Genomic DNA, 57,671 nt, shown 5'->3' with positions numbered 1-57,671 from the left:
CTTGGGCCAGGTAGCGCACCAGGTCCGAATCATTGAGGCTGCCCATGCTCAGCATGCCTTCGCTGCCAAACACTTCGCCGCGTACGTCGTAGCCGTACACGGCCTGGAAGTTGGCCTCGGCGGTGGCGATGGCGCCGTTGTCGAAGCGGATCGCGACCACAGCGGTGTCGAGGAAGCCTTTGCTCTTGTATGCCGGGGCGATCAGCGCGTCGGCCATCACATACACCTGCACGGCTTCGGCGCCGGGGTTGAGGTAGCGCAGGGTGTCGAAGTCGTGGATCAGGGTTTCGAGGAAGATCACCCATTGCGGCGACGCGGCGGGATTGTTCAGGGCCGGGTCGCGGGTCACCGAACGCAGCAACTGCGGGGTGCCGATGCGCCCAGCGGCGACGTCGAGGTGCGCGGTGCGGAAACTCTTGGCGAAGCGCCGGTTGAAACCCACCTGCAGCGGCACGCGGGCATCGGCGGCGGCAGCGATGGCGCGGTCGGCTTCATCGAGGGTGATGGCCATGGGTTTTTCGCAGAAGATCCCCTTGCCGGCGCGGGCGGCACTGATCACCAGTTCCGCGTGGCTGCGGGCGGGGGCGGCGATGATCACGCCGTCGATGTCCGGGTCGTCGAGCAGCTGCTGCGGGTCGGTGTAGACCTTGTCCACCCCCAGTTCGGCGGCGAGGCGGGCGGCTTGGCCCGGCGTCGGGTCGGCGATGGCGACGAGGCTGGCGCCGGGGATATGCCGCGCTGCCGTCAAACCGTGGAAGCTGCCCATGCGGCCGGCACCGATCAAGCCCAGGCGGATGTTCTGTGTGGTCATGCAATTACCCCTTTTTTATTGTTGGCCTCAGGACGGTCCTGATGGGCAAAGGGGTAGGAGCAAAGCCTGTGCCAATTTTTAAGTGGTTGATTGTTAAGGATTAATAAAAAACTTTAAACAAAAAGTGTTCATTTAAATGACATGCCTATACTGACATGTCAAAAATATGAACATGGATACGCCCCGATGAGCATGACGTTCAGCGTGCAAGACCTTGATTACCTCACGGCCCTCGGGCCTGCCGCGCTGAATGACGGCCCCGTCGCGGCGCTGGAGTTGGCATGGCGGGTGTGCCTGGCGGGCCAGGTCGAACGACCGAAACACGTGCGGCAAGTGATCTGGGATTCGTGGCGGCGCAGCGTCGAGGCCGGAATCGATCCGGCGGACGAGCGCTACCGTTTTGTCGGTGCCGATGCCCTGGCCGCCACATTGGCCGCTCACCGCGTGTTGATCGCCGCCGCCGCGCAAGTCATGCACGGCCTGCTGGCCTACAACCCACGCGGGCATATCAACCTGACCGACGCCGACGGCACCACCCTGTATTTCTGCGGGCTGGACATCACCCCGGTGGGCAGCCGCCTGCTGGAGTCGGTGCAAGGCACCAACTGCACCGGCCTGGCCCTGGCCGAGGATCGTCTGGTCTACGTGCTGGCCGAAGAAAACTTCGCCAGCGGCCTGCGCCGCCGTCGCATGCATTGCGCCGCCGCGCCGATCAAGAATGCGCAGGGCGTCACCCTGGCCATGCTGACCCTGACGGCCGAGCCCGGCTGGTTTCACTTCCACACCCTCGGCACCGTGCAAGCGGCGGCCGAAGCCGTGTCGCGGCAGATGGCCCTGCAAGCGCTGCTGGAAGAACAGCAAACCGTGCTCGAAGTGCTCAACGAAGGCCTGGTGGTGCTGGATGAGCGCGGCTGCATCAAGGCGCTTAACCGTTACGCCCGGCAGTTATTCGGCGTGGGCCTGGAGCTGATCGGCCGCCCGTTCCAGCACCTGGGCCGCAGCGAGCTGAGCGATACCCTCGGCGAGCCCGTGCGCGACCGCGACTGCACCTTCCACCTGCACGACCGCAGCCAACTGGCGTGCCTGGTTTCGGTGTGCCCGCTGGAGCAGGGCGGGGTGATCGTCTCGCTGCGCGAGAACCGGCGCATCCGCGAAATCACCCGGCGCCTCATCGGCACCCAGGCCAGCTACACCTTCGACACCATCCAGGGCCAGTCACGGGCGATCCAGGACGCCCTGCACCTGGGGCGCATCGCCAGTCGCAGCGATTCCACCACCTTGATCCTCGGCGAAAGCGGCACCGGCAAAGAGCTGTTTGCCCAGGCCATCCACAATGGCAGCGAGCGCCACAAAGGCCCGTTTGTGGCGGTCAACTGCGGCGCGATCCCGCGCGACCTGGTGCAGAGCGAACTGTTCGGGCATGTCGAAGGCGCTTTTACCGGCGCCACCCGGGGCGGCTCGGCGGGCAAGTTCGAACTGGCGGATGGCGGCACGATTTTTCTCGACGAGATTGGCGACATGGCCTTCGACGCCCAGGTCAGCCTGCTGCGGGTGTTGCAGGAAGGCGAAGTGACCCGCGTCGGCGCGAAGAACTCGCGGCGCGTGGATGTGCGCATCATTGCCGCGACACACCGCAACTTGAGCCAGGCGGTGGCCGAGGGCGCGTTTCGTGAGGACCTTTACTACCGCCTCAATGTGTTGAACCTGACCGTGCCACCGCTGCGCATGCGCCGTGAAGACATTCCGCTGCTGGCCCGGCACTTCCTCGCGCGTTACGCCCGTTCGTTGCGCAAGGCGGTGGAGGGCTTTGCGCCGGAAGCGCTGGCGTTGCTGTGTGCCTATGCGTGGCCGGGCAATGTGCGCGAGCTGGAAAACAGTATTGAGCGCGCGACCAACCTGGCGATGGGGGCGTTGATCCAGCCGCTTGATCTGCCGTTGGACACCAAGCCGCGCACGCCGCTGCGCGTGCATGAGCCGCAGCCGGCACAAGAACTCAGCAGCCATGAAATGAATGCGATCGTTGCGGCGCTGGAAAGTACGGGCGGCAATATCCGCTTGGCCGCGCGGCAACTCAACGTGTCGCGGGGCGGGCTGTACAACAAGATGAGTCGGTTTGGCTTGAGTGCCGGGGACTATCGCAACAACTGAGCCTCACACCGATCAACCTGTGGGAACTCAACCTGTGGGAGCTGGCTTGCCTGCGATGGCGGTACATCAGTCACTACTGAGGTGCCTGGCCCACCGCTATCGCAGGCAAGCCAGCTCCCACAGGTTTTGATCTCCATGTATCAGATGCAGATGTTTTCCGAGGTGACGATTTGGGGCGGTACGTACACCCGATGCTTGATAGGATCAAACGCCTCGCCACTCTGCAACTCCACCAACAACTCCACCAACGCCACCGCCGTCTGCCCTGGCTGCGAATCCATCACCACATCCACCAACCCCTGGCTCAGCGCCTGGCGCGACAACTCCGTGGACTCCTGCAAGATGCAGCACAACGCCGGCCGCTTGGGCAGTTGCGCCAGGGCGCTGATGATGCCGTCGCCGCCGCCGCCCACCACGCACAGGCCGCGCAGGTCGCTGTGGCGGGTGATCAGGTCGAGGGTGGCTTCTTCGGTGATGTCGCAGTTGTCCAGGTTGATCAGCGGCTCCAACGGCTTGAGCCCCGGCGCGTGTTCGGCGAGGTAGCTGTGCAGGCCCGTGACCCGTGCCTGGTGGCCGAGGAAGCGGTGGCCGCCGAGCAGAATCCCCACGCTGCCTTTACGCGCGCCGCAGGTGCGGGCGAGCAGCCAGCCCATTGTGCGGCCGACCACGTGGTTGTCCTGGCCGACGTAGGGTTCCGCCGCGTGCTCGTGGATATCCGAGAGCAGGGCGACCACGGGCACCCCGGCTTCGCGGATCTGCGCCAACGTGGCATTGATCAGCGGGTGGGCAAAACTCACCACGGCGAGGGCGTCGCATTGCACGGCCAGTTGTTCGATTTGCGCGACGATGGCGCTGGGGCTGCGGTCGACAATGTAGTCGAATTGGCAGGTCAGGTTGGCGCCGGCGTGGTGCTCGGCCGCCTGGGCAATCGCCTGCGCCAGGCTGGCGTAGAACGCCTGGGCGGTGGCCAGCAGCAGGATGCCAAACCGGTAAGTCGGACGGCGTTCGCGGATGCGCTGGCCGATCAAGCGCGCGGCGAAATAGCCCACGGCTTCGGCGGCCTGGAACACCTGTTCGGCGGTGTCTGGATTGACCGGCGCGCGGGCGTTCAACACCCGGTCGACGGTGGCCACGCTGAGGCCCGCCTGGGCGGCAACGGTGGCGATGGTTGGGCGTTTATTGTTGTGCATGGCTGGCCCCTTGAGCGTCTTGATAGAAAACTATCAAGCCCCGCTGGGCCTGGATGATAGCTTGATAGGGAATGGATTCAAGGCCTTGAGAGCGATTTAGCGCTTCTCTATCGTGGGTTGCACAACGCACCTGAAACCCACGCTTGCGGAGAACAATAACAATGCCTGAACACACCGCTCACACCGCCCGGCGCGACTACAGCCTCACCGGCCCCGAAGCCGCCCGCGCTGCCGAAAAAGGCCTGGTCTCGGCCAGCTGGTATCAATCACCGATTTCCCGCAAACGCATGAAAGAACTGATGCAACGCCGCGACGGCCCGGCCCTGCGCGACACCGCCCTGTGGGTGATCGCGCTGGTCGCCAGCGGTTTTGGCGGCTACTGGTTCTGGGGCACCTGGGCCTGCGTGCCGTTTTTTATCGTGTATGGCGTGCTGTACGGCACCGCGTCCAATCCGCGCTGGCACGAAACCGGCCACGGCACCGCGTTCAAGACCCGCTGGATGAACGACGCGCTGTATCAGGTCGCGAGCTTCATGTGCATCTTCGAACCCCATGTGTGGCGCTGGAGCCATGCGCGGCACCACACCGACACCATCGTCGTCGGCCGCGACCCGGAGATCGTCGAGCCGCGTCCGCCGAGCTTCCTGATGATGTTCTTGAGCCTGTTCAACCTGCCCCTGGCCTGGAAAACCTTCAGCGGCGTGGCCCGTCATGCCGCTGGCAAGATGAGCGCGCAAGAGGCCGACTTCATTCCTGAATCCGAATGGCCCAAGGTGTTCCGTGCCGCACGGATCTGGGTGGGGATTTACGCCGTGGTCATCGGCACCGCCTTGTACCTGCACAGTTGGTTGCCGCTGATGCTGATCGGCCTGCCGAGCCTTTACGGCGCCTGGCTCGGCTACCTGTTCGGCCTGACCCAGCACGTCGGCCTCGCCGAAGACGTGCTCGACCACCGCAGCAACTGCCGCACCATCTACATGAACCGCGTGCTGCGTTTTATCTACATGGACATGAACTACCACCTCGAACACCACATGTACCCGATGGTGCCGTACCACGCCCTTGAGCAACTGCATGAAGAGATTCGTGGCGACTGCCCGCCGCCGTACGCAAATATCTTCGAGGCCTACAAGGAAATCCTGCCAACGGTGTGGAAGCAGCGCAGCGATCCGAACTACTTCATCCAGCGGCCGATCCGTCCCCGTGCGGAGTCGACGGCCAATGCCTCTGTGCATGCCGAAACCGCTGTTGGTTGAGCCCTCCAAAAACAAGAGAACAACACCATGAACGATCAATGGATCGACGTCTGCGCCGTGGGCGAAATAGACGAAGAAGACGTGCTGCGCTTCGACCACGGCGCACACACCTACGCGGTGTATCGCTCGGCGGAGAATGAGTTTTTCGCCACCGCCGGCCTGTGTACCCACGAGAAAATCCACCTCGCCGACGGCCTGGTGATGGACCACGTGATCGAATGCCCCAAGCACAACGGACGCTTTGACTACCGCACCGGCAAGGCCATGGGCGCGCCGGTGTGCGTCAACCTCAAGACCTACCCGGTACGGGTCGAAGCGGGGCGGGTGTTGCTCGCCGTCACGGTGTGACGATGAACGCTCCCTTGATTATCGTCGGCGCCGGCCATGCCGGTGGCCGTGCGGCGCTGACCCTGCGCGAAGAAGGCTACACAGGGCGCCTGATCCTGATCGGAGACGAACCGCACTTGCCCTACGAACGGCCGCCGCTGTCCAAGGGGCTGCTGCAAGACACTGCGGATCTGGCCAGCTACAGCCTGTGCGACCGCGAGCGCTTGGCCGCGTTGAACATCGAACATATCGCCGCCAACCCGGTGACGCAGTTGCAGCCCGAGCAACATCGCCTGCAACTCGCCGACGGCCAATGGCTGCCCTACGCCGGCTTGCTGCTGGCCACCGGTGGCCGCGCCCGGCGCTTGCCCCAGGCACCGGCCAACGTGCTGTACCTGCGCACCCACGATGAAGCGTTGGCCCTGCGTGATGCGCTAAAGCCCGGCACGCGATTAGTGGTGGTCGGCGGTGGCTTTATCGGCCTGGAAGTGGCAGCGACGGCCCGTGGCCTGGGCTGTGAAGTCACGGTACTGGAAGCCGGGCCGCGACTGGCGGGGCGGGTATTGCCGCCGGTCATTTCCGAGGCATTGCTGAGTTTGCATCGTGAGCGTGGGGTGGATGTGCGCTTGAACGTGGCACTGGAGTCCATCCAGCCGGACGCTGTGCTGCTGGTGGACGGCCAGCGCGTGCCCTGCGACCGCGTGGTGGTGGGTATCGGCATGCAGCCCAATATCGAACTGGCGACGGCGGCCGGGCTGGACGTGGGGCAGGGCATTCGTGTGGATGGGTTTCTGCGCACCAGCGCGGCCAACATCTATGCGGCGGGTGATGTGTGTGAGTTTCGCCAGGATGGCTTGTACCAGCGCCAGGAAACCTGGCGCAACGCCGAAGCCCAGGGCCGGCATGCGGCGCTGAACCTGCTGGGGCGCGAGTTGCCCTTCGACGCGCTGCCGGGTTTCTGGTCCGACCAGTACGACTGGGGCTTGCTCACCGTGGGGGTGATGACGCCCGCCGTGGTCAGCCGCACCTTGCCCGGCGGTGGTTTGCTGCAGTTCTACCTCGACGCCGAGCAGCGTTTGCAAGGTGCCTGCGGCTGGGCGCCGGGCAATGGCGCGGCCAAGGACATCAAGCTGTGTGAACGCCTGATCACGGCGTGTATGGCGCTGAACGCGGCCGACCTGGCCGACCCCGAGCTGTCCCTCAAACACCTGTTGCGAGGCTGAGATGCGCCAATTCCTGGTATTCCAATCCCTGTGGGCGATGCAGACCGAACCCGGCCCCCTTGAGGTCCAACTGGACCGCATCAAAGCCGCCGGTTTCGACGGCATCACCGACCACTACTGGAAGCCCGCCGATGTCGCGCGTTTGCACGCCGCCGCCTCGGCCAGGGGCTTGCAGATCGAGGGCCAACTGTTCCCGCAATCGGTGGACGACCTGGCGGCCGCGCTGGATGTGATCAGCCGCTACGGCTGTCATCACCTCACCTTGCAGGCCGACGTGCGCCCGCGTACCCAGGCCGATGCGGTGCGGCTGGTGGAAGGCTGGCAGCGCCTGGCCGAGCAGGTGGATTTTCCGGTGCTGCTGGAAACCCATCGCTATCGGCTGACCAACGACCTGCTGTTTACCCTGGATCTGCTGGCGCAGATGCCGGATTTGCAGCTACTGGCCGACTTGTCCCATTACGTGGTCGGGCGCGAATTGCCCGAGCCGGGCACCGCCGAGGACGACGAACAGATCCGCACGATCCTGCGCCACAGCTGGGGGTTTCATGGGCGTGTGGCGAGCAGCGAACAGGTGCAGGTTTCGCTGGACTTTCCCCAGCACCAACCCTGGTTGCAGCGCTTCACCGAGTGGTGGCGCTACGGGATCGAAGACTGGCTGGCGCGGCCCGACACGCCGCACAGCCTGTCCTTCACCTGCGAGCTGGGCCCGCCGCCGTATGCCATCACTGGGGCGGATGGGCGTGAGATCAGTGATCGCTGGAGTGAGGCCTTGAAGCTGCAAGCGTTGATCCGCGAGGTGTGGCGCAGCTGTCAGAAATGATCTGCCAATCTGTGGGAGCTGGCTTGCCTGCGATGCAGACAACTTGGTACATCAGGCACACCTAGTCGATGCCATCGCAGGCAAGCCAGCTCCCACAAGGGTTTTGCTGTGCTTTGAGGATTGTGTCAGGTCAGCAGGCCAGTGCTGACCGCCACAATCAGGAACACCCCCAACAACGCCCGATAAATCACAAACGGCCAAGTCGAAAACCGCTCCAAAAACTTCATCAACCCCCAGATCGCAAAAAACGCCGAGACGCTCGCCACCACCAGGCCGAACAACAGGTGCGGCCAGGCATGCGCCGGCAGGTCGGCGCGCAGCAGTACCCACAGCTCCTTCAGCCCGGCGAGGGCAATGGCCGGCAGGCCCAGCAGGAAGGAGAAACGCGCCGCTTCTTCACGCTTGAAATTGAGGAACAACGCGGCGGTCAGCGTCGAGCCGGAGCGCGATACCCCCGGAATCAACGCACCAATCTGCGCAATGCCGACGATCAGCGCATCGCGCAGGCGCATCTCACCCATTTCCCGGGTGTGGCGTGCGCGCACTTCCGCCACGGCCAGCAGCACGGCCATGACCACGCAGGAAATGCCGATCACCCTCAACCCACGCAACGGCGAGTTGCACGCGTTCAAGGTCGAAGACAGCGCCAATCCGGCGATGCCGATGGGAATCGTCGCCAGCACAATCGCCACTGCCAGCTTGAACCAGCGGTCGTTGTAGTCGCCCCGGCGCACTGCGCTGATACTGCCGGTGGTCACCTGGCGCACGTCGCGCCAGAAGTAACTGACCACCGCCGCCAGCGCCGCCAACTGCATGGCCGCCGAAAACGCCGAGCCCGGGTCTTGCCAGCCGAGCAGGGCGGGTACCACGCGCATATGGGCGGTGGACGACACCGGCAACAGTTCGGTGATGCCCTGGATCACGCCCAGGATGAAGATTTGCAAGTAATCCAGGGAGGCAAAGCCCACATCCAGGCCCGCGGTACAGACATTGCTCACAGTGCGTGTCCTTGAGAAAAAAACGGAATCCCGGGCAGTCTAGGCTAAATGTTTCTGGATGTTGCAATGGGCCTGCACAAATCCGCCTTCGGTTCAGCAAACAGAAAGGTTGGACAATGTATTGGCCTGCATGAAGGTTTTGTGAACAATGGCGCCCTGCATTTTTTCACCGAGAGTCCCATGCCTGAAACCACCGTAGAACTGATCCAGACCGGCCCCGAAGAGGCCGAGCTGATCCGCAATCTCTACCAGTACTACGCCTACGAGTCGTCGGACTGGGAGCAGGAAGATGTCGAGGGGGACGGCCGTTTCTACATCCATGACGAACACTTGGCGCGCTACTGGCAAGACCCGCAATGGAGCGCCAACCTGCTGCTGGTGGACGGCTATATCGCCGGCTTCCTGCTGATCGAAGGCAGCGAGATCCCGGGGATGGACGCCCTGGAGTTGGCCGATCTGTTTATTCTCAAGCGCTACCGCCGCAAAGGTATCGGCCGCGCCATCGCCACCCAGGTGCTGTGCAGCGGCGAGGCCAATTGGCTGGTGCGTTTCTATGACCAGGATGAAGTGTCCCAGGCGTTCTGGCGCACCGTGCTGGATAACCTGCCGCGCCCGGTGCAGACGCTGGAGTTGGAGGATGAACCGAACCTGGTGAGCTACTTGATCACGCGTGTGGCGCTGCATTAAACGCTTGTTGCATCACTTGCGGCGGCTGGCCGAAGGCGCGCAGGAACGCCTGGCGCATGCGCTCGCGGTCGCCAAAACCGGTTTCGCGGGCCACCACTTCCACCGGGTGGCGGCTGGTTTCCATCAGGGTGCGCGCGGCTTCTACCCGCAGGGCTTCGATGGCCTTGGCCGGGGTTTGCCCGGTTTCTTCGCGGAACACCCGGCTGAACTGGCGCGGGCTGAGCCGTGCGACGTCCGCCAAGGCATCCACGGAAAGATCGTGGGTGAGGTTTTCGCGGGCATAGGCCAGGGCCAGTTGCACGCGGTCTGATTTCGGGTCCAGTTCCAGCAACGCCGACAGCTGCGACTGCTCGCTGCCCCGGCGCTGGGCGATCACCAGTTTGCGCGCGATGCGCCGCGCCAGGTCGCTGCCCAGGTCGTTCTCGACCATGGCCAGGGCCATATCCACGCCGGCGCTCATGCCGGCGCCGGTCCAGATCTGGCCGTCCACCACGAACAAGCGGTCTTCGTCCAACTGGATCTGCGGGTAGCGCTTGCGAAAGGCCGGTGCGTGAATCCAGTGGGTGGTGGTGCGCTTGCCTTCCAGCAGGCCGGCTTCGGCCAGCACAAAGATGCCCATGCACAGCGACGCGACCCGCCGCGATTGGGCCGCGGCCGCCGTGACCAACGCCAGCAGGTTGGCCTCCGGCAGGCGGAATTCCATATAACCGCCGACGATCAGCGTGTCGTAGCCCTCCGCCCGGATCGGCGTGGTGTTCACCGAGAACCCCTGGGACGTCATCACCGCGCCGCCACTCTCCGACACCAGGTGGAACTCATAGGCCGGCTCGCCCCGCAGCAGGTTCGCGCACTCGAACACCGAGCCGACACTGAGGCTCAGGCATTCAAAATTCGGGTAAACCAGCAGCGCAACGCTGTGCATCGCATCTCTCCAAGGGGCGGGGGAGGTGGGATTGTCGGCGGCTGGCGGGCAAACGGCAACTGCCACCGTGCATGTCCGAAAACCTTGCGGATATGACGTTGTGCCGTTGCGCCCCGGCTCCTAAGCTTCAACCCTCAGTCATCCCGAGGCACTCGACAATGAAAGTATTGATGGTTTTGACCTCTCACGATCAGTTGGGCAATACCGGCCGCAAGACCGGCTTCTGGCTCGAAGAGTTTGCGGCACCGTATTACGCGTTCAAGGACGCCGGCGCCGAGGTGGTGCTGGCATCCCCGGCCGGTGGGCAGCCACCGCTGGACCCGGTCAGCGACCTGCCGGACTTCCAGACCGAACAGACCCACCGCTTCGCCGCCGACCCGGCTGCGCAGAAAGCCCTGGCCACCACGCTGAAGCTGGACGCGGTGAATGCCGACGACTTCGACACCGTGTTCTACCCAGGCGGCCACGGCCCGCTGTGGGATCTGGCGGAGTCGCCGGTTTCAATTGCGCTGATCGAGTCATTCGAACGCGCCGGCAAGCCCATCGGTTTTGTCTGCCATGCGCCGGGCGTGCTGCGCCATGTCAAGGCGGTCAACGGTGAGCCGTTGGTCAAGGGCCGTCGTGTCACCGGCTTCTCCAACTCGGAAGAAGCGGCGGTGGAATTGACCGACGTGGTGCCGTTCCTGGTGGAAGACGAGTTCAAGAAACTTGGCGGCCAGTACGAGAAGGGTGCCGATTGGCAATCCTTTGTGATCGTCGATGGCTTGCTGGTCACCGGGCAGAACCCGGGCAGCTCCAGCGATGTGGCCAAGGCGCTGCTGAAACTCACCGCGTAAGTTAATTCATCCCTGTATTGATTGGCGGCCCGTTGGGGTCGCCAAGGTTTTTGCTCGTCCCGAATTTGGAAACCCCCACATGACCGACCACGTTTTGAACACCCCGCTGCAACTGGGCCGACACACGCTGAACAACCGCATTGTGCTGCCACCGTTGACCCGCCAGCGCAGCGCCCAACCGGGTGATATCGCCACTGACTTGATGGCCGAGTATTACCGCCAACGCGCTTCGGCGGGCTTTATGGTCAGCGAAGGCACGCAGATCGAACCGCGTGGCCAGGGTTATGCGTGGACGCCGGGCATCTACACGCCGGCGCAGATCGAGGGCTGGCGCCAGGTCACCGATGCGGTGCATGCCGAGGGTGGGGTGATTTTTGCCCAGTTGTGGCATGTGGGGCGCGTGTCCCACCACGATTTGCAACCCGACGGCGCGGCACCCGTTGCGCCGTCGGCGATTCAGCCGCAGCAGGTCAAGGCCTTTATCGAAACCGCGCCGGGCGCCGGTGAACTGGTGCAACCGCCGGTGCCGCGCGCGCTGAGTACGCAAGAGGTCAAGGACCTGGTCGGGCTGTACGCCCAGGCGGCACGCAACGCGATAGCGGCCGGGTTTGACGGCGTGGAGATTCATTCGGCCAACGGTTACCTGGTCAACCAGTTCATCTCGGCCCATGCCAACCAGCGCGAGGATGAATACGGCGGCTCGTTGCACAACCGCCTGGGTTTCCTGCGGGAAATCGTCGCGGCCGTCAGCGCGGCCATCGGCCCGCAGCGCCTGGGTGTGCGTTTTTCACCGCTGTTCAGCGGCACGGACCAGGACCGGGTGTACATCGGCCTGGTGGAAGAGGACCCGCACCACACCTACATCGAAGCCGTCAAAGTGCTGGAAGCGGCGGGCATCGCCTACCTGTCCATCGCCGAAGCCGACTGGGACAACGCGCCGGAACTGCCGGAAACCTTCCGCCGTGCCGTGCGTGAGAGTTTCAGCGGGCGGGTGATCTATGCCGGGCGTTATACCGCTGAACGCGGTGAGAAACTGGTGCAGGCGGGGCTGGCGGATTTGATCGCGTTTGGTCGGCCGTTCATTGCCAACCCGGATCTGCCGCAACGGCTGTTCAACGGTTGGCCGCTGAATTCGCTGCGGGTTGAAGGCATGTATGGTGGCTCGGAGCAGGGTTATACCGATTACCCGTTCTACAGCTAGGACTGCGGTCTTTAATACACAGCAGATCAAATGTGGGAGCGGGCTTGCTCGCGAAAGCGGTGTGTCAGACACAGATATGTTGACTGATGCACCGCATTCGCGAGCAAGCCCGCTCCCACATAAGCCAGCTTTCTGCAGTTGATGGGTGATGGGTTCAGATCACCCGCAACACAATCTTGCCAATATGCTCGCCACCTTCCATCCGCCCATGGGCCTTGTCGGCTTCGGTGTAGTCAAACACCTGATCAATCATCGGCAGGCAGCGCCCGGCTGACAGCACCGGCCATACATGCTCGCGCAGTTGCTCGGCGATGGCGGCTTTCTCATCTTTGGTCCGTGCGCGCAGCAACGAGCCGGTCACAATCGCGCGTTTGCCGAGGATGGTCAGCAGGTCCACGTCATTGGCCTTGGCACCGCCGAGAAAGCCCAGCATCACCAGGCGGCCGTCCATGCTCAACGCCTTCAGATTGTTGTTGAGGTACGAGCCGCCCATGATGTCGAGGATCACATTCACGCCCTCGGCGCCGATGACCTCGGCGAAGTCCTGCTCGCGATAGTTGATCGCCTCGGCCCCCAGGTCACGGATGGCGGCGCACTTGTCGGCACTGCCGGCGGTGGCGAACGTGTAGATGCCGAACTCGCGGCACAGCATCAGCGCGGTGGTGCCGATGCCGCTGGTGCCGCCGTGGATCAGCACGCGCTGGCCCTTGTGGGCGCCGCCGATGCCGAACAGGTTGGCCCACACGGTAAAGAAGGTTTCCGGGATCGCCGCGGCTTGAATCCACGACAGGCCGTCGGGGATCGGCAGCGCCTGGCCGGCGGGTACCGCGCAATATTGCGCGTAACCGCCGCCGTTGGTCAGCGCACAGACCTTGTCGCCAAGGGCGTATTCGCTGACGCCTGCGCCCAACGCCACCACTTCACCCGCCACTTCCAGGCCGGGAATCGGGCTCATGCCGGGCTTCATCGGGTACTTGCCCGCGCGTTGCAGGGCGTCGGGGCGATTGACCCCGGCGGCGTGCACACGGATCAGGATCTCGCCGGCCGCCGGAGTGGGCACGGGCGCCTGGCGTGGCTTGAGCACCTCGGGGCCGCCGGGGGTGGTGATTTCAATCAGGGTCATGTCGTTAGGCAGGGTCATTGGGTGAGTCCTGTTAGGGTGAGCGTATGGGTTGGGACCGTGGTGAGCGGTCGGCGGTTCAGCAGCAGGCCCAACTCCAGCAACAGCGCGATCACAATCGCCCCGGCCGCCAGCATAAACAGCAGCGCATGGTTGCCGCCGCTGCCGTTGAACAGCACCGAATAGGCAAAGCCGGACAGTGCCTGGAACGTCGCGAAGGATACCGTTGCGCGGCTCCATGCCACTTGTTGCTGGTGATGGTTGGGCAGCAATTCATGCACGCGCGCCAGGGCCAGCGGCACGATGCCCGGTGGAAACGAGCCAAGGATCACCGCCAGCGTCGCCAAGGCAATAAACGAGTGGGTAAATGGCAACAGGCCGACGGCAACCGCTTGCACCGCCAGCACCAGGCGAATGCTGGAACGCGCGCCGAGCTTGTCGGCCAGGAACCCGTAAGTGACCGGCCCGACAATCGAGCCCAGGCCGTACATCACCCAGACCATCGCGCCAACCTGCGCGCCATCGCCCAGGCCACGGGCCACGTAATCCACCAGGAATACCATGGCTGGCACCAGGCCTGCGGCCATAAACGCGTATTGCGCAAACAACAAGTACACACCGGCGGGCGTTGGCACGGGCGTCACCGCGTGCACCACCGTCTCATGCAGCGTGTCGTTGGGCCAGGCAAGCCAGCTCGCAGCCGTCAGCACCAGCGCCAACAGGCCCAGGCCAAACCAGGTCTGCTGCAAGCCCAGGCTCAACAACGGCGGGACCAGGGTACCGGAGCCGGCAATCCCCAAGCCGATACCCAGGAAAATCGCGCCACTGGCCAAGCCTCGACGTGCCGCCGGTACGTGGGGTAGCACTGTCGCGGCCACCAACACCATGATCGCGCCACCCCCAATCCCCGACAGCAAGCGCCAGGCGAAGAACCACACCAGCGACAACGGGAAGCCACAGGCAAAAAAAGCCACGGTCACCGCGACCATCATCAAGCGCAGGGTGCTTTTGTTCGAGGTTCGTTGGGCCAGGGGCCGACCGATCAGCGCGCCAACCAAATAACCCACGAGGTTGGCGGCGCCGAGGTACACCACGTCGCTGGCACTGAACCAGTGGGCCTGGATCAAGCTGGGGATCAACGGCGTATAGGCAAACCGCGCCAGGCCAATGCTGACCAGGCTGGCACAGAGGCCGGCGAAGATCGGCAGCCAGATCGCGCGGTGTGAGGGGGTGTGAGTGTCGAGCATGATGGCGGTCCTGGGAGTTTTTCTCTGGTGCCCAGCATAGCGATGATTGTTGATGCAATAATGCTGCGAATAAGCGGCACACCGATGCATATATGCAGCACTGGGGGAAGCAATGAACTGGGACGATGCACGGGTATTCCTCGCGGTCTGCCGCGAATCGACACTGCGCGGCGCCGCGCGGGTGCTGGGGGTGGATCAGGCGACCGTCGGCCGTCGTATCAACGCCCTGGAGAAATCCTTGAGTGCGACGCTGTTCCTGCGCACCTCCGAGGGCTATGCGCTGACGGCCGTGGGCGAAGCGGCCATGCGCGCAGTGGAGAAAATGGAACGCTCGGCCCTCGACCTGGAGCGCCAGATCCAGGGCCTGGATGAGCGCCTGACCGGCACCGTGCGGGTCAGCACCACCGACTCCCTGGCCATCGACTTCCTGATCCCGGCCATCGCCCGCCTGCACGACAAACATCCCGACGTGCGTGTGCAACTGGATGCCTCCACCCAGATCCTCAGCCTGGCCAAGCGCGAAGCCGACATCGCGGTGCGCAATACCCGGCCCGATAACCCTGACCTGATCGCCCGGCGCATCGCCCGTTGGCCGGTGGGGTTGTTTGCGTCCCAAGGCTATATCGACCGGCACGGTGTGCCCGAGCCTGGAAGCCTGTTCGACGGCCACGACCTGGTGGTGTATCAGCCGTACTTGCAACACCACAAGGACCTGACGCTGGTGTCCGAGCCGCTCGGCCGTGGGCGCATCGTTGCCGCCCTGAGTTCCAGCCTGTTGGTGCGCCGCTCGATTGCCGCGGGTATCGGCATTGGCGAAATCCCGGTGTACACCGGCGAGCGCGACGGCCTGGTGCGCCTGTGGCCGCAGCGTGCGCGGCCGTTGCCCTATGACGTGTGGCTGGTGACCCACGCCGACCTGCGCCACACCGCACGGGTGCGGGTGGTGATCGATGAAATCGTCGCGGCGTTTGCCGGCACGGGGGATTGAGGTCAGCACAGGCTTGCAAGCGTGCGCACGCGACTGCCGACAGAATTGACCGCCACACAGGGTCAACTCACCGGGAGCGCAAATGAACGAATCGAAGTGTCAGGATCTGGGGCTGCTGTTTTTAAGGGCCAGCGGGGCGCTGTTCCTGCTGTGGGTGCATGGCTTGCCCAAGTTGCTCAATTTCAGCGAGCAATTGCAGCTGATCGAAGACCCGTTTCACCTGGGTGCGACGGTCACGCTGTCATTGGCGATTTTCGCCGAGGTGCTGTGCCCGTTGCTGATCATCGCCGGGGTGCTGGTGCGCTGGGCGTGTTTGCCGATCCTCGCCGTGTTGTTGATTGCCTTGCTGGTGGTGCACCCGGAGTGGAGCCTGTTCGAGGCGCAGTTTGGCTGGTTGCTGCTGATCATTTTCACCACGTTGCTGATCAGCGGGCCAGGCCGCCTGGTGCTGAGCGAGCGTTTCAAGTGAAAAAAAGGCCGGGCAAGCCCGGCCAAATAAGGAGGCGGTGTTTCAGCGCGTCAGGAACGCCAGCAAGTCTTCGTTCAACTGCTGGGCGTGGGTCACGGCAAACCCGTGGGGCGCGTCCTTGTAGACTTTCAGCTCGGCGCCCTTGATCAGCTCGGCGGCCACTTTACCGGTGGTCTCGAATGGCACGATCTGGTCGCCATCGCCATGGATCACCAGGGTCGGCACGTCGATCTTGGCCATGTCCGGACGGAAGTCGGTCTCGGAGAACGCGGTGACGCAATCCACCGTCGACTTCAGCGATGCCAGCAGAGCGACCTGCAAGGTCTGGGCTTGTACGCCGGCGGAGACGTTCTGGCCTTTGTTGATGCCGTAGAACGGTGCGTTGAAGTCGCTGATAAATTGCGCGCGGTCCTTCAACAACTCGGCCTTGAACCCGGCGAACACATCCAGCGGTACACCCTGTGGGTAGTCCGCCTGCTGGCCGAAGATCGGCGTCACTGCGCCCAGCAACACCAGGCCGGCCACACGGCTGCTGCCATGGCGTGCAATGTAGCGGGACACGTCGCCGCCGCCCATGGAGAAGCCCACCAGGGTCACGTCGGTGAGGTCCAGGTGTTCGATCAGTTGGGCGATGTCGTCGGCAAAGGTGTTGTAGTCATTGCCGGTCCACGGCTGGTCCGAGCGGCCAAAGCCACGGCGGTCGAAGGCGATGGTGCGGTAGCCGCGGCTGCTCAGGTATTCCATCTGGTATTCCCACATGTCCGCATCCAGCGGCCAGCCGTGGCTGAACAGGACGGGCTTGCCGCTGCCCCAATCCTTGAAGTAGATCTGGGTGCCGTCTTTGGCAACGAATGTGCTCATGGAAAACTCCTGGGTGGGTGGGCTGAGAACTCTAGCCCACTATTGCGTGAAACCGGACGAAGGGCTTGTACCGGTGTGCTCGGTTGAACGGTTCAGCGTCTATGCTGGTCCACTGATCTCTCAACCCAGATCACACGCATGTCCGAACACACAGGTGAACGAAATGGCCAAGACTTACAGCTACGCCGCGCAGAACGCCAAGGATGCCCTCAAGCCCTACACCTTCGAGCGCCGCGCGCCGGGGGCGGACGATGTGCAGATCGACATTCTGTATTGCGGCGTCTGCCACTCCGACCTGCACACCGCGCGCAACGAGTGGAACAACACCCTGTACCCGTCGGTGCCCGGCCATGAAATCGTCGGCCGCGTCACGGCGGTGGGCGCCAGTGTGAAAAAATTCAAGGTCGGCGACCTCGCCGGCGTCGGCTGCATGGTGGACAGCTGCCAGCACTGCGCGTCATGCGCCGAGGGCGAGGAACAGTATTGCGAAAACGGCTTTACCGGCACCTACAACGGCCCGGTGTTTGGCGGTGAAAACACCTTTGGCGGCTACTCCGACAGCATCGTGGTCAAGGAGAAGTTCGTGCTGCGCATCTCCCACGACGACAGCAACCTGGCCGCCGTGGCGCCGTTGCTGTGTGCGGGCATCACCACCTATTCGCCGCTGCACCATTGGAAGGTCGGCCCTGGCAAGAAAGTCGGCGTGGTCGGCCTTGGCGGCCTCGGCCATATGGCGGTGAAGATCGCCCACGCCATGGGCGCCCATGTGACCTTGTTCACCACCTCGCCGAACAAACGCGAAGACGGCCTGCGCCTGGGCGCCGACCAAGTTGTGGTGTCGAAGAATGCCGATGAAATGGCCGCCGTCACCAACAGCCTCGACTTCATCCTCAACACCGTCGCCGCGCCCCACAACCTCGACGCGTTCCTCAACCTGCTCAAGCGTGACGGCACCATGACCCTGGTCGGCGCCCCCGACAGCCCGCACCCGTCGCCGTCGGTGTTCAACCTGATCTTCAAGCGCCGCAGCCTGGCGGGTTCGTTGATCGGCGGGATTCAGGAGACCCAGGACATGCTGGACTTCTGTGCCAAGCATGGGATTGTCTCGGACATCGAGATGATCGATATCCAGGGCATCAATGAGGCGTATGAGCGGATGCTCAAGGGCGATGTGAAATACCGGTTTGTGATTGATATGGACAGCTTGAAAAAAGAGCGCAACGCGGCCTGATAACAAGGCCCGCTTGAATGTGGGCACTTCTTTCTGTGGGAACTGGCTTGTGTGGGAGCTGGCTTGCCTGCGATGCAGACACCTCGGTCTATCAGCAAGACCACAGTGATGCCATCGCAGGCAAGCCAGCTCCCACAGACAAGTTATTCAGGTTGATTGAGGTGTGGTTCTTTAGACCGACAAGTGCTCATACAAAATCGTCGCCCCCACCACCATCAACACCACCCCGCCCACCATCTCCGCACGCTTGCCCACCACCGTGCCCAGCACGCGCCCGAGCATCATGCCGAGGGTCACCATGGTCATGGTCGCCAGGCCAATCGCCGCCGACGCCACCAGGATATTCACATCGACAAACGCCAGGCCCACGCCCACCGCCAGGGCATCGATGCTGGTGGCGAAAGCAGTTACCGCAAGAATCATGAAGGAATGCTGGGTCGGCTTTTCAGCCTCTTCATCCTCGGCCTTGAGCCCGTTGTAGATCATGTGCAGGCCCAGGGCGACGAGCAGGGTAAAGGCGATCCAGTGGTCCCAGTCTTCCACCCAACGCGTGGCGGCGTGGCCGATAGCCCAGCCGATCATCGGGGTGATGGCTTCGATCACGCCAAAGATCAGGCCGGCGCGCAGGGCTTCGGTGAGGCGCGGTTTGTGCAGGCTGGAGCCTTTGCCGATGGCCGCCGCAAAGGCGTCGGTAGACATGGCCAGGGCCAGGAGGATCAGGGAAATGGGGTTCACGGTCAGGCTTCCAGTCGGGCTATGGGACACAACGACACGTCCACGCGCCCGACTTCAGGCATGGAAGTGTCGCTGGTCTCACCAACCGCAAAGCGATGTTCGTACCACGGCAGGTTGCCGAATATGTTGATACGAACGCTTCCAACAGGGTCAGAAGCCGGTTACTCCCCAACGAGGGAGGCGATCATAGGCAGGCACAGATGAAAATTTCGTCAAAAAGGCTCAGGGCCGTTGCGGTTTCACCGAAGTGCCGAAGGTATTGCCCATGCGCACACTGGTGGCCGCCGGGGTGGACAGGCCCACGGCGTTCGGCGCGCGTTTGTCGACGGGAATGGTTTGCGCCTCACGGTTTTTCTTCGCCGCCTTGGTCGCATTGCTGTCACTGCCCATCTGTTGGCTCAGGCAGCCGTAGTCGGGCGCCTTGTAGCCGTCCACCGAGACTTCGGTGCAGGTGCTCTTGCTGTTGTCGGCGTGGGCAAGCACGGGCAGGGCGGCGCACAGCAACAGGCTGGCAAGGGTGGGGAACAGTTTCATCAGGGCCTCCTGGCAGGCCCGAGGGAGTGGGCCGGTATGGCTTGAAAGTGTAGTGCAGCGGGCGTCCCGTCCGGGTGACGTTTTTTTTGCCATCACCGTAACATCAGGTTCATAAACTGGCCTCAGGATGACGGTTTTCAAGGACACGTCGGCCGTGCAGCGATGCAGAGCGGGGGGTGAGCAGGGGGCCTGGCGGCGCGCCGTATGCGCCCTGGTCTTGCTGTGGCTGCTGGCAGGAGGCCGCGTGGTGCAGGCGGAACCGGCGTTGCTGACGTTGGACCTGCCGGCGCAAAACCTGGAGCACGCCCTGCAAGCGTACAGCCGTGCCACCGGCATGGCGGTGCTGGTGGATCGCGAACTGACCCGGGGCCGACGCTCCATCAGCGTGCATGGGCGCTTCACGGCGCAGGAGGCTCTGGCAATGTTGCTGACAGGGAGTGGCCTGATGGCGCGTTATGCACGCAGTGATGCGTTCACCCTGCAACTGGCGCAGGTCAGTCGGCCTGCCACCACCAAGGGCGCGTCGGCACGCAACGCCGCGCGGATCAACAACAGCTACGCCACGGCCTTGCAGCAGGCTATCGAGACCAGCCTGTGCGGCTCGCCCCTGACCCGCCCCGGCAGTTTCCGTGCCTTGGTGCAGGTGTGGGTCAACCCGCAGGGGCTGATCGAGTACAGCCGGCTGGTCAGCTCCACCGGCGATGAACAACGCGATGAAGCACTGGTGCGCAACCTCAGTGCGGCCCGGGTCGAACGCCCCGCGCCGAGCTCGCTGCGCCAGCCGGTGACTTTGCTTTTGATGCCCGACACCACAGGAACACGCATGGAATGCACAGCAGGGAAGGGAGCCACGCACGGATGAAAAATACCGGGCATAGCACGATGGTCAGTTTGTTCCTGGCGTCCTACGAAGACTTCAAGGTGCGTTTGCGCAAGCGCCTGGGGTCGGAGGACCTGGCCAACGACGTGCTGCACGAAACCTACTTGCGGGTGGACCGCATGGACGTGCCGCCAAACCTCGCACAACCCAACGCCTACCTCTACCGCATGGCCCTGAACATCGCCGCCGACCGCCGCCAGGCCGACGCGCGCCTGCTCACCGGCAGCGAAGTCGAAGAGCTGCTGCAAACCGCCGACGAAGCCCAGGACCCATCGCGGGTGGTGGGCGGCCAGCGCGAGGTGCAATCGCTGGTCAAAGCCCTGTATGAGCTGCCCGCACGCCGACGCAAAATCCTCATCGCCGCGCGCCTGGAAGAAGCGCCTCACCTGGAAATCTCCCAGCGTTTTGGCATTTCCACGCGCATGGTCGAGAAGGAAATCAAGGCCGCCCTCGGCCACTGCGCCAAGCGCCTCGAAAGAAAAGTGATTCAGCGGTTCGGTCCCGGGGCCGGAAAACCGTCTTAGTGTCGAGTCCCTGATAAAACCGTGAGTATGTGCGCGCTTGAACATTTTTAACCTCTCCACCGCCCGGGCAGCCTCCGCCAGTCCTTTGCATGATGAAGCCCGCGACTGGCTGCTCCTGCTGACGTCGGGCCGCGCCACCGTGGCCGACGCCAAGGCCTTGCAGGCCTGGCGCGCCCAGAGCCCGGAACATGCCCTGGCGTTCGAGCAAACCAAGGCGCTGTGGCAGCAACTGGCCCCCGCCCTCGAGCACGCCGCGCCACCGCGCAGCTTTGGCCGTCGTGCGTTCCTGGGCGGCGCGATAGCCGCCTCGGCGGCGTTGGTCATGGTGCGCGTCGGCACGCCGGGTGGTTTTGCCGGGCTCACGGCCGACTATCGCACCGAAGTCGGCGAGCAGCGCCAAGTGCTGTTGAGTGACGGGGTCAGCCTGGAACTCAATACCCAGACGCGCATCAGCCGGATCGGCCAGGGCATTGAATTGCTGGAAGGCGAAGTCGAGGTGGTCGCCCGTCTTGCACAACCGCTGCGGGTCCAGGCCGGCGACGGTTGGGTAAGCGCGGCGCAGGCCCGCTTCAATGTGCGCAACACCGACCACAGCGTCTGCGTGACCTGCATCGAGGGTTCGCTGTCGGTGGACGCCGGCGGCCACAGTGTGAGCCTGGGCAGCGGCCGTCAGTTGACCTACAGCGCGGCGGGCATCGGCGCGCCCGTGGTGGTGGACACCCAGGCCGTGGTGGCCTGGCGCGAACAGGTGCTGGTGTTCAACAACGCCACGCTGGCCACGGTGGTGGACGAGATCAATCGCTATCGCCCGGGGATGCTGGTATTGCTCAACAAGGAGCTGGGTCAGCGCCGGGTGCAGGCGCGCTTCAGCTTGCAGCAGCTGGCCGGCGTGGCGTTGCTGATTCGCGACGCGTACGGCGCCAAGTGCACGGAACTGCCGGGTGGGGTGGTGTTGTTGAGTTGAGGCGCCTTACTGCAACGGCCCCACCACCTGGCGATAACGCTCCACCCCCTGCGGAGTCTGGCGCACCAGGCTGATCTCCAGCCCCAACGGCTCCTCCCGCTTATTGCCGCTCAACTGGCGCCAGCCTTTGTCCTTGTCCCACACGCGCACCTGCACATCACTGACGCCCGCCAGCACCACCACGCCGTCCTTGGCTGCCGGCAACGGGAAGCGGTTCCGCGCCGGCGCGGCGGCGCGGTACAGCGAGTCGCCCTTGAGCCACCAGCGCACCCGTTGCAAGCCATCTCCGGTGGCCGGCGCGCTGCGGATCACCTCCAGGCGAAAGCCCTTGCTGTCGGAGCTGCGCACCGTCACGGCGGCCAGCCCGGCGTCCTTTGCCGTACCGGGTTCGGCCAGTTCAACGCTGGCGCGCAGGCTGATATCGCGCTGCATCTGGTTCAACGCCCGCAATAATCCCTCGGTCTGTTCGGTGCTGGCCTGTAGATGCTGGTCGGCACGGGTCACGCTGTCGAGCCCGCGCCAGGCGATGACGCTGACCAGCGCCATAAGCATGATCGCCACCATCACTTCGATCAGGGTGAAGCCTTGTTGGGACTTGTTCATGGCTGGCTCACCACCCGCAGCAAACCGGCGGCGTCGCGTTGCAGGCTGAGGCTGTGTTGCCCGTCCGACAGCACTACGCGCAGCGGTGGGTTGATCCATTCGGCATTGAGGACCAGGGTTTGCCGGGGCTCGACCGTCAGTTGCATCGGTGTGCTTTCCCATAAGCGCGGGCGCAGTTGGGCGTCGCCCTGGAACGCTTCCACGCCCAGGCCATCGTCACTGCGGCGGTTGAAGCGAAAGCCCTTGGCATCGGCGCGCAAGCTGATCGGGCGGCCATCGGCGCGGGCTTCGGCCTGGGCGATTTGCAGCAGCTGGCTCAGGCGTTCGGCGTCCTTGCGCAGCAGTTTCAGCGGGTCGGGTTTGATCGTCAGGCTGATGGCGGCGCTGGCGATGCCGATGATCACCAGCACCACCATCAACTCGATCAGGGTGAAGCCTTGCTGTTTCATCGGTCGGCTCCTGGAGAACTGGCGAGGTTGTGAAATAAAAACGTGCGAATTGGCCTGTAGGCTGAGGCCACGGACAAACAGGAGGTCCACCCCATGGCATTCGCCCTTCGTGTTTCACCCGCCCACGGCGTGCAGGCGCTGGCACTGCTCGCTGCGTTGGCCGGCGGGGTGATCTGGACGCCGCTGCTGCTCACATCCGCCGAATCCCACACGCCCCAGGCCTCGCCCCAGGCGTTGGCAGCGCGCAGCGAAAACCCGGCGTTGCAGTGGTTCTCCAATGCGCCGAGCGCCCTGCAAGTCAAGGTTACCGGCGTACTGGCTGGCGCGCGCGGTGCGGTGGCGATCCTCAGCCTCAACGATGGCCCGCCGCGCAGTTTCCTCGTGGGCGAACGCCTCAGCCCCGCCGTGCGCCTGACGGCGATTGAAGGCAGCGCCGTGGAGCTTGAGCGCGGCGGCGAAAAGGTCCGCGTCAACCTCGACAAGTTGCCGGATGGCCCCGCGTTGCCGCGCCTCACTCGGCCATGACCTGGGTGTCCAGCTGCGCCAGGGGCGGCGCTTCGCGGCTGGCGTCGAGCACCCGCAGGGTCACTTGAAACAGGCGGCCGTCGGCGTTGATGGTTTGCTCGCAGCGCAGTTTCAGGCGGCCCTGGTCGCAGTCGAACGTCTTTATGCCGCCACGCAGGTGGCCTTCCAGGCGCAGTTCCGCCAGGCGACTCTGCGCCGCCAGCAACGCCATGGATTTATCCCGCAGCAAGCCATTGCTCTGGGTCATCAGCCCGGCCACGCGTACGGCGGCGGCCATGGCCACGGCGATGATCGCCAGCGCCACCAGCACTTCAATCAGCGTGAAACCTTGCGCGTTGCGACGGCCGACCATGGCGCTCTCAAAGGCGGGAAACAGGCCCGCAGACTAGCGCCGCGAGTTGACCGATTGGCGACCGAAACTCCCGAGGATTTTCAATACGACTGACATGTGTTCTTGCAACACTGCGCCACGAAATGCACCCCAGCCAAGGAATGTCGAGATGGATATCGCGCGCCTAACAACCCCCTTGCCCAGCCCTCGCGGCCAGCGTGGCTTCACCTTGATCGAGATCATGGTGGTGGTGGTCATCCTCGGGATTCTCGCGGCAATGGTCGTGCCCAAGGTGCTGGATCGCCCGGACCAGGCACGCGCCACGGCGGCCAAGCAGGACATCGGCGGCTTGATGCAGGCGCTGAAACTCTATCGCCTCGACCACGGCTCCTATCCGAACATGACCCAGGGTTTGAAAGTGCTGGTGGAACGCCCGGCGGACGCGAAAAACAGCAGCTGGCGCGCCTACCTCGATCGCCTGCCCAATGACCCGTGGGGCCACCCTTATCACTACCTCAACCCGGGCGCCAACGGTGAGGTCGATGTGTTCTCCCTCGGTGCCGATGGCCAGCCGGATGGCGACGGCGTGAATGCCGATATCGGCTCCTGGCAGTTGTAAGGCGCGCCATGAAACGGCATTCGCCCCCAGCGGCGAAGCAGCGCGGCATGGCGATTATCAGCGCGTTGCTGATCGCGGCCGTGGTGGCGGTGATCGCCGGTGGCATGCTCACGCGCCAGACCGTGTTCACCCGCAGCCTTGAAGCCGAACAATTGCGCGTGCAGGGCCAGTGGCTGTTGCAGGGCAGCCTTGAGCGCAGCCGGCAGATGCTCTGGGAGGCGCGTCAGAAGGACGTGCTGACCCGTCTCGACCAACCTTGGGCTTACGCCCAACGCGGGGCGTTTGAAGGGCGCATCGAAGACGAGCAGGGCAAGTTCAACCTGCGCAACCTGGTCAACCGCCAGTTGCCGGATGCCGAGCAACTGCAAAGCTTCGAGCGCCTGTGCCGGACGCTGGGGGTCGATCCGGCGGTGAGCCGGCGCATCAGCCAACGGGTGATCGGCTCCTACGAAGTGCCGGCCAAATACCCGATGCTGCGCAGCGTAGACGAGTTGAGCGCCATCGAAGGCCTGGACCCCGTGCTGCTGCGCCGCCTGCAAGGGTATATCAGCGTGCTGCCCGGGCAGAGCTGGGTCAACGGCAACACCGCCAGCGCCGAAGTGCTCAGCGCGGTGGTGCCCCAGCTCAGCCTGTCCCAGGCCCAAGGGCTGGTGGCGGAGCGTGACAGCGGCCAGTGGTTTATCAACCGTGGGGATTTCGTCAACCGCCTGCACTTGCCCCAGGTGGCGGTGGAGTCGGTGCAGGTGGGCATTACCAGCGAGTGGTTTCGCGTACAGGGCCAGGCGCGGCGTGAGCAGCGGCGGGTGACCATCGACGCGTTGCTGCATCGCCCGCAAGAGCGCCAGCCGCAGGTGATCTGGTCGCGGGTGGGCGTATGAAACGCTTGCGTATTGGCTTGCCGCCGCTGGACCAATTGAGCGCCGAGAGCCAGGTCAAATTCTTCTGGCTGGAGCGTGGCGTGGTTGTCGCCGAAGGCCATGAAAGCCTGATCCAACTGAGCAAACACCGGCAGGCGGCGGAGTGTTTCCTGCACCCACGCGACAGCCTGCTCACCAGCCTTGAACTGCCGCCACTGCCCGCCGCAAAAACCGCCGCCGCCGTGGCCTGCGCCGCGCAAGCGTTGATCCTCGGCCCGCTGGAACACATGCACGTGGCCCACGGCCCGCGCGACAGCGAAGGCCGCGTGCAAGTGGCCTGGGTGCCCAAGGTCGGGCTGGAACGGCTGGCCCAGGTACCGCTCAAGTTGCGCGGACTGTACCCGGCGCCCTACGCCTTGCCGGTGGGCACCGCCGCACTGGATGACGGCTACCTGTTGACCCGCGACAGCCTGCACCAAGCCGCCGTGCACCCGTTGGGCCAGCAAGGGCTGGATATGCCGCTGGTGGACGCTGCGCAGCGTTGGACGGGCGCAGCACCCGCCTGGGGGTTGCACGCGCGCCTCAGCCAAGCGGCCAGCGGTGGCTGGGGTAGGGCGCTGGCCTGTGTCGCGCTGGCCACGGCCGTGTGGACCCTGGGCCTCAACCTCTACGCCGCGCGCCAAGTGGATGAAGGTCAGCGCCTCAAGGCCCTGATGAGCCAGCAGGTGCGCCAGGCATTTCCCGAATTGCCGGTGGTGCTCAACCCCTTGCAGCAGGCCCGGCAACAATTGGCCGCGCGCCAGACCGGTGCCGCCGCCGATCCCGGCCAGCGCTTCAGCAGCCTGTTGCAACTGGCGGGCAGCAACCTGCCGTTTATGGTCGCCAGCGTCGAGCGCCTGACCTTTGAACAAGGGCGCCTGCACCTGCAATTGCTCACGGACAGCCGCAACCCGACGGCCCAGGCCGACTGGCAGGCCGCGCTGGCCCAGGCCGGTTTTGCCGCGACACGCGATGAGCACGGCTGGAGCATTGGCCCGGCAGCGACGGGAGCCAGCGATGAATAAGTGGACGCGACAATTGCGGCTGTTCTGGAACGGTCTGGCCCTGCGCGAAAAACGCATGCTGTCCGGCGTCGGCGTGCTGCTGGCGGGCCTGTTGACCTGGCTGATCCTGATCCAGCCCGCGCTGAAAAAAATCGACTACTGGCAGGCCGAAACCCCGAAGTTGCGCGCCCAGGCCGAAGCCTTGCAGGTGCTGTTGCAAGGCGTCGCCGCGCCGCGCCAGGCTGACGAAGCCACGCTGCGCCAGGCCCTCGACAGCGCCGGCCTGCAAGGCCATTACCAATTGCAGGCGCAGGCCCCGGGCGGCTGGCACCTGACCTTCGACAACGCCCCGGCCGACGCGGTGGTGGACTGGCTGCTGGGCAATCCCCGTTCGTTTTCCCTGGAGGTGTCCGAGGCGCGTTTGCAACGTGCCGGGGATGCCGTCGATAACTCGGCCGGCACTGTGTCCGGGACCGTTCGCATGGATCAGGCGCTTGGCGCTAAGGAAGCTTCATGAAGTGGTCAGTTCCCCCGTTTCGTATGGCCGCGCCGTTGCTGTTGCTGGCCCTGAGTGCGTGCAGCAACCAGGCGGCCAAGCCGTTGCTGGTGGACAGCGAACTCGGCCAACCCCTGGCCGACACCCGCCGCAGCAGCGACAGCCCGCTGGACCGCCAACGCGAACTCGCGCCCAAGCCCGCCGTGCAACACCCCATCACCAGCAGCGCCCGTGGTCACGCCCCGGCCGCGATCAAGGCGCGCAACCCGCTGGGTGACCAGCCGGTGCAGCTGAACTTTGTCGATGCGGACATCCAGGCGGTGGTGCGCGCCTTGTCCCGCGCTACCGGCCAACAGTTCCTCGTGGACCCGCGGGTAAAAGGCAACCTGACCCTGGTCAGCGAAGGCCAGGTGCCGGCGCACCAGGCCTACGACATGCTGCTGGCGGCGCTGCGCATGCAGGGCTTTAGCGTGGTGGATGTAGGCGGCGTCGCCCAAGTGGTGCCCGAAGCCGACGCCAAGCTGCTCGGCGGGCCGATCTACAGCGCCGGCAGCAGCGGCATGCAGACCCGCACCTTCCGCCTGCAATACGAAAACGCGGTGAACCTGATCCCGGTGCTGCGCCCCATCGTGTCGCCGAACAACCCGATCAACGCTTACCCCGGCAACAACAGCATCGTCATCACCGACTACGCAGAAAACCTCGCCCGCGTGGCGCAGATCATCAGCGGCATCGACACCCCCAGCGCCATCGACACCGACGTGGTCAAGGTGCAGAACGGCATTGCCGTGGACATCGCGGCGATGGTCGCCGAACTGCTCGACACCCAGGGCGCCGACCAGACCCAGAAGATCAACGTGGTCGGCGACCCGCGCTCCAACTCGATCATCATCCGCTCCGGCAGCCCCGAACGCACCGAGCTGGCGCGCAACCTGATCTACAAGCTCGACAACGCCCAGAGCAACCCGAGCAATATGCACGTGGTGTACCTGCGCAACGCCCAGGCGGGCAAGCTGGCGCAGTCGCTGCGCGGTTTGTTGACCGGCGAGAGTGAATCCGGGGTCAGCGACGAAGCGCGGGGCAAGCTCAGTGCCATGGGCGGCACGGGCCAGAACACCCAAGGCAGCGCCGCGCAAAACAGCAGCGGCACACCCACCGGCAGCGGTGTGCAATCGAGTTACGGCCAGGACAAACAAACCACCGGCGCCACTACCAGCAAGGACCAGGACACCGCCTTCAGCGCCGGCGGCGTGACCATCCAGGCCGACGCTACCACCAACACCTTGCTGATCTCCGCGCCGGACCCGTTGTACCGCAACCTGCGGGAAGTGATCGACATGCTCGACCAACGCCGCGCGCAGGTGGTGATTGAAAGCCTGATCGTCGAAGTCGGCGAGGACGATGCCACCGAGTTTGGCGTGCAATGGCAGGCCGGTAACCTGGGCGGCAAGGGTGGTTTTGGCGGGGTCAACCTTGGCGGCAGTGGCGTGAATTCGACGCCTACCAGCAAGACCAGTATCGACGTGCTGCCCAAGGGGCTGAACATCGGGTTGGTCAATGGCACCGTGGACATCCCGGGGATTGGCAAGGTGCTGGATCTCAAGGTGCTGGCCCGCGCGTTGAAGAGCAAGGGCGGTACCAACGTGCTGTCGACGCCGAACCTGCTGACGCTGGACAACGAAGCGGCGAGTATTTTTGTCGGGCAGACGATTCCGTTTGTCACCGGCAGCTATGTGACCGGTGGCGGGGGCACCAGCAACAACCCGTTCCAGACGGTGCAGCGCGAAGAGGTGGGGCTTAAGTTGAATGTGCGGCCGCAGATTTCCGAGGGCGGCACGGTGAAGCTGGATATCTACCAAGAGGTCAGCAGCGTGGATACGCGAGCTTCGGTGGAGGCGGGGACGGTGACCAACAAGCGGGCGATTGATACCAGTATTTTGTTGGATGACGGGCAGATCATGGTGCTGGGTGGGTTGCTGCAGGATGGGTATAGCCAGAGTAATGATGCGGTGCCGTGGTTGTCGGATATTCCGGGGTTGGGGGCGTTGTTTCGTAATGAAAAGCGCAGTGTGACGAAGACCAATCTGATGGTGTTTTTGCGGCCCTACATTATTCGGGACAGTGGGGCGGGGCGCAGTATTACGTTGAATCGGTATGAGTTTATGCGGCGGGCGCAAGGGGGGTTGCAGCCGGAGCATAGTTGGGCGATGCCGGATGTGCAGGCGCCGCAGTTGCCGTCGGTGGAGAAGGCGATTCCTGGTCAGCAGGCGCCGCGGGCTGTGATTCGGGCGGTGCCGCAGTGATTGCGGTGTACATATCCGTTGCTGCGGTAACGGCGACTTATGGTTCCGCTCTTACAGCGGCTCACTTTTGGAAAGGCCCAAAAGTAAGCAAAAGGCCTTCGCCCCACCACTCGGTGCCTCGCCTAGGCTCGGCATGCCCGAACGAAGGCTTGAATCCGTGGGCCGCCGTCATGGGCCATCCCTGGCCCAGGACGGCTAACCCGGCGTCCTGCCGGGTTGCCCACGGATTCAAGCCTGCGTTCGGCCAGCGTGGTTTGACGGGGCGACGAAGATCAAAAGCAAGATCAAGATCAAAAGCAGATCAAAAGCAGATCAAGAGCTGGTCCGGTGTACACCATCCTGTGGGAGCTGGCTTGCCTGCGATGCAGACAACTCGGTACATCAGGCACACCCAGTTGATGCCATCGCAGGCAAGCCAGCTCCCACAGGGGAACGCGTCAGCTTCAGAAACCCGGTCGGCTACTAGGCCGCCGCGCTTTGTTTTTGATTTTGATCTTAGGCGCCCCGTTAAACACGCTGGCCGGAATTCGGCATGGATTTGGGGGGTAAACCGGCAGGGATGCCGGTTTAGCCGCCCCGCGCCATGGATGGCGCGTGGCGGCGGCCCCCCAAATCCATGTCGGATTACGGGCATGCCGAGCCTAGGCGAGGCACCGAGTGTTGGGGCAAGAGCCCTTTGGTTACTTTGGGGCTTTTCCAAAGTGACCCGCCGTAAGGGCGGAACCATAGGTAGCCGTTACCCAAATAATGGATATGTACTCCAATGAGCCTACTCCCTTACGCCTGGGCCAAATCCCAACGCATCCTCCTGCGCCACAACGCCGAAGGCATGCTGCTAACGGTGTGCCCCTCAACCCCCGGCTGGTCCATCAGCGAAGTCCACCGTCAATTCGGCCAATCCCCCATCGAACAAGTCCGCGACGACGAACTCGACGGCCTCCTCACCAGCGCCTACGCCGACACCGGCAGCGCCGCCGCCGTCGTCGGCGCCGCCGAAAACGAGGTCGACCTCGACCGCCTCATGCAAGACATGCCCGAAGTCACCGACCTGCTCGACACCCAGGACGGCGCCCCCGTGATCCGCATGATCAACGCCTTGCTCACCCAAGCCGCCCGCGACGAAGCCAGCGACATCCACATCGAACCCTACGAAACCCATTCCGTGGTGCGCTACCGCGTCGACGGCACCCTGCGCGACGTCGTGTCCCCCCGCAAGGCGCTGCACGGCGCGCTGGTCTCGCGGATCAAGATCATGGCCCAACTCGACATCGCCGAAAAACGCCTGCCCCAGGACGGCCGCATCGCCCTGCGCGTGGCCGGGCGGCCCATCGACATTCGCGTGTCCACGGTGCCCACCGGCCATGGCGAACGCGTGGTCATGCGCCTGCTGGACAAACAAGCCGGGCGCTTGCAGCTGGAAACCCTGGGCATGGAGCCCCAACTGCTGGCCCGTCTCGACACCCTGATCCGCCAGCCCCACGGCATCGTGCTGGTCACCGGCCCCACCGGCAGCGGCAAGACCACCAGCCTCTACGCCGCCCTGGCGCGGCTGGACGCGAGCACCAGCAATATCCTCACGGTCGAAGACCCGGTGGAATACGACCTGCCGGGCATCAGCCAGATCCAGGTCAACGCCAAGATCGACATGACCTTCGGCCTCGCCCTGCGCGCGATCCTGCGCCAGGACCCGGACATCATCATGATCGGCGAGATCCGCGACCTGGAGACCGCGCAAATCGCCGTGCAGGCCTCGCTCACCGGGCACCTGGTGCTGGCGACCCTGCACACCAACGATGCGGTGTCGGCGGTCAACCGGTTGATTGACATGGGCGTCGAACCCTTCCTGCTCGCCTCGTCGTTGCTGGGCGTGTTGGCCCAGCGCCTGGTGCGCCGCCTGTGCCCGCACTGCAAGCAGGAAGACCCGGCCGCGCCCGGCACCTGGCGCCCGGTTGGTTGTGCGCACTGCAACCAGATCGGCTACAGCGGCCGTACGGGGATTCATGAATTGTTCAGCGTCGATGACGACGTGCGCAGCCTGATCCACCAGGGCGCCGGCGAGCAGGACCTGCGCCTGGCCGCCCGCCGCGCCGGCATGTTCAGCATGCGTGAAGACGGCGAACGCTGGGTGCGCAGCGGCGCCACCGCCCCCGAAGAAATCCTGCGTGTGACACGGGACGCCTGATGAATCGCTATCGTTTTGAAGCCGCCGATGCCAGCGGCAAGGTCGAGTCCGGCCATGTGGAGGCCGACAGCCAGAGCGCGGCGTTTGCCAGCCTGCGCGGGCGCGGCTTGACCGCGTTGCTGGTGCAGCTCGAAGGCAACCAGCAAGCTGCGGGCAGCAGCCTGTTCACCCCCAAGCTCTCGGACAACGATTTGGCCTGGGCCACGCGCCAATTGGCCAGCCTGCTGGGCGCCAGCCTGCCGTTGGAAGCGGCGTTGAGCGCGACGGTGGAGCAGGCCGAGAAAAAACACATCGCCCAGACCCTGGCCGCCGTACGCGCCGATGTGCGTGGCGGCATGCGCCTGGCGGAGGCGTTGGCGGCGCGGCCACGGGACTTTCCGTCGATATACCGCGCGCTGATCGCGGCGGGGGAGGAGTCCGGTGACCTGGCCCAGGTGATGGAACGCCTCGCCGACTACATCGAGGAACGCAACAACCTGCGCGGCAAGATCCTCATCGCGTTTATCTACCCTGGGGTGGTGGGGCTGGTGTCCATCGGCATTGTGATTTTCCTGTTGAGCTACGTGGTGCCGCAGGTGGTCAGCGCGTTCTCCCAGGCACGCCAGGACTTGCCGGGGCTGACCCTGGCGATGCTCAACGCCAGCGACTTCATCCGCGCCTGGGGCTGGCTGTGTTTTGCCGGGATCGTCGGCGGTTTCTGGAGTTGGCGCCTGTATCTACGCAACCCCGTGGCGCGCCTGAATTGGCATAGCCGCGTGTTGCGCCTGCCGTTGATCGGGCGCTTTGTGCTGGGCCTCAACACCGCACGCTTCGCCTCGACCCTGGCGATCCTCGGCGGCGCCGGTGTGCCGCTGTTGCGTGCGCTGGAGGCGGCGCGGCAAACCCTGTCCAACGACCGCCTCGACCAGTGCGTCAGCGACGCCACCGCCAAAGTGCGCGAAGGCGTCAACCTCGCCCCGGCGCTGGCGGTGGAGAAGGTGTTCCCACCGGTGCTGATCCACCTGATCGCCAGCGGCGAAAAAACCGGTTCGCTACCGCCGATGCTGGAGCGCGCGGCGCAGACGTTGTCCCGCGATATTGAACGGCGGGCCATGGGCATGACCGCATTGCTGGAGCCGTTGATGATCGTGGTGATGGGCGCGGTCGTGCTCGTCATCGTCATGGCCGTATTGCTGCCCATCATCGAAATCAACCAACTCGTCACCTGATCCTGCTGTGTGAACCAAATCAACTGTGGGAGCTGGCTTGCCTGCGATAGCGGTCTTCCAGCTGGAAAATTTTTAGCTGACCCACCGCTATCGCAGGCAAGCCAGCTCCCACATGGGGTCTGTGTGTTTTCAGTAAAATTCCTGTACTCCCGTTCAACCTCGGGTTCCTCATTTCGTCACATCCCAAGCTCTATACGGCCTCCAGCCCCACCCACTGAAACCTCGCTGTCACCTACCCCCAAACCGCTCAAAAGCATGACCAAAACACCCGAGAATCTTTTTAAAAATCAAGCGTTTCCTCCCGAGGTTTTTTCCCATAACCGTCATCGGAAACTGCGACTTTCTCTCCCATGGTTTTCACCCCTGGCCACCCCCGCAAGACGGCTTGGGACCGAAGCCATGGCGTCATGCAAGAGCCATCTACCCCAAACGTACAAACACGACGAAAGGAGCTTCTTCATGTTTAAGCGCAACGTTCTCGCGGTATCCATGACCCTCGCTGCCCTGTGCTCGGCACAGGCTGCATTCGCAGACGTAAACGGCGGCGGCGCCACTCTGCCACAGCCGCTGTACCAGACTGCCGGCGTACTGACTGCCGGCTTCGCCCCTTACATCGGCGTTGGCAGCGGCAACGGCAAGGCTGCGTTCCTGAACAACGACTACACCAAGCTTGTGGCCGGTGTGACCAACAAGAACGTGCACTGGGCGGGTAGCGATTCCAAGCTGTCGGCTGCCGAGCTGCTGGCTTACAAAACCAACAAACAGCCGACCTGGGGCAAATTGATCCAGGTGCCTTCGGTGGCCACTTCGGTTGCCATTCCGTTCAACAAGACCGGCACCAACGCGGTTGACCTGACTGTTCCACAACTGTGCGGCGTGTTCTCCGGTCGCCTGACCACCTGGAACCAAATCACCGGCTCCGGCCGTACTGGCCCGATCGTCGTGGTTTACCGTGACGAGTCGAGCGGCACCACCGAGCTGTTCACCCGCTTCCTCAACGCCAAGTGCACCGAAGCCAAGAAGTTCGCCGTCACCACTACCTTCAAAGACAGCTACGGCTTCGTTGCCGGCGTCAGCGCCGGCACCTTGCCAGCCGGCGCAGTGCCTGCTACCACCAGCCAAGGCGTGATGACTGCGCTGAACGCTGCCCAAGGCCGTATCACCTACATGAGCCCGGACTACGCGGCGACTACTTTGGCCGGTCTGGATGACGCCACCAAAGTTGCCAAGATTGGCGGTGTTTCGCCTGCTCCAGGCAACGTATCGGCCGCTATCGGTCAGATCCTCGCGCCAACCCAAGCCCGTCCGAATGGTTCGTTCATCGACGCCACTGACCAAGACAACTGGGTTCCAGTATTCGCCGCTACTGCAAGCGGTTCGTCCACTTTCGCTTACCCATCCACCGGCTACCCGATCCTGGGCTTCACTAACCTGATCTTCAGCCAGTGCTACGCCAACGCTGCCCAGACTACCCAAGTGCAAGACTTCTTCCTGCGTCACTACGATGCAGCCATCAACAACGACACCGCCATCAACGACAACCGCTTCGTACCGCTGCCAGCTAACTGGAAACAAGCGGTAACCGACACCTTCGCGACCGTTTCCAACGCCCAAGGCATTGGCAACACCAGCGTCTGCAACGCCATCGGTCGTCCGCTGTAACCCCTGCTTTCAACGACCCGCACCACCGATCAGCAACGGCCTGCGCCGTTGCTGATTTTTTTTGCGTTAGCAGCCGTATATGAACTTTGCATGACAGAAGTTCAGTCGCGCCCCTCGCCAACCGCCTAACCCTCATACGTGCGCCTGTCTTGCCCCGGGGCGCTAACAAAGAAGGAAGATTCCCGATGGTCCGCTGCAAACCCACGCTCAAGCTGAATGCCCAGGGCCCGCGTGCCCAGACCGTGTTGCGCCTCAAGCCGCTGGCCCAGGCCATTGCCTTGTTGATGGTGGCGGGCAATGCCCATGCCGCCCAGGCGTTCAGTGCTGCGTGGTTTGCCGAAAAAGGCGCGACGCGCGCCACCACCGCTGCGCGTTTGAGCGCGGGGCAGGTGCCGGGCATGCCGACGCTGAGCCAGCAGGCGCAGGTCAACCAGCGTTTGGCGCGGTCCATCAGCACGCTGAACACCAGCGTCGCGGCGATTGCGGCCCAGCAGGCGGCGCAGGCGGCGGGGCGGCAGGCGGCGTTGGGGCAGGTGTCGAACATTCCCGATGGCCTGGGCAAGGGCGGTTTGCAGGTGGACAACAGCCTGACCCAGGGCTGGATCAATGCCAAGGCGCCGACCCAGTCCCAGGCGGGTGGCAAGACCACGGTGAGCATCGAGCAGACCGCCGACAAGGCGATCCTCAATTGGGAGACCTTCAACGTCGGGCGCAACACCACCGTGGACTTCCAGCAGCAGTCCAACTGGGCCGCGCTCAACCGCGTCAATGACCCGAATGCGCGGCCGAGCGAGATCCAGGGCCAGATCAAGGGCGCGGGCACGGTGATGATCATGAACGCCAACGGCGTGGTCTTCGGCGGCACCAGCCAGGTCAATGTGCGCAACCTGGTGGCGGCGGCGGCGAACATCACCGATGAGCAGTTCACCCAACGCGGCCTCTACGTCGATACCACCGGCACCCAGCCGACCTTCACCGATGCGGCGGGCAAGGTCGAGGTGCAACGCGGTGCGCTGATCCAGACCCACAACGCCGCCACCTCCACCGATGCGGGCGGCTATGCCTTGCTGCTCGGCACCGAAGTGGAAAACGCCGGCACGATCATTACCGCCAAGGGCCAGGCCACCCTGGCAGCCGGTGACAGCTTCTACATCCGCAAAGGCGTCGGCACGGCAGGCAACGAGCGTTCCACCACCCGTGGCAATGAAGTCGCCACCGCCCTCAACTTCGAGAGCGCGGCGGGCAAGGTCAGCAACAGCGGCCTGATCATGGCGTCCACCGGCGACATCACCCTGACCGGTCACCAGGTCCAGCAAAACGGCGTGGCGCTGGCCAGCACCTCGGTGGACACACGCGGCACGATTCACTTGCTCAACTCGGCCAGCGACAGCACCGGCAGCGTCACCCTCGGCGCCGGCAGCACCACTGCGATCCTGTTGGATGCCAGCGGCAGCACCGCCCTGAATACCCAGAAAAACAACGGCCTGACCCTGCTCGACGGCAAGCCCGCCAACCTGATCGACGGCCAGTTCGACCACCTCAGCGCGGTGGCCGACCGCACCGACCAGTCGCGCATCGAGATCGTCAGCGGCGGCACCGTGGACTTCCAGAAAGGCTCGATCACCTTGGCCACCGGCGGCCAGGTCGCAGTCAGCGCCGGCCAGCGCAGCCTGGTGCGCGATGGCGCGATCATCGACGTGTCGGGGGCGGTCGGCGTCAAGGTGGCGATGGAAGCCAACAACATCAAGATCAACGTGCAGGGCAACGAACAGCGCGATGCCGCGGTCAACCGCGACAATGGGCAACTGATCAACAACGATGTGTGGGTGGACCTGCGCGAGCTGGTGTTTGTCGCGGCGGGCACCAACGGTTATGCCACGGACCGCTGGTACACCGCGGGCGGCTTGCTGGAAGTCGGCGGTTACCTCGGTACCCAGGGCCACTCGGTGGGCGAGTGGATGGCCCAGGGCGGCACCGTGACCTTTACCGGCAAGGATGTGGTGACCCAGCAGGGCGCGCAGATCAACCTGTCCGGCGGTACCGTGGATGTGCAGGACGGCTATATCCGCCAGACCTGGCTCAAGGGCCCGGATCGCCGCCTGTATGAGCTGTCGCGGGCGCCGGGGGACATTCTCTATTCCGGGATCTACAAGGGTTATGAAGACACCAGCGTGCGCTGGGGCCAGACCGAGTATTACTACAACCCGCTGATCGCGCCGCAGGGGCGCAACGAGGCCGGTTATACCGTGGGCCGCGATGCCGGCAAGCTGGTGGTCGGCACCACCAGCGCGGTGCTCGAAGGGCAGGTGGTCAGCGATGTGTTCCAGGGCGAGCGGCAGATGCAGGCGCCGGCGATCAACCTCGACGGCTACCAGCAGTCGCAGAACGCGATGGCCCAGCGCGCGCAGTTGATCATTGGCCAGTACGTGCCGATCTATAACAAGACCACGGGCACCTTGCGGTATGCGTTGGGCGCGACGGCCGAGCAGGTGTTGATCGACAGCAACACGCAAAAAATCGCCGACGGCCTCGATCTCACCACGGAACTGCCGAGCGAGCGTCAGGGCCAGGTTGTGCTCGACAGCGAACAGCTCAACGGCTTCCAGTTGGGTGCGGTCAAGGTTGCGGCCAACCAGCAGGTCAGCGTCAACGGCGCGCTCAACGTCGCCGACGGCGGCACCATCACCCTGTTCGCGCCGGGTGTGGCGGTCAACGCCAACCTCACGGCCCACGGCGGCAGCATTCATGCCGGGAACATTCTCAGCCAGGTCGACCCGCTCAAGGACGGCGCGGTGGCCGATACGATCCTGCCGGGCGATGGCCGCCTGACGGTGGCGGAAGGGGTCAAGCTCGACGTCAGCGGGCGCTGGAACAACCTGCTGCTGGACGCTGCCAACAACACTGGCGTGGCCTATGTGAACGGCGGCAAGGTCTCGCTGCGCGGCACCGGCAACATCAGCCTGGCGGCCGGTAGCGTGGTGGACGCGTCTTCCGGCGCCACGCTCGGTGTGGATGGCAAACTGGCGGGCGGCAAGGGCGGCAACGTGACCTTGAGCGCACTCGGCGCCCTGGGCCTGGACGGCGAGTTGCGCGGCTACGGCGTCAACGGCGGCGGCACCCTGGCGTTGCAGACGCGCAAGGTGCAGATCGGTGACAGCACCGTGGCTGCGGATGCCGACACCCTGAAACTGGCGGGCGACTTCTTCAACAAGGGCTTTTCGGCCTACGACATCACGGGCAATGAAGGCTTGCTGGTCACCGACGGCACGCAGGTCGATGTCCGCGCCCCGGTGCTGCGCGCGGGTGAGCAGGCGTTGTCTGCCGCCACTGGCAGCGATCCAGCCAGCGCCCTGGAGCGCTGGACTCCCGCGCTCTACCAGGAAGACGCGATCAAGGGCGTACTGACCCAGCGCCGTGGCGCAACCCTGAGCCTGAACGCCGGCGAGATCAATTCCACCGCCGAGCAAATGGCAAGCACCGTGCTGACGGTGGGCCAAGGCGCGGTGATCAATGTTGACCCGGGCCAGGCCATCAACCTGCGCAGTGTCGGCCAATTGAACATGGACGGCACGCTGAATGCCTGGGGCGGCAGCATCACCCTGGGAGGGCTGCGCGCCGCCGCGTACGATGCGGTGAACTCCCTCGGCCATGGTCGCTCGATCTGGGTCGGCGAACACGCGCTGATCGATGCCGCAGCGCGGGCGGCGACCGCGTTGGACAACCGTGGCCGCGCCTATGGTGTGGTCCGCGACGGCGGCACGATCAATATCGGCGGCACCCTCGACCTGACGACGGGCATTGCCACTGCCAGTGATTTGTTTGTGGTGGTACGTGAAGGTGCGCGCCTCGACGCTTCCGGCACCCAGGCGCCACTGAACATTGCCGGGCAGGGCCTGGTGCAGCAGGCCAGCAATGGCGGCAGCATCAGCCTGGCGTCGAATAACGGCCTGTACCTGGACGGCAGTTTTGTCGCCAGGGCGGGCGGCGCTGGCGCGGCGGGCGGCAGCCTGGCGGTGGCGCTGGAAAGCCCGAACTACGAGCGCTTTACCGCCGTCGATCAGGTGCTCAAGGGCCGTGAATTGCTGATCAGCCAGACCCATCAGCGTCACGATCTGGCGGGCACGCCAGAGGATGCTGCCGCAGGCCTGGAATACGGCCATGGGCGCCTGGGGGTGGATCAAGTCAGCGCCGGCGGCTTTGATAACCTGGCGCTGATGAGCAACGGCATCATGGGCTTTGACGGCGACGTTGCACTGGCGATGGGGCAGAGCCTGCGCCTGTTCGGTTCGGCGTTTGCCCTCAGTGAAAATGCTGCCGGCGATTCGCGGGTCAACCTGTCGGCACCGTATCTATTGCTGAGCGGTATCAACACGCCCGGCAAGGACCAGTACATTCGCCCGATTATCGAGCTGCCCAAGCCGTCGTTTCTGGAGACGGCCGCGCAGTTCAATGCCAGTGGCAATCTGATCGATGTGCGCGGCAGTGTGTTGTTTGGCCTCAAGGGCAGCCTGAATCAGGCGGATTGGAGTTTGTTGGACATCGAGCGTCGCGGTTTTGATCAGGTGAACCTGACCAGCCAGGGCGACCTGCGCTTCCTCGCCGGGCCGAATGAGAACGCCATTGCGCCGGGTATCAGCACGCAATTGCTGACCCATGGCGACATGACCCTGCGCGCGGCCCAGTTGTATCCGGGCACCCAGGCCAGTGCGCGGGTGATCGCCGGATATCTGGGGGAAGTGACTGCCAACTCGATCCAATTCGACCCGCTGCGTACGCTGACCATCGGCCGTACCGGCACCGCCGACGCCGCCATGCCGTATTCGGCCTTCGGCCGCCTGCAACTGGGCGCGGCGACGGTTCGCCAGGGCGGTGTGGTGCGTGCGCCATTGGGCCTGATCGACATCGGCAGTATGGGCAGTAGTCTGGTGCAATTGTTGCCGGGCAGTCTCACCTCGGTGAGTGGCAAGGGCCTGGTGCTGCCGTATGGCGGCACGCTGGACGGCCAGGAGTACCGCTATAACGGGCAAAAGGTCACGTTTATCGGCCAGGGTGGCGTGGCCACGGCGATGAGCGATCTGAGCGTCGGGGTGATCCTCGGCGGTACCACGGTGGCCGTGCAGCCGCAGGCCACGCTGGATCTGTCCGGCGGTGGCGAATTGCTCGGGGCTGGTTTTATTTCCGGCCGTGGCGGCTCCACTGACGCGCGCTTCAACCCGCTGGTGCAGTTCGGCGCCAACGGCGGGTTTGTGCTGCCGGGCCTGGCCACCAACCCGGTCTATGCAATTGTGCCGGGGATCCAGCCGGGTGCCGCGCCCGTGGCGCCGGAGGGCGGCGCTTCAGCGCCAATGGTCGGCCAGCAGGTCACGATCGGCGCCGGCGTGCCGGGGTTGCCGGCGGGCACCTACACCCTGATGCCCTCCACCTACGCGCTGCTGCCGGGGGCCTTTCGCGTGGAGGTCAATGGCCTCGCCGGGCTTGGCAGCGACGCGGCGACCACCTTGATGCGCAATGGCTCGTGGGCCACTTCCGGGCACCTGTCGATTGCCAATACCGGGATCAGCAACAGCATCGCCAGCCAGTTGATCCTGACTTCCGCCGATACCCTGCGCCGTTACTCCCAATACAACGAAACAGGCTATGCCCAGTTCGCCAAAGCCGATGCCGCGCGGCTAGGCGTGCCGCGACCGATGCTGGAAGCCGACGCCAAGACCTTGAAGCTGGCGCTGCGCCCCGGTGCGGGTGCCGATGGCTTTTCGTTCGAGGGCGTAGGGCGGTTTGATCCTGCTTCAGGCGGGTACGGCGGTACGGTGGCCGTGACGGACCCAACTTGGCAGGGCATTGAAGTGATCGGCGCCGGCAAGGCCGCCACGGCAGACTACGCCGGCATCACCCTCAAGGCCGACACCCTCAATGCCTTGGGCGCCTCACGCCTGGTGGTGGGCGGGATGACCGTGGTGGAGTACGGCCAATCCGGCAACTTCATCGGGCTGGCAGGAGGCCTCAATGGCGCCAACAGCACGGTGACGTTGCGCGAAGGCGCCACCCTTGCCGCGCCGGAAGTGTTCCTGGTCAGCGACACCGGTGGGATCGTGGTCGAGCAGGGCGCCTCGATCAACACCCTCGGGCGTGGCAAGGCCAGCTACGACGCGCGTGACGGGTTTATCTACCAGGTGCTGAACATGCTGGCCGTGTCCAACGGGCTGCTCAATGTGGTGAGTGCGCGTTCGCAAGGCGGTGTCAGTCAGGGCATCAACGTCGGCGCCTGCGAGAGTGGCGCGTGCAGTGGTGGGACTGGCTTGTATTCCGATGGCAGCATCGTCGCGTTGACCGACGGCACGTTCCAACTGGGCGACTCGGTGCGCTACGGCACCCGTCACCTCAACCTCGGTGTCAGCGCGATCAACCTGGGCAGCGTCGAAGCCTTGGCCGCAGCGGGGAACCGCGTACCCGCCGGGCTGACCCTGACCCAAGCGCTGCTCGACCGCCTGTTGCGCGGCGACACGCAATTCGGCGCGCCCGCCCTGGAAACCCTGCAACTGTCCGCCCGCGACAGCTTCAACTTCTACGGCACCACCAGCCTCGACACCTACGACCCGCTCACCGGCAAGTCGCTGCTGAGCAACCTGATGCTGTCCACCCCGGCGATGTATGGCGCCGGTGGCGCCAATGATGTGGCGACGATCCACACCGCCAACCTGATCTGGCTGGGCGCCACCAATGCCCCTGGCACCGTGGTGACAGGCGGCGCGGGCACCGGCAGCGGGCGCCTCGACATCAACGCCGAGCGCATCGAGTTCGGCTATGGCGACTTTGGCCAGCCGAGCAATGTGAAAAGTTTCGACCGCCTGGCCCTCGGGTTTGCCAACGTCAATCTCAACGCCAGCGAGCGCGTCACCGCCAACCATAAGGGCAGCCTCAAGGTGTACCAGAGCCAGGGCGCCTATGACCCGGTCACCGGCTTCCAGTACAGCGGCGGCAACCTGACCATTCGCACACCGCTGATGACCGGTGTTTCCGGCTCGGTGAACCGCATTACCGCCGGTGGCGCAATTGATATCGGCGCCTCCGCCGGTCCCCGTGGCACCGCCAGCGGCCAGGGCGCCGAGCTGGCCTTGCAAGGCGACAGCATCCGCGTGGCCGGGGCGGTGGTGTTGCCCAGCGGCAAGGTCAGTCTCAGTGCCCGTGGCGATGTGGTGTTGACCGATGACGCAGTGATCGACGTGGCCGGGCGCCCCATCGCCTTCAACGATGTGACCCAATACGGCTGGGGCGGCGACGTGCTGCTCGACAGCCGCAACGGCAATATCCGCCAGGCCGCCGGTTCGACCATCGACCTGTCGGCCCAGCACAACCAGGCCGGTAAATTGCGCGCGGTGGCAACCGACGCGGCGGCCGGGATCGTCGATCTGCAAGGCAAGATCCTGGGTAGCAGCAGCGGTTATTACGCCGCCGGTGGCACGTCGATGCCCTACGAGGCCGCGACCGTGGAACTCCAGGCCCAGCACTTGGGCGGCAGCGGTTCCCTCGACCAGCAATTTGCCGACCTCAACGGGCGCCTCAACCAGGGCGCGGTCTATGGTGGCCGCAGCTTCCAGCTCAAGCAGGGCGACTTGACCATCGGCAACGGCCTCAAGGCCGGCAACATCAGCGTGTCCCTCGACAACGGCCGCCTGCGCGTCAACGGCCTGGTGGACGCCAGCGGTGAGCGCGTCGGCAGCATTACCCTGGCCGGCAAGCACGGCCTGACCCTTGACGGCACGGCGGTACTCGACGCCCACGGCAGCAAACTGCGGGTGGACAGCTACGGCAAAATCATCGACTCGCCCAACCGCGCCATGGTGGCGCTGGGTTCTGGCGACGGCCAACTGACCCTCGCCAGCGGCGCCCGTATCGACCTGCGTCACGGCACCGACGGCGCGGCCGGCAACGACGGGCGCAATCGCGGCACCCTGGAACTCAACGCGCCACGCCTCGGCAGCAATGACATCGCCATCGACGCCAGCGGCCGCGTGACGATCCAGGGCGCGCGTTCCATCAGCCTCAATGGCATGGCCACCTACGACGATGCCCCGGAAAAAACCGACGCCACCGCCAGCGGCAAGCCCTATCAGGAGATCACTCAGGGCTACCTGGATGGCAAGCACGCGCTGAGCAACGACTTTATCAACGCCGCGTTGCAGAACACCCACTTGCTGCAAAACAAACTCGCCGGGCTGAACAACGCCACCTACGCCGATGCTTTCCATGTGCGCCCCGGCGTGGAAATCGTCAGCAAGACGGCGGACGGTGACCTGGTGGTGCAGGGCGACCTGGACCTGTCCCGTTATCGCTACGCCAGCCTCAACCCCCATAGCCAGCAGGACGACACGGTCTACGGTTCCGGTGAATCCGGCAGCCTGACCCTGCGTGCCGGTGGCGACCTGAATATCTACGGCAGCATCAACGACGGCTTCGCGCCGCCACCGCCGTCGGCGGACGACAAGGGCTGGGTGTTGCTGCCGGGTATCGACTACCGGGGCGGTACGGTGGTGGTGCCGGGCAACGGCGTGACCCTGGCCGATGGCACGGCGTTCCCGGCGGGCACCACGTTGAACTATGACTTGCCGATCAAGGGCCTGACGGTCGCGGCCAACACCCGGCTGCCGGTAACGGCGACATTGGGCCAGGAACTGATACTGCCGGCTGGCAGCGTTGTCGCGGCCGACGTGCGCGATGCGGGCGGCAATCTGTTGTTCGCCGCGGGCACCTTGCTCAGCGAGGCGCAGACATTGGCCGAAGGCACGCAACTGGGCGCCGGTACGTTGTTGACCGAGGGCACCGTGTTGCAGGGCATGCTCTGGCCGAAAGGCGTGCCGTTGCCAGGCGTGCATCAGGCCAATCCCAGTAACAACCTTGTGTTGCTCGATGGCATTAAGGACTTGCCTAAAGGCGCGCTGATTCCTGCCGGCACCAACGTGAAGTTGCCCGATGGCGTGAGGTCGGTGCAACTGCGCGCTGGCGGGTCCGGGCAGCTGTGGGCGATCGCGCCGATGTTGGCCGAAGGCACGCAATCGTGGTCGTTGCGCTTGGTTGCAGGCGCCGATACCGAGGCCGCCGACAACCGTATCCTGCAAGCGCATCCGCGCAGCGGCGACCTGCACCTGGCGGATACGCATTACGGCATGTTCTCCAAGCAATTGCCGCCGCGTGGCGTGGAAGTCTGGACGGCGGCTGCGGTCGCGTATCTGGGGGGCAAAGGGGTGACCGTCAAGGCGGGTGATCCTGTCGATCAGCAGGTACTCGATGGCCTCAACCAGGGTTCGATCAATGACTTTTGTGGTGCGTCCCCGCAGTTCTGCAGGACCACGGGGGCTTATGTCTTCACCCAGTACTCCGTCGATCGCTTCGCGAGGGCGGGGGTCGTGGTAACGCTGGGTGCAGAGATGACCGACGAACTGGTGTATCGCTTCAACCGGTTTACCGTCGACCAGCTGTGCGCCGCCAGCATGATGTTTTGCCAGCTCAAAAACCCGCTGGAGTATGCGGCCGCACCGGCGAGCACACGTTTCAGCGTGATCCGCACCGGCACCGGCGACCTGGACTTGTTGAGTGCAGGCAACCTGAACATGGACTCGTTGTATGGGGTGTACACCGCTGGCACGTCGTCTTCCGGCACCTTCCAGGGCGACCCCTATAACCAGCCCAAGGCGAAACAGGGGGTGGCAAAAATCGTGCTGAGCGCGGGCAGCCTGTTCGAGCAGTTCGTCAACGGCTCGCCCACCAGCCTGTACCGGGCGTGGTATCCAGAGGCTGGGGGTAATCTGACGATCACTGCCGGGGGCGATTTGACCGGTGATATCACCAGCACCACTCTGAATACTGTCGGGCGTCCCGATCCCAAGGATATCGGGACCGACTCGGCTGACGTCGGCAACTGGCTATGGCGCCAGGGCAGCAATGCGGTGGCGACCGGAGGGCAGGCGCAGCCGAGCGCCTGGTGGATCAACTTCGGCAGTTACGCTGCGACGCCTTCGGGGGCCGATACCATGCTTGGCTTCACCGGATTTGGCACCCTCGGCGGTGGTGACCTGACCGTCAATGTCGATGGCAACGCCGGGGTCTTGAATACGCTAGGTTATGGCCTCAGCAACACGGCGATGAACCCCCATAGCCAAGGCCTGGTGCTGGCAGTCGGCAGTACGGGCAAGGTTGCCAGCGATGGCAGCTTGCAGTTGACCGGCGGCGGCGATCTGCGGGTGCGCATCGGTGGCAGCTTGAACCCCGCCAGTCTTGCAAACTCCGATGACCACCGTGATGGCGTGCTGGTCAATCTTCGCGGGGATGTGCAGTTGCGCAGCGCCACCGTGGGCAGCGTCGATCTGTTGTACGGCAATACATCTACCGAACAGAGCCCCGGCGAGACGCGTGCATTCGACCCGCTGGTCTCGACCCGTGGCGTGGCGCGTGGCGGAATGACCCTGGTGCCGGGTGACGCGACGTTCAATGTGCAGACCCTGGGCGATCTGGTGGTACAGAACGTTGAAGACCCGGGCCGGGTGTCGATCAGCCATGCCTCGCCGTTTGCACAAGGCACCACCCTGGGTACTGGCGCCAGTTGGTTCACGTTGTGGACCAAGGACACGGCCATCGACCTGTTTTCCCTGGGCGGTAACCTGACGCCCCTCAGTCGATCCAGTACGCCGACTGACCTAGCGGTGGTCTACCCGTCAATTGTGCGGGCAACGGCGGCTGGCGGGAGCTTGTATTACGGTAAAGCGGCCATGCAGCAGGAAAACAGTGACAACACCTTCACTTATCCTTTGCTGTTGGCGCCAGGACAAAATGGCCAGTTGCAATTCCTCGCCCAGGACTCGATCTACGCTGGCGGCATGGCGGTCAGCCAGTCCGGGACGGCGCAGAGTGCGATGGCGACCCCTTGGAACCCTGCGTATCAAGGCAGTATTGGTAACGCAGTGGTTACCAGTAACCTGTCAGTCAATGGCAACTTGGTTACCCGGGCGTTGTTCGCATTCGGGTCTGGCACGACGGCGGCTTCATCCGCTGGCAGTACTGAGCCGGCACGCTTTTATGCGATGGACGGTGATCTGGTCGGGGTGAGCAGTGGCAGGGGTATCACGTTTGGCACGAACCCAGGTGATCCGCACCAAGGTGAGACCTGGTATGAAGGGAATGGCGCGGTTCGGATGATGGCTGGGCGGGATATCGTCAGTAGTGGTCGTATTTTTGGTTTAGCCGGGATGAGTATCGCGACGCCAACTGACAACCTCTTCATCCACAAAAACCCCAACGACATCTCCATCGTCTCCGCTGGCCGCGACATCCTCTTCAGCAACTTCCAAGTCGCCGGCCCCGGCCTGCTGGAAGTTTCCGCCGGGCGCAACATCCTGCTGACCGGCGCCGGCGGCGAGCACAGCGTGACCAGCCTTGGCGCGATCCTGCCGGGCGATACCCGCCCCGGTGCGAGCATCGTCATGCAGGCCGGTGTCGGCGCCAACGGGCCGGATTACCAGCGCTTCGTCGCGACCTACCTGACCCCGCTCAACCAGGCGCAACCCGGGGAGTCGTTGCAGGGCGTCAAGGTCGCCAAGACCTATGAAAACGAACTGGTCACCTGGCTGGCCGAGCGCTTCGGTTTTGTCGGCGACAGTGAGCAGGCCCGTGCCTACTACGCGGCGTTGCCTGCCGAGCAGCAACGGGTGTTTGCCCGCGACGTGTACTTCGCCGAACTCAAGGCCGCTGGCCGCGAGTACAACCAGGACGGCGGCGTGCGCCAGGGCAGCTACCTGCGTGGCCGCACCGCGATTGCCGCGCTGTTCCCGGACAAGGATGTGGCCGGCAACCCGATCACCCATCAAGGCGATATCACCCTGTTCAACGGCTCGGGCGTACACACCAATGCCGGCGGCTCGATCCAGATGTTCACCCCGGGCGGCGGCCAGACCTTCGGCATCGAAGGTGCGGCGCCACCGTCCACCGCGGGGGTGATCACCCAGGGCGCCGGGGATATCCAGCTGTACTCCATGGGCAGCATTTTGCTCGGGCAAAGCCGCATCATGACCACCTTTGGTGGCTCGATCATGGGCTGGACCGCCGAGGGCGACATCAACGCCGGGCGCGGTTCCAAGACCACCGTGGTGTACACGCCGCCCAAGCGGGTCTACGACAACTGGGGCAACGTCAGCCTGTCGCCGTCGGTGCCGAGTACCGGCGCGGGGATCGCCACGCTCAACCCGATCCCGGAAGTGCCGGCGGGGGACATCGACCTGATCGCGCCGCTGGGCACCATCGATGCGGGCGAGGCGGGCATTCGGGTGTCGGGCAACATCAACATTGCCGCCCTGCGGGTGGTGAACGCGGCGAACATCCAGACCCAGGGCAAGTCGTCCGGGGTGCCGGTCTCGGCCACGGTCAACACCGGCGCCATGAGCTCGGCCAGCGCGGCGGGGGCGGCGGCGTCCCAGGCCGCAGAAGACGCAGCGCGCAATCAGCAGGCGGCAGCGAAGCAGGGGCGGCCGTCGATTGTCACCGTGGAAGTGCTGGGCTTTGGCACGGAGCCGGTACCGCGTGAGCCGGAGCAGAAGAGCTCCAGCTACAACCCCAACAGCCCGGTGCAGGTGCTGGGCGCCGGGCCGCTGAGCGAACAGGCGCGGGCGCGGTTGACGGATGAGGAGCGCCAGCAGATCAGTTTGTAGCGTTTTTGAAGGACCTCTCGATGTAGCTTTGGGCGATCACTGATCGCCCTTTTTTTTGATGCTTGAGAATGTACGCAGATCCAAATGTGGGAGCGGGCTTGTGTGGGAGCGGGCTTGCCCGCGATAGCGGTGGATCAGTGGATGAATATGCTGACTGACACACCGCCATCGCGGGCAAGCCCGCTCCCACACAAGCCCGTACACATTCTCTACCGTGATAGGTCCTGAAAATTGCCTCCGAATCAATCCTAAATGAAGCTTTCATGACAAAAGTTCGGTAGCTCCCACCCACCCCCGTCTCTCCTATGTAACGCGCTGGATACGATCAAAAGTCGTCGCCAAAGCCGTCAGCAGGACGCCAGGAGTGGGGCAAATGGGAACTATGGAACGTTACTCGAAAGTCGGTATGCAGGAGCTCGATCAGCGCCTGTCGAAGATCGTCGAAGCCGCGCGCAAGAAGCCGGTTTCGGTGTACCGCTACGGCGCGCCGTGGGTGTGGATCGTCTCCCAGGACGATTGGCAGGGCGCGTTGAAAGAAGTCTCCAGCTTTATCCCGGCGGGGCATTCGCTGGTGTTGCTGCGCCCGCAGATCGACGAGGTGCTCGACAGCCATCGCGACTGGCTCCAGCCCGAGCCGGGCATGCTGATTGCGCCGCACACCGTGGTGCACATCCTCCTGCTGCAACTGCTGTATTCGGTGCCCAGCGAGCAACAACTGCACGAGCAACTCAATTACAACCTGCTGTTCCGCTGGTTCGTCGGCCTCGACCTGAACCAGAAAGTGTGGGGCATCCATGTCCTGCAACGGGACATCGCCAGCGTGCTGGGCAACCCGCGTGCGGTGCAGTTGATCCAGACCATCATCGGTGAAGTGTTTTGTGGCGCCTTGCTGCACATGCCGGAGTTCTCGCTGAACTTCGCCTTGCTGCACACCTGGCTGGCCCGGCACAGCCACCTTTCGACAACCAGCAATTGAGCAGGCCAAACGCCGTGCAAACGGCGACGGCGCAGAATCTTGGAAAGTTAGGGGGCGGTGTGGAGCATCTGTTCAAGTCAACGCTGGCGCTGTGCTGCCTGACGCTGGGGGCTTTGGCCTTGCCCGCGCAGGCCGAGGAGGAGGGCGCGGCACGCCGGGTCGACGTCAATGAGTACTTCGTGCGCGGCAATACCGTGCTCGATGCGGCGGCGATCGAGGAGGCGGTGTACCCGTTTCTCGGCCCGCAAAAGACCTTGGGCGATATCGAAGGCGCCCGTGATGCGCTGCAAAAGATCTACCAGGCGCGCGGCTACCAGTCGGTGTTTGTCGAGCTGCCGGAGCAGAAGGTCGATGACGGTATCGTCTACCTGCAAGTCAGCGAAACCAAGATCGGCCGCGTGCGCGTGGTCGGCGCCAAGCATTATTCGCCGGTGGAAATCCGCGACGAAGTGCCGGCCCTCAAGGAAGGCGAGGTGCCGGACTTTGCCACCGTGCAAACCCAGCTTGCCGGCCTCAACCGCGGCGTCGGGCGCCAGGTAACGCCGCTGGTGCACGAAGGCCAGCGCCCCGGCACCATGGACGTGGACTTGCAGGTGGAAGACCAGAACCCCTGGCACGCCAGCCTCGGCCTGAACAACGACTACAGCGCCGACACCGAAAAGCTGCGCTCGGTGGCCACCCTGGGCTACGACAACCTCTGGCAGTTGGGCCACAGCATCTCGCTGACCTACTTCACCGCGCCCCAGGACAGCAGCAACGCCAAGGTCTGGTCGGGTTCCTACAGCGCGCCGCTGGATGAGCGCTGGACCTTGCAGTTCACCGGCTACCAGTCCGACAGCAACATCGCCACCATCGGCGGCAGCAACGTGCTCGGCAAGGGCCATTCCTACGGCGTGTCGGCGATCTACAACCTGCCGGCGACCAATGTCTGGGCCAACTCCTTCTCGTTTGGCATCGACTTCAAAGACTTCGACGAAGAGATGCAATTCGGTGCCAGCCGCGACCAGGTGCCGCTCAAGTACGCGCCGTTCACCCTCGGCTACAACGGCTATCGCTACACCGAGCAATCCCAGTTGGGCCTGGGCCTGAACCTGGTGGTGGGCACCCGCGCGTTCTTTGGCTACGGCAGCGATGCGGAAGAGTTCGACTACAAGCGCTACAAGGCCAGCGCCAGTTTTGCAGCGCTTAAGGGCGACCTGAATTACACCTACACCTTCGCCAACAACTGGCAGTCGGCTTCCAAGGCGGCGTTCCAGCTGGCTTCGGGGCCGCTGGTGTCCAACGAGCAGTATTCCGCCGGCGGCGCCACCTCGGTGCGCGGCTACCTGGCGGCAGAGCGCACCGGGGATGAGGGTTACTTGCTGTCCCAGGAGCTGCGCACGCCGTCGGTGGCCAAGTACCTCGGCAGTTATGTGCAGGAGTGGCGCTTCTATGCGTTCGCCGAGGGCGCGCGCCTGCGCCTGCACGACCCGCTGCCCGAGCAAGAAGACGAATACAGCCTGGCCAGTGTCGGCCTGGGCACCCGCGCCAGTTTGAGCAAATGGTTGTCCGGCAGCCTGGATTGGGGCTACCCGCTGCTCAATGGCCCGAACACCCAGAAACAGGACTCGCGACTGCACTTCAGTGTGCAGGCGACTTTCTGACTTTTTCTTTCGGAGACTTCACCCATGCAACGCCTAATCCTGAGCCTGTTGATCTGCCTGGGCTTCACGCTCCCGGCCACCGCCCATGCCTGGTGGCAAGACGACTGGCACTACCGCAAGCAGATCACCGTGGACACCACCGCCCAAGGCGCCGCGATCAACCAGGCCCTGGGCCGCACCGCGCTGCTGGTGCGCCTGCACACCGGCAACTTCACCTTTGATGGGGTGAAGGACGACGGCGCCGACCTGCGCTTTGTCAGCGCCGATGACAAGACCGTGTTCAACCACCAGATCGAAAGCTTCGACCCGCTGATGGGCATGGCGCTGATCTGGGTCGATGTGCCCAAGGTCGAAGGTGGCCAGCGCCAGGACCTGTGGATGTACTACGGCAACCAAAAAGCCCCGGCCACCAGCAACGGCCAGTTGGCGTTCGACCCGAACTACACCGCGCTGTACCACTTTGACGGGGCCAACGGCACCCCGGCCCGCGACACCACGGCCTACGCCAATACCTCGCTCAACGCCACCGGCGCGAGCATCGACGGCGTGATCGGCCGCGCCTTGCAGTTCGGCGGCCAGCCGCTGCTGTTGCCGGCCAGCCCATCGCTGCAACATGCCGCAGGCGGCGCGTTCACCTTCAGCGCCTGGTTGCGCCTGGATCAGGCCAGCGGCGAACAGATCGTCCTCGCCCGCCGCGACGGTCCCCACAGCCTGCTGCTGGGGTTGAACCAGGGCACGCCGTTTGTGGAAGTCGATGGCCAACGCGTGGTCTCCACTCAACCGCTGAACCCTGGGCAATGGCAGCACCTGGCGTTCACCGCCGAGGGTGAAAAAATTGCGCTGTATGTAAATGGTCGCGAGACGGCCAGCCTGGCGGTCGCACTGCCAGCGTTCAATTCCCAACTGGCGATTGGCGGCGACCTGCCGGACGCCGGCACCACGCATCTGCCGTTCGCCGGCGCCATCGATGAGCTGCGCCTGTCCAAGGTTGCGCGCCCGGCCACATTGTTGTTGGCCGACGCCAGCGCCCAAGGTGCCGAGTCGAAACTGGTGGCTTACGGCGTGGATGAAGAACAGTCGGGCTTCGGTTTCGGCAGCCTGGGCTTCTTGCTCAACGCGGTGCCGGTGGACGCCTGGGTCATCATCCTGGTGCTGGTGGCGATGATGTTCCAGTCGTGGGTGATCATGCTGCGCAAGAACCGCCAGGTCAGCCGTGTCAGCGGCGCCAACGAGATTTTCCGCGAGCACTTCGCGCAGATCGGCACGCGCCTGGAGATGTATGCCGATGACGCCCCGCTGGGCCAGCGCTTGCAGCATTCGTCGCTGTGGCGCCTGTACCTGGTGGCGGTCAAGGAGATCCGCACCCGCCGCGCCCAGGGCGCCGACACCTCGTCCGTCTCGGCGGCGACCATCGAAGCCATCCGCTGCTCCATGGACGGCGTGCGCACCCGCGAAAACCAGGCCCTCAGTTCCAAGCTCTCGACCCTGTCCAACGCTATCGCCGGCGGCCCGTACATCGGCCTGCTCGGCACCGTGCTGGGGATCATGGTGGTGTTCCTCGGCACGGCGATGGCCGGTGACGTGAACATCAACGCCATCGCCCCGGGCATGGCGGCGGCCTTGCTGGCCACGGCCATGGGCCTGTTTGTCGCGATCCCGGCGCTGTTTGGCTACAACCGCCTGATCACGCGCAACAAGGAAGTCAGCGCGGACATGCGTGTGTTCGTCGATGAGTTCATCACCCGCCTGGCGGAGATGCACGGCGAGAGCCAGTCCAGTGAAGCCGCGCACCGCCGCGAGCATCACGCCGCCGTACCGGCCTGAGGAGAATCAGCATGGCTTCCGTAAACGCCTCCCACGACGATGACGATGATGCCGCCGTCGATAGCATCAACATCACGCCCCTGGTGGACGTGCTGATGGTGGTGCTGGTGATGTTTATCCTCACCGCCACCGCCCAGGTCTCGGGCATTCAGATTCATTTGCCCAAGGCCAGCGCCTCGGTGTCGCTGTCGGAGGCCAAGACCAAGGCGATTTCCGTCAACGACGGCGGCCAGGTGTTCCTCGATGCGTACCCGGTGACCCTCGGCGAGCTGGAGGAGCGCCTGCGCATCGAGAAAGCGCAGAACCCGGACTTCCCGGTGATCGTGCGCGGCGACGCGTTGGTGCAGTACCAGAAGGTGATCGAGGTGCTCGACTTGCTGCGACGGCTGGAGCTGTCCCAGGTCGGGCTGGTCACCGGCAAACCGAGCCAGGGCTGAGCCATGACCGCACAGATCCCGATGCCGCCATTGCCGGTCAAGAACAAGCCGCCGCTGCGCCCGTTGAAGTGGGGCGCAGGCCTTTTGCTGGGCGCGGTGGCGGCCTGGTTCTTGTGGCAGTGGGCCAATGACATGAGTGGCGTGCGCCGCGAAGCGCCGAAGATCCCGACGATTATCCCGTTGCCGCCACCGCCACCGCCGCCACCGGAAAAGCCCAAGGAGCCTGAGCCCCAGGTCGAAGAAAAAATCCCCGAGCCCGTGCCCACGCCCGAGCCGGAAGAGGTCAAGCCCGCGGACGAAGCACCGCCTTCACCGGCGGACGATTTGGCCAACCCGATGCAGATCGACGGCGATGCCCAGTCGGGCAATGACGGTTTCAACATCGGCGCCGGTAAAGGCGGCGGTATGGCCGGTTCCGGTGGTGGCGGTTTGGGTACCGGCACTTACAAGCAGTACCTGGCAGGGGTGTTTCAGCGCCTGCTGCGCGAAGACCCGGAGTTGCGCAAGAAGGCGTATGCGGTGCAGGCCGATTTGTGGCTGAACGCCGATGGCCAGGTCACCCGTGCCGAGTTGGCCAAGTCCAGCGGTGATGCCGAGACCGATGCCCAGGTGTTGGCCGTCTTGCGGGCGCCCCATGCCACGCAACGGGTGCCAGCCGCCGTAACGATGCCGGTACGCCTGTCCCTCAAGGGCCGGCGCCCGGAATGATCGAACCCTTTTCTACGGTTTTTTACAGGAGTTGCGTACACATGATTTCCCCCGTGAATCGACTGACCCTGGCGGTCGGCATGGTCATCGCGACCCTGGTTGGCCAAGCGACGGCTGCCCCGGTTGCGCCTTCGGAAAACGTCACCATCAACCTGATCCGCCTGTTGGTGCAGCAGGGCGTGTTGACCCAGGACACCGCCAACGGGCTGATTGCCCAGGCGGAAAAAGAAGCCCTGCAAGCGCGCCAGGCGAATGCCGCCCCGGTGGTCGCCGCAGGGCCTGCAGCTGCGCCAGGGGATGTGCGCGTGCAGTACGTGCCGCAAGCGGTGCGCGATCAGATCCGCGACCAGGTGAAAGCCGAAGTCATGGCCACCGCCAAGCAGGAAAACTGGGCCCAGCCCAATACCTTCCCGGACTGGGTGTCCCGCGTGACCTTTGACGGCGATATCCGCCTGCGTGACGAGTCGCGCTACTTCTCGGGCAAGAACGACGACACCATCACCGACTACGCCAAGCTCAACAACAACGGGCCGTATGACGTCAACCCGAACTCCAGCACGCAGCTGCCGCCGTTGCTCAACACCCGTGAAGACCGCGAAAACCTGTTCCGCATCCGCGCCCGCCTGGGCATGAAAGCGGTGATCTCGCCGGAATGGACCGCCGGCATCCGCCTCGGCACCGGCTCCGACAACAACCCGGTGTCCACCACCCAGACCCTGGGCGGTGGTTTCGGCAAGAAGGACATCTGGCTCGACCAGGGTTACCTGAGCTGGAAAGCTTCGGACATGGTGACTTTGACCGGCGGGCGGATCGCCAACCCGTTCTATTCCACCGACATGATGTATTCCAACGACCTCAACTTCGACGGCGTGGCGGCGATCTTCAACCACCGCCTCGCCAGCGACTGGAACCTGTTCGGCACCCTCGGCGCGTTCCCGGTGGAATACACCTCGGACACCGCCAGCAGCAACGGCTTCGACAAGGAAGAAAGCGACACCAAATGGCTGTTTGGCGGGCAGATCGGCGTCGACTGGAAGATCAATCGCAGCAACAACCTCAAGCTCGCGGGCGCCTACTACCAGTTCCAGAACATCGAAGGCGAACGCTCCAGCCTGTGCAAACCGTGGGAAGGCAAGCCGGGTTGCGACACCGACGGCTCGCGCGTGGCCTTTATGCAAAAGGGCAACAGCGTGTTCAACCTGCGCGACATCGCGCCCAACCCGGCCACCCCTGGCAAGACGCCGGAGCCGCAGTTCGTCGGCCTTGCGTCCAAGTTCAACCTCCTCGACCTCAACGCGGTGTGGGACAGCGAGTTGCCGAGCGACTTCAAGCTGCGCAGCCAGGCCAACTTCATCCACAACCTGGGCTACGACAAGGGCGAGATGCTCAAGCGCAGCGAAGGCCACATCGTCAACAACCTCAACAGCAACGGCGAGTTTGAAAGTGGCGGCAATGCGTTGATGGTCTCGTTCACCCTCGGCAGTGCGCTGGAGATGCGCAAGCGCGGCGACTGGAACGTATTGGCTGGCTACAAATACATCCAGCCCGACGCCTTGCCTGATGGCTTCAACGATTCGTCGTTCCACCTCGGTGGCACCAACGCCAAGGGCTACTTCATTGGTGCCAACTACGGCATCGAAAAGAACATCTACGCCAGTGCGCGTTGGTTGAGCGCCTCGGAAGTCTACGGCCAGCCGTTTGAAGTGGATGTGATGCAACTGGAACTCAACACGCGCTTCTGACGCGCACAGGAGATGCCACATGAACACGCGAATCTGCGGGCTGCTGTTGTTGTTCGTCGCCACCGGCGCCAGCGCCGAAGGCATGGAAGAGCGCCTGCGTACCCAACTGCGCAGCACCACCCAGCAGTTGCAGGCGTTGCAAAGCGAACAGGCCCAGGCCAGTGCGGCGCGCATCGCCGCTGAAACCCAGGCCAAGCAGGCCCAGGCGCAGATCAAGCAATTGACTGCCGAGCTGGAAAAGACCCGTGGCGTGGCCGAGCAAATGGCCGGCCAGCAGCAAAGCTTGCACAGCCAGGCGCAAGCCCAGGTGGCGGCAAGCAATGAGCAGATCGGCAAGTTCAAGAAGGCCTACGAGGAACTGCTGGTGCTGGCCAAGGGCAAGGAGGCCGAGCGCGCCGGCCTGCAAGCCAAGCTGAGCGAACGTGACACACAAGTGCAGCAATGTGCAGTCAAGAATCAACAGATGTACGGCGTGGCCCAGCAACTGCTGGCGGCCTACGAAAAAATCGATGTGGCTGAGGTGATGAGTATCCGCCAGCCCTTCGCCAGCGGTGCGCGGGTCAAGTTCGAGGAACTGGCCCAGGGCTTTGGCGACGATTTGTACAAGAGCCGTTTTGATGCGCCCCAGGCAACTGCCAATCACTGATCGACAAGGAAGACTTCACCATGAGCGAATTGATCACCAGCGTCACCGTCCAGAGCCTCACCGAACTGCTGCAAGAAGCCGGCTACCGGGTCAACCCGAGCGAGCAGAACGGCATCGTGCAATTGCTCAGCGCCAGCCAGGGCATCGGCTTTGCCGTGCGCTTCGGCAACCCGGCGGGCGAGCTGGGCGGTTATGTGGATTTCACCTACAGCTGCGCGCTGCGCATCCAGGGTGAACTGCCGGAAGGCCTGGCCCAGGTGTGGAACGCATCGCGGCGCTTTGCGCGGTTGTCGGTGCAGGGTGAATTCCTGCTGATGGAAATGGACGTGGTGGTGGCGGGCGTGAGCGTCACCTACCTGCGCAGCCAGTTGGAATTGTGGGACCGCCTGTTGCAGGAGTTCATTGTCTACCTGCGTGAATACAGCCAGCAGGCCGCGCAGTTGCAGGCCGCCGCGCAATCGGTGGGCGAAGAGGCGGCGGTATTGTGAAAAAGCCAACCTTGATGGTCGGCGCGGGTGCGCTGGCCTTGCTGGTGGTGGCCGTGGGCTTGAGCCTGCGGCCGGGCAGCGACCCGGTGGCGGCGCAGCAGCCGGCGCCAGTGCTCGCGACGCCGGCAGGCGGCCCGGCGGTGGCACGCCTGGGCAACCAGCAGATCGACCTGACGGAAATGCAAAGCGTGCTGGCGAGCCTGCCGGCCGAGACCCGCGAGCAGTTGCGCGGCAACCGTGGCGCGCTGGAAACCTGGCTGCGCTCACGCCTGGCGCAAAAGGCCGTGCTGGAACAGGCCGACGCCCAGGGCTGGCGTCAGCGCCCGGAGGTGGAGCAGCAGACCCGCGCCGCTACCGAGCAGATCGTGTTTCGCGACTACATGTTGTCGGTCAGCCAAGTGCCGGCGGGCTATCCCAGCGCGGCTGAGTTGCAACAGGCCTACGACGCCGGCAAGGCGCAGTGGGTGACGCCGCCGATGGTTCGGGTGAGCCAGATTTTCCTCGCCGTGAACGACCCGCAATCTGCCGAAGCGATACGCCGCCAGGCCCAGGAATTGAGCCGCAAGGCCCAGGCCACGCCGGGGGATTTTGCCGCGCTGGCCACGCAATATTCCCAAGACCCGAACACCGCCCCGCGTGGCGGCGATTCGGGGATGCAGCCGTTGCAGCAGTTGGTGCCGCAGGTTCGTGAGGCGGTGGCGCGGCTCAAGGTCGGCGGGGTGTCGGATGTGGTGCAGAGTGCGGCGGGCTTCCATGTGCTCAGGCTCACCGCCCAGCAACCGGCGCGCACGGCGACGTTGGATGAGCTGCGCGCACGCCTGACCGAGGCCTTGCGTAGCCAGCGTCAAGAGCAGATTGCCAAGGCCTACCTGGAAGGCATGCTCAACACCGCCACCTTGAGTATCGACGGTGCCGAGCTGAACAAGGTGCTGGAGTAATTCGCGACAACCCGCATTGGATGCACAGACCAACAAGACAGGGAGTCTCCCATGGCATATCTAGAACCGTCCGGCCCCCAGGCGCCCGCCGCTTATCGCACGGCGAGCGAGCCGCGCAGCAGTTGGCCGGCTTTGGCCTGCGAGATCGAACCGGAGGTGGCGCGCTACTTTCTGGTGAGTGCGCGCTGTGGCTGTTTCATGCAGGCGGCGCGCAGCCTGAATATCAAATCGACGCTGCTGCGCAAGCGCCTGGCGCAGCTCGAAGAACAGGTGCGCCATGCGCTGTTCACCTACCAGGGCAACGGCCTGGTCCTCAGTCGCGACGGCCTGCAACTGCAAGCGCAACTGATTGCGCTGGCCCATGAGCGGCGCCTGCCGGTGGTGGAGCAGCCGCTGATCCGCCTGGCGGTGGCCGAGCCGATCCTGCACGACATCCTCGGTCGCGACCTGATCGCCTTGCTGCGCCGCAATGCCAGCGTGCGCCTGGAGATTATCTCCATCGACAGCCACCTGTCCCTGCAAGCGGTGGACGTGGACGTGGTGCTGTGGCTCTCCGACACCGACGGCCCCGCGCCCGGCCCGAGCTTTCCGATCCAACCGCCACGCCCGCTGGCGCGCCTGCACTACCTGCCGCACATCGCCAAGCGCTACTCACGGCTGACCACCCGCCCGGACAGCGTGGATGACCTTGACGACTACATGCTCGTGCAATGGCAACCCGACGTGCAGGTCGACGCCCTGCAACCGTGGAACCACGTCGTAGAGCAACGCCGCGCCGCCGTGGTGCAAGTGCAGGCCTACTCGCTGATGCTGGAAATGATCCGCTGCGGCGCCTGCATCGGCTTGCTGCCGCACTACATGAGCAGCTTCGACCGCGGCCTGGTGGCGCTGCCGGGGCTGCTGGCCGACAGCATGCAGCGCCAGGTGTGGCTGGCGGTGAATGCCCAAGTGCAGGATGCGCAGGCGGTGCAGGTGATTGTCGAGTTGATCGTCGGGACGTTTGAGGGGCGCAAGGAGTGGTTTGACTGAGCTGATGGTGGTGGCTGACCCAACGCCATCGCAGGCAAGCCAGCTCCCACAGTTTGATCGGTGCAAACCTGATCCAGAGTGGTAACCCAATCCCCTGTGGGAGCGGGCTTGCCCGCGAAGGCGGCCTGCCAGTTAACACAGATGCAGCTGACCCACCGCTTTCGCAGGCAAGCTTGAACTGGTCCAGTAATTTCGGACATTCTTTTCGGTTCTCACGCTGCTAGCTTTTCCGCCGCTATCGGTGAGTGATAACCGTTGTAGCTGTGGCGCCTTACGCTGTTGTATCGCGCCACATATC

General features: G+C 64.3%; 46 protein-coding genes and 1 riboswitch (1 of these 47 running past the window's edge). Of the genes, 34 read left to right on the top strand and 12 right to left on the bottom strand.

Annotated features, from left to right (window positions below; all coding sequences use genetic code 11):
- Positions 1-811, bottom strand: partial view of a Gfo/Idh/MocA family oxidoreductase gene (locus tag J1G37_RS19065; protein ID WP_207044496.1) — the 5' portion only. The gene continues 194 nt to the left of window position 1, outside the view; the window shows 811 of its 1,005 coding nt (coding positions 1-811); it begins with the start codon at positions 809-811; its stop codon lies beyond the left edge, outside the window.
- A gap of 186 nt (positions 812-997) precedes the next feature.
- Here J1G37_RS19065 and J1G37_RS19060 point away from each other — a divergent pair, with 186 nt between their 5' ends.
- The gene (locus J1G37_RS19060; protein WP_207044494.1) at positions 998-2,959 is read left to right on the top strand and encodes a sigma 54-interacting transcriptional regulator; all 1,962 of its coding nucleotides are present in this window, start codon (positions 998-1,000) and stop codon (positions 2,957-2,959) included.
- Between the two features lie 140 nt (positions 2,960-3,099).
- On the opposite strand, the gene J1G37_RS19055 is transcribed toward J1G37_RS19060, so the two are convergent.
- Positions 3,100-4,149 carry a LacI family DNA-binding transcriptional regulator gene (locus J1G37_RS19055; protein ID WP_207044492.1) on the bottom strand — a complete coding sequence of 350 codons (1,050 nt, stop codon included), beginning with the start codon at positions 4,147-4,149 and terminating at the stop codon, positions 3,100-3,102.
- Between the two features lie 161 nt (positions 4,150-4,310).
- Between J1G37_RS19055 and J1G37_RS19050 the strand changes: the two genes are divergently transcribed.
- The 4 genes from J1G37_RS19050 to J1G37_RS19035 are packed head-to-tail and all read left to right on the top strand — an operon-like array spanning position 4,311 to position 7,775.
- Positions 4,311-5,405 carry a fatty acid desaturase family protein gene (locus J1G37_RS19050; protein WP_207044490.1) on the top strand — a complete coding sequence of 365 codons (1,095 nt, stop codon included), beginning with the start codon at positions 4,311-4,313 and terminating at the stop codon, positions 5,403-5,405.
- Between the two features lie 27 nt (positions 5,406-5,432).
- Positions 5,433-5,753, top strand: a complete 321-nt coding sequence (locus J1G37_RS19045; protein WP_017735293.1) for a MocE family 2Fe-2S type ferredoxin — start codon at positions 5,433-5,435, stop codon at positions 5,751-5,753.
- Between the two features lie 2 nt (positions 5,754-5,755).
- Positions 5,756-6,955 carry an FAD-dependent oxidoreductase gene (locus J1G37_RS19040; protein WP_207044487.1) on the top strand — a complete coding sequence of 400 codons (1,200 nt, stop codon included), beginning with the start codon at positions 5,756-5,758 and terminating at the stop codon, positions 6,953-6,955.
- Position 6,956: 1 nt separating this feature from the next.
- Entirely contained in the window at positions 6,957-7,775 is an 819-nt protein-coding gene (locus J1G37_RS19035; RefSeq protein ID WP_207044485.1) for a sugar phosphate isomerase/epimerase, read from the top strand.
- 125 nt (positions 7,776-7,900) lie between these two features.
- On the opposite strand, the gene J1G37_RS19030 is transcribed toward J1G37_RS19035, so the two are convergent.
- Positions 7,901-8,773, bottom strand: a complete 873-nt coding sequence (locus tag J1G37_RS19030) for an undecaprenyl-diphosphate phosphatase (RefSeq protein ID WP_207044482.1) — start codon at positions 8,771-8,773, stop codon at positions 7,901-7,903.
- Between the two features lie 180 nt (positions 8,774-8,953).
- Here J1G37_RS19030 and J1G37_RS19025 point away from each other — a divergent pair, with 180 nt between their 5' ends.
- Positions 8,954-9,460: a GNAT family N-acetyltransferase gene (locus J1G37_RS19025; protein WP_207044479.1), complete on the top strand. Its 507-nt coding sequence runs from the start codon at positions 8,954-8,956 to the stop codon at positions 9,458-9,460.
- Here J1G37_RS19025 and J1G37_RS19020 read toward each other — a convergent pair.
- Positions 9,438-10,382 (bottom strand): GlxA family transcriptional regulator, encoded by a 945-nt coding sequence (locus J1G37_RS19020; protein WP_207044478.1) that lies wholly within the window; start codon positions 10,380-10,382, stop codon positions 9,438-9,440. The two genes, J1G37_RS19025 and J1G37_RS19020, sit on opposite strands and share 23 nt — an antisense overlap.
- A 158-nt stretch (positions 10,383-10,540) precedes the next feature.
- On the opposite strand from J1G37_RS19020, the gene J1G37_RS19015 reads away from it, so the two are divergent.
- Together J1G37_RS19015 and J1G37_RS19010 are read left to right on the top strand one after the other, a co-directional pair.
- Positions 10,541-11,218 (top strand): type 1 glutamine amidotransferase domain-containing protein, encoded by a 678-nt coding sequence (locus J1G37_RS19015; RefSeq protein ID WP_124529113.1) that lies wholly within the window; start codon positions 10,541-10,543, stop codon positions 11,216-11,218.
- A 79-nt stretch (positions 11,219-11,297) separates the two neighbouring features.
- Positions 11,298-12,419, top strand: coding sequence for an alkene reductase (locus J1G37_RS19010; protein WP_207044475.1), 1,122 nt, complete (start codon positions 11,298-11,300; stop codon positions 12,417-12,419).
- Between the two features lie 154 nt (positions 12,420-12,573).
- On the opposite strand, the gene J1G37_RS19005 is transcribed toward J1G37_RS19010, so the two are convergent.
- Both J1G37_RS19005 and J1G37_RS19000 read right to left on the bottom strand, forming a co-directional pair.
- Positions 12,574-13,560 (bottom strand): NAD(P)H-quinone oxidoreductase, encoded by a 987-nt coding sequence (locus tag J1G37_RS19005; RefSeq protein WP_207044472.1) that lies wholly within the window; start codon positions 13,558-13,560, stop codon positions 12,574-12,576.
- On the bottom strand, positions 13,557-14,786 hold the full coding sequence (locus tag J1G37_RS19000) for a YbfB/YjiJ family MFS transporter (RefSeq protein ID WP_207044445.1): 1,230 nt from the start codon (positions 14,784-14,786) through the stop codon (positions 13,557-13,559). Before J1G37_RS19000 ends, J1G37_RS19005 begins: the two co-directional genes overlap by 4 nt.
- 112 nt (positions 14,787-14,898) lie before the next feature.
- Between J1G37_RS19000 and J1G37_RS18995 the strand changes: the two genes are divergently transcribed.
- Together J1G37_RS18995 and J1G37_RS18990 are read left to right on the top strand one after the other, a co-directional pair.
- Positions 14,899-15,774, top strand: coding sequence for a LysR family transcriptional regulator (locus J1G37_RS18995; RefSeq protein ID WP_207044438.1), 876 nt, complete (start codon positions 14,899-14,901; stop codon positions 15,772-15,774).
- 82 nt (positions 15,775-15,856) lie between these two features.
- On the top strand, positions 15,857-16,243 hold the full coding sequence (locus tag J1G37_RS18990) for a DoxX family protein (RefSeq protein ID WP_207044435.1): 387 nt from the start codon (positions 15,857-15,859) through the stop codon (positions 16,241-16,243).
- Positions 16,244-16,285: 42 nt separating this feature from the next.
- Here the strand turns inward: J1G37_RS18990 and J1G37_RS18985 are convergent, their stop codons facing one another.
- The gene (locus J1G37_RS18985) at positions 16,286-17,104 is read right to left on the bottom strand and encodes an alpha/beta hydrolase (protein ID WP_207044432.1); all 819 of its coding nucleotides are present in this window, start codon (positions 17,102-17,104) and stop codon (positions 16,286-16,288) included.
- A 163-nt stretch (positions 17,105-17,267) separates the two neighbouring features.
- On the opposite strand from J1G37_RS18985, the gene J1G37_RS18980 reads away from it, so the two are divergent.
- Positions 17,268-18,335 carry an NAD(P)-dependent alcohol dehydrogenase gene (locus J1G37_RS18980; RefSeq protein ID WP_207044429.1) on the top strand — a complete coding sequence of 356 codons (1,068 nt, stop codon included), beginning with the start codon at positions 17,268-17,270 and terminating at the stop codon, positions 18,333-18,335.
- Between the two features lie 171 nt (positions 18,336-18,506).
- On the opposite strand, the gene mntP is transcribed toward J1G37_RS18980, so the two are convergent.
- Positions 18,507-19,070, bottom strand: coding sequence for a manganese efflux pump MntP (gene mntP, locus J1G37_RS18975; RefSeq protein WP_207044427.1), 564 nt, complete (start codon positions 19,068-19,070; stop codon positions 18,507-18,509).
- Positions 19,071-19,084: 14 nt separating this feature from the next.
- Positions 19,085-19,252, bottom strand: a riboswitch (yybP-ykoY riboswitch).
- A 40-nt stretch (positions 19,253-19,292) separates the two neighbouring features.
- Positions 19,293-19,604, bottom strand: a complete 312-nt coding sequence (locus tag J1G37_RS18970; RefSeq protein ID WP_207044421.1) for a hypothetical protein — start codon at positions 19,602-19,604, stop codon at positions 19,293-19,295.
- Positions 19,605-19,821: 217 nt separating this feature from the next.
- Here J1G37_RS18970 and J1G37_RS18965 point away from each other — a divergent pair, with 217 nt between their 5' ends.
- From J1G37_RS18965 to J1G37_RS18955, 3 genes are read left to right on the top strand one after another with little or no spacing between them, the layout of a single operon-like run.
- Complete coding sequence (locus tag J1G37_RS18965) at positions 19,822-20,466, top strand: secretin and TonB N-terminal domain-containing protein (protein ID WP_207044604.1); 645 nt, start codon at positions 19,822-19,824, stop codon at positions 20,464-20,466.
- Entirely contained in the window at positions 20,463-21,008 is a 546-nt protein-coding gene (locus tag J1G37_RS18960; protein ID WP_017734599.1) for an RNA polymerase sigma factor, read from the top strand. Before J1G37_RS18965 ends, J1G37_RS18960 begins: the two co-directional genes overlap by 4 nt.
- 37 nt (positions 21,009-21,045) lie before the next feature.
- Positions 21,046-21,972, top strand: coding sequence for a FecR family protein (locus J1G37_RS18955; RefSeq protein ID WP_207044418.1), 927 nt, complete (start codon positions 21,046-21,048; stop codon positions 21,970-21,972).
- Positions 21,973-21,978: 6 nt separating this feature from the next.
- Here the strand turns inward: J1G37_RS18955 and J1G37_RS18950 are convergent, their stop codons facing one another.
- Together J1G37_RS18950 and gspH are read right to left on the bottom strand one after the other, a co-directional pair.
- Positions 21,979-22,575 carry a type II secretion system protein GspJ gene (locus J1G37_RS18950; protein ID WP_207044416.1) on the bottom strand — a complete coding sequence of 199 codons (597 nt, stop codon included), beginning with the start codon at positions 22,573-22,575 and terminating at the stop codon, positions 21,979-21,981.
- On the bottom strand, positions 22,572-23,024 hold the full coding sequence (gspH, locus tag J1G37_RS18945) for a type II secretion system minor pseudopilin GspH (RefSeq protein WP_207044415.1): 453 nt from the start codon (positions 23,022-23,024) through the stop codon (positions 22,572-22,574). The genes J1G37_RS18950 and gspH overlap by 4 nt, the downstream gene beginning before the upstream one ends.
- 93 nt (positions 23,025-23,117) lie before the next feature.
- Here gspH and J1G37_RS18940 point away from each other — a divergent pair, with 93 nt between their 5' ends.
- Positions 23,118-23,549, top strand: a complete 432-nt coding sequence (locus tag J1G37_RS18940) for a type II secretion system protein N (RefSeq protein ID WP_207044414.1) — start codon at positions 23,118-23,120, stop codon at positions 23,547-23,549.
- Here the strand turns inward: J1G37_RS18940 and gspI are convergent.
- The gene (gene gspI, locus J1G37_RS18935; protein WP_207044412.1) at positions 23,536-23,901 is read right to left on the bottom strand and encodes a type II secretion system minor pseudopilin GspI; all 366 of its coding nucleotides are present in this window, start codon (positions 23,899-23,901) and stop codon (positions 23,536-23,538) included. The genes J1G37_RS18940 and gspI overlap by 14 nt on opposite strands.
- Positions 23,902-24,049: 148 nt before the next feature.
- On the opposite strand from gspI, the gene gspG reads away from it, so the two are divergent.
- From gspG to J1G37_RS18840, 19 genes are all read left to right on the top strand, one after another.
- A complete protein-coding gene (gene gspG / locus J1G37_RS18930) occupies positions 24,050-24,499 on the top strand; it encodes a type II secretion system major pseudopilin GspG (RefSeq protein WP_017734605.1) in 450 nt (149 codons plus the stop codon).
- A gap of 8 nt (positions 24,500-24,507) precedes the next feature.
- A complete protein-coding gene (gspK, locus tag J1G37_RS18925; RefSeq protein ID WP_207044410.1) occupies positions 24,508-25,377 on the top strand; it encodes a type II secretion system minor pseudopilin GspK in 870 nt (289 codons plus the stop codon).
- Positions 25,374-26,420, top strand: a complete 1,047-nt coding sequence (gspL, locus tag J1G37_RS18920) for a type II secretion system protein GspL (RefSeq protein ID WP_207044408.1) — start codon at positions 25,374-25,376, stop codon at positions 26,418-26,420. The genes gspK and gspL overlap by 4 nt, the downstream gene beginning before the upstream one ends.
- Positions 26,413-26,916, top strand: a complete 504-nt coding sequence (gene gspM / locus J1G37_RS18915) for a type II secretion system protein GspM (protein WP_207044406.1) — start codon at positions 26,413-26,415, stop codon at positions 26,914-26,916. Before gspL ends, gspM begins: the two co-directional genes overlap by 8 nt.
- Positions 26,913-29,198 carry a type II secretion system secretin GspD gene (gene gspD / locus J1G37_RS18910; RefSeq protein WP_207044404.1) on the top strand — a complete coding sequence of 762 codons (2,286 nt, stop codon included), beginning with the start codon at positions 26,913-26,915 and terminating at the stop codon, positions 29,196-29,198. Before gspM ends, gspD begins: the two co-directional genes overlap by 4 nt.
- A 763-nt stretch (positions 29,199-29,961) precedes the next feature.
- Positions 29,962-31,380 (top strand): type II secretion system ATPase GspE, encoded by a 1,419-nt coding sequence (gene gspE / locus J1G37_RS18905; RefSeq protein WP_207044391.1) that lies wholly within the window; start codon positions 29,962-29,964, stop codon positions 31,378-31,380.
- Complete coding sequence (gspF, locus tag J1G37_RS18900; protein ID WP_207044389.1) at positions 31,380-32,588, top strand: type II secretion system inner membrane protein GspF; 1,209 nt, start codon at positions 31,380-31,382, stop codon at positions 32,586-32,588. Before gspE ends, gspF begins: the two co-directional genes overlap by 1 nt.
- Positions 32,589-33,047: 459 nt before the next feature.
- Complete coding sequence (locus J1G37_RS18895; RefSeq protein ID WP_207044387.1) at positions 33,048-34,250, top strand: substrate-binding domain-containing protein; 1,203 nt, start codon at positions 33,048-33,050, stop codon at positions 34,248-34,250.
- 185 nt (positions 34,251-34,435) lie between these two features.
- A complete protein-coding gene (locus J1G37_RS18890) occupies positions 34,436-46,942 on the top strand; it encodes a filamentous haemagglutinin family protein (RefSeq protein ID WP_207044384.1) in 12,507 nt (4,168 codons plus the stop codon).
- 382 nt (positions 46,943-47,324) lie between these two features.
- Positions 47,325-47,918 (top strand): transposase, encoded by a 594-nt coding sequence (locus J1G37_RS18885; RefSeq protein ID WP_017738396.1) that lies wholly within the window; start codon positions 47,325-47,327, stop codon positions 47,916-47,918.
- A 59-nt stretch (positions 47,919-47,977) separates the two neighbouring features.
- A complete protein-coding gene (locus J1G37_RS18880; protein ID WP_207044382.1) occupies positions 47,978-49,561 on the top strand; it encodes a ShlB/FhaC/HecB family hemolysin secretion/activation protein in 1,584 nt (527 codons plus the stop codon).
- A gap of 24 nt (positions 49,562-49,585) precedes the next feature.
- A complete protein-coding gene (locus tag J1G37_RS18875) occupies positions 49,586-51,385 on the top strand; it encodes a MotA/TolQ/ExbB proton channel family protein (RefSeq protein ID WP_017738394.1) in 1,800 nt (599 codons plus the stop codon).
- Between the two features lie 11 nt (positions 51,386-51,396).
- Positions 51,397-51,822, top strand: coding sequence for a biopolymer transporter ExbD (locus J1G37_RS18870; protein WP_017738393.1), 426 nt, complete (start codon positions 51,397-51,399; stop codon positions 51,820-51,822).
- A gap of 3 nt (positions 51,823-51,825) precedes the next feature.
- Positions 51,826-52,530, top strand: coding sequence for an energy transducer TonB (locus tag J1G37_RS18865; protein WP_207044380.1), 705 nt, complete (start codon positions 51,826-51,828; stop codon positions 52,528-52,530).
- A gap of 41 nt (positions 52,531-52,571) precedes the next feature.
- Positions 52,572-54,272 (top strand): putative porin, encoded by a 1,701-nt coding sequence (locus tag J1G37_RS18860; protein ID WP_207044378.1) that lies wholly within the window; start codon positions 52,572-52,574, stop codon positions 54,270-54,272.
- 19 nt (positions 54,273-54,291) lie between these two features.
- Positions 54,292-54,918: a DNA repair protein gene (locus tag J1G37_RS18855; protein ID WP_124528331.1), complete on the top strand. Its 627-nt coding sequence runs from the start codon at positions 54,292-54,294 to the stop codon at positions 54,916-54,918.
- Positions 54,919-54,938: 20 nt separating this feature from the next.
- Entirely contained in the window at positions 54,939-55,406 is a 468-nt protein-coding gene (locus tag J1G37_RS18850; protein ID WP_207044375.1) for a YbjN domain-containing protein, read from the top strand.
- Positions 55,403-56,344 (top strand): peptidylprolyl isomerase, encoded by a 942-nt coding sequence (locus J1G37_RS18845; RefSeq protein ID WP_207044373.1) that lies wholly within the window; start codon positions 55,403-55,405, stop codon positions 56,342-56,344. Before J1G37_RS18850 ends, J1G37_RS18845 begins: the two co-directional genes overlap by 4 nt.
- 51 nt (positions 56,345-56,395) lie before the next feature.
- Positions 56,396-57,373, top strand: a complete 978-nt coding sequence (locus tag J1G37_RS18840; RefSeq protein ID WP_207044370.1) for a LysR family transcriptional regulator — start codon at positions 56,396-56,398, stop codon at positions 57,371-57,373.
- Positions 57,374-57,671: the final 298 nt, after the last annotated feature.

Source organism: Pseudomonas sp. Marseille-Q1929 (assembly GCF_017316265.1).
In the GTDB taxonomy this organism is placed as follows: domain Bacteria; phylum Pseudomonadota; class Gammaproteobacteria; order Pseudomonadales; family Pseudomonadaceae; genus Aquipseudomonas.
Note: the sequence above shows the minus strand (reverse complement) of the source record. Positions and strands in the feature narration are given on the sequence as shown.

Excerpts from the sequence above, each read along its gene's own strand:
- gspG (WP_017734605.1), top strand. The coding sequence starts at position 24,050 with ATGGATATCGCGCGCCTAACAACCCCCTTGCCCAGCCCTCGCGGCCAG.
- J1G37_RS19010 (WP_207044475.1), top strand. The coding sequence starts at position 11,298 with ATGACCGACCACGTTTTGAACACCCCGCTGCAACTGGGCCGACACACG.
- J1G37_RS18960 (WP_017734599.1), top strand. The coding sequence starts at position 20,463 with ATGAAAAATACCGGGCATAGCACGATGGTCAGTTTGTTCCTGGCGTCC.
- J1G37_RS19040 (WP_207044487.1), top strand. The coding sequence starts at position 5,756 with ATGAACGCTCCCTTGATTATCGTCGGCGCCGGCCATGCCGGTGGCCGT.
- J1G37_RS19050 (WP_207044490.1), top strand. The coding sequence starts at position 4,311 with ATGCCTGAACACACCGCTCACACCGCCCGGCGCGACTACAGCCTCACC.
- J1G37_RS19015 (WP_124529113.1), top strand. The coding sequence starts at position 10,541 with ATGAAAGTATTGATGGTTTTGACCTCTCACGATCAGTTGGGCAATACC.
- J1G37_RS19000 (WP_207044445.1), bottom strand. The coding sequence starts at position 14,786 with ATGCTCGACACTCACACCCCCTCACACCGCGCGATCTGGCTGCCGATC.
- J1G37_RS18875 (WP_017738394.1), top strand. The coding sequence starts at position 49,586 with ATGCAACGCCTAATCCTGAGCCTGTTGATCTGCCTGGGCTTCACGCTC.
- J1G37_RS18890 (WP_207044384.1), top strand. The coding sequence starts at position 34,436 with ATGGTCCGCTGCAAACCCACGCTCAAGCTGAATGCCCAGGGCCCGCGT.
- J1G37_RS18940 (WP_207044414.1), top strand. The coding sequence starts at position 23,118 with ATGGCATTCGCCCTTCGTGTTTCACCCGCCCACGGCGTGCAGGCGCTG.
- J1G37_RS19045 (WP_017735293.1), top strand. The coding sequence starts at position 5,433 with ATGAACGATCAATGGATCGACGTCTGCGCCGTGGGCGAAATAGACGAA.
- J1G37_RS18995 (WP_207044438.1), top strand. The coding sequence starts at position 14,899 with ATGAACTGGGACGATGCACGGGTATTCCTCGCGGTCTGCCGCGAATCG.
- gspI (WP_207044412.1), bottom strand. The coding sequence starts at position 23,901 with ATGGTCGGCCGTCGCAACGCGCAAGGTTTCACGCTGATTGAAGTGCTG.
- J1G37_RS18980 (WP_207044429.1), top strand. The coding sequence starts at position 17,268 with ATGGCCAAGACTTACAGCTACGCCGCGCAGAACGCCAAGGATGCCCTC.
- gspH (WP_207044415.1), bottom strand. The coding sequence starts at position 23,024 with ATGAAACAGCAAGGCTTCACCCTGATCGAGTTGATGGTGGTGCTGGTG.
- J1G37_RS18855 (WP_124528331.1), top strand. The coding sequence starts at position 54,292 with ATGAACACGCGAATCTGCGGGCTGCTGTTGTTGTTCGTCGCCACCGGC.
- J1G37_RS18985 (WP_207044432.1), bottom strand. The coding sequence starts at position 17,104 with ATGAGCACATTCGTTGCCAAAGACGGCACCCAGATCTACTTCAAGGAT.
- J1G37_RS19035 (WP_207044485.1), top strand. The coding sequence starts at position 6,957 with ATGCGCCAATTCCTGGTATTCCAATCCCTGTGGGCGATGCAGACCGAA.
- gspL (WP_207044408.1), top strand. The coding sequence starts at position 25,374 with ATGAAACGCTTGCGTATTGGCTTGCCGCCGCTGGACCAATTGAGCGCC.
- J1G37_RS19025 (WP_207044479.1), top strand. The coding sequence starts at position 8,954 with ATGCCTGAAACCACCGTAGAACTGATCCAGACCGGCCCCGAAGAGGCC.
- gspD (WP_207044404.1), top strand. The coding sequence starts at position 26,913 with ATGAAGTGGTCAGTTCCCCCGTTTCGTATGGCCGCGCCGTTGCTGTTG.
- J1G37_RS18990 (WP_207044435.1), top strand. The coding sequence starts at position 15,857 with ATGAACGAATCGAAGTGTCAGGATCTGGGGCTGCTGTTTTTAAGGGCC.
- J1G37_RS18950 (WP_207044416.1), bottom strand. The coding sequence starts at position 22,575 with ATGAACAAGTCCCAACAAGGCTTCACCCTGATCGAAGTGATGGTGGCG.
- gspM (WP_207044406.1), top strand. The coding sequence starts at position 26,413 with ATGAATAAGTGGACGCGACAATTGCGGCTGTTCTGGAACGGTCTGGCC.
- J1G37_RS18870 (WP_017738393.1), top strand. The coding sequence starts at position 51,397 with ATGGCTTCCGTAAACGCCTCCCACGACGATGACGATGATGCCGCCGTC.
- J1G37_RS19060 (WP_207044494.1), top strand. The coding sequence starts at position 998 with ATGAGCATGACGTTCAGCGTGCAAGACCTTGATTACCTCACGGCCCTC.
- J1G37_RS18860 (WP_207044378.1), top strand. The coding sequence starts at position 52,572 with ATGATTTCCCCCGTGAATCGACTGACCCTGGCGGTCGGCATGGTCATC.
- J1G37_RS18895 (WP_207044387.1), top strand. The coding sequence starts at position 33,048 with ATGTTTAAGCGCAACGTTCTCGCGGTATCCATGACCCTCGCTGCCCTG.
- J1G37_RS18840 (WP_207044370.1), top strand. The coding sequence starts at position 56,396 with ATGGCATATCTAGAACCGTCCGGCCCCCAGGCGCCCGCCGCTTATCGC.
- J1G37_RS18970 (WP_207044421.1), bottom strand. The coding sequence starts at position 19,604 with ATGAAACTGTTCCCCACCCTTGCCAGCCTGTTGCTGTGCGCCGCCCTG.
- gspK (WP_207044410.1), top strand. The coding sequence starts at position 24,508 with ATGAAACGGCATTCGCCCCCAGCGGCGAAGCAGCGCGGCATGGCGATT.
- J1G37_RS19005 (WP_207044472.1), bottom strand. The coding sequence starts at position 13,560 with ATGACCCTGCCTAACGACATGACCCTGATTGAAATCACCACCCCCGGC.
- gspF (WP_207044389.1), top strand. The coding sequence starts at position 31,380 with ATGAATCGCTATCGTTTTGAAGCCGCCGATGCCAGCGGCAAGGTCGAG.
- J1G37_RS18885 (WP_017738396.1), top strand. The coding sequence starts at position 47,325 with ATGGAACGTTACTCGAAAGTCGGTATGCAGGAGCTCGATCAGCGCCTG.
- J1G37_RS18850 (WP_207044375.1), top strand. The coding sequence starts at position 54,939 with ATGAGCGAATTGATCACCAGCGTCACCGTCCAGAGCCTCACCGAACTG.
- J1G37_RS19055 (WP_207044492.1), bottom strand. The coding sequence starts at position 4,149 with ATGCACAACAATAAACGCCCAACCATCGCCACCGTTGCCGCCCAGGCG.
- gspE (WP_207044391.1), top strand. The coding sequence starts at position 29,962 with ATGAGCCTACTCCCTTACGCCTGGGCCAAATCCCAACGCATCCTCCTG.
- J1G37_RS18865 (WP_207044380.1), top strand. The coding sequence starts at position 51,826 with ATGACCGCACAGATCCCGATGCCGCCATTGCCGGTCAAGAACAAGCCG.
- J1G37_RS19020 (WP_207044478.1), bottom strand. The coding sequence starts at position 10,382 with ATGCACAGCGTTGCGCTGCTGGTTTACCCGAATTTTGAATGCCTGAGC.